Origin of the sequence: Streptomyces sp. IBSBF 2435 (assembly GCF_036815005.1) — a bacterium.
In the GTDB taxonomy this organism is placed as follows: Bacteria; Actinomycetota; Actinomycetes; order Streptomycetales; family Streptomycetaceae; genus Actinacidiphila.
The window spans coordinates 1-55,836 of sequence record NZ_JAJSYW010000025.1; the positions used below are offsets into that span (position 1 = coordinate 1).

Sequence of the window (55,836 nt, forward strand, 5' to 3'; positions counted from 1 at the left end):
GGGGGCGGGCTGCCCGGGGGAGGAAGAAGCCGAGGAGGAAGGCCACCGCGATCAGCCCCCCGGTGCACAGCGCCGTCGTGGACGCGGCGTCCAGTGCCGAGGAGGCGTGCGCGGCGGTGCCGCCGGCGGAGTCGCCGAGGATGTTGAAGAAGACCGTGCCCAGCGCCGCGATGCCCAGCGTCATCCCGAGCTGCTGCACGGCTTGCAGCGTCCCCGAGGCGGAGCCGATCTCGTGGGGCTCGACACCGCCGAGGATGATGTCGAAGAGCGGCACGAAGATCATGCCCATCCCGGCGCCGCCGGCCACCAGCGGAGCGGCCAGCTGCCAGGCCGTCAGGTCCGCGCCCGCGGTCTGGAAGACCGCGTAGAGGCCCAGGACACCGGCGCCCATCAGCGCCAGGCCGATGTGCAGCACCTTGCGGCCGAGCGTGCCCATGAAGATCGCACCGCCGGCCGAGCCGAAGAGCGCGCCCACCGCCCAGGGCGCGGTGGCCAGCGCCGAGTGCAGCGCGGTGTAGCCGAGGCCGACCTGGAGGAAGACCCCGAGGGTGAGGATCATGCCGCCCATCGAGGCGGTGAAGGCGATGGCGAAGGCGACCCCGGAGACGTAGGAGCGCTTGCGGAAGACGCTCGGCTCGACCAGCGGGCTGAGGCCGGCGCGGCTGCGGCGGACCTGGTGCAGGGCGAAGACGCCGAGGACCGGCAGCGAGGCGGCGAGCATCACCAGCGTCCAGGCGGGCCAGCCCAGTTCGCGGCCCTGGACCAGCGGGAAGACCAGCAGGAAGGCGCCCGCGCCGGCCAGCAGCACACCGAGCGAGTCGAGCCGTACACCGCGTGCGGCGGGCTTGATGTCCGGCAGGAACCTCCAGCCCACGGCGAGCGCGGCCAGTCCGATCGGCAGGTTGATACCGAAGATCATCCGCCAGCCGCTGCCGAAGAGGTCCGCGTGGATGAGCACTCCCGCGACCACCGGGCCGAGCACCGCCGACAGGCCCATCATCGGCCCGAAGATGCCCCAGGCCTTCTTCACTTCCCGCGGCGAGAAGATCTCCCGCGGTATGCCGAAGCACTGCGGGATCATGACCGCGCCGAAGGCGCCCTGCACGAGCCGGGCGCCGATGAGCATCGACGGGCTCTGGGCCGTCGCGCAGATCATCGAGCCGACCACGAAGCCGGCCATCCCGGTGAGCAGCACCCGCTTGCGGCCGAACATGTCGCCGAGCCGCCCGCCGACGAGCAGCGCGACCGCCATCGCCAGGGTGTAGCTCGCGGCGATCCACTGGAGGTCGGCGTAGGAGCCGCCCAGCGACGTACGGATCGAGGGCGCGGCGACGTTCGCGATCGTCGAGTCCAGCAGGTCCATGACACTGGCGGCGAGCACCGCGGTGTAGCCGAGCCAGCGGCCGGGGAGGCCGACGGGGGAGTCGGCGGCGTCGGGAGCGAGATCCTTCGTGGTGTCCATGAGGAAGACGCTATGCGCGCATGCGGTCAGCTTCTGTCCGCATAAGGACCGCCGCCGGTGGCGGTTCTCCCCGGGTCTACTCCTGCGGACGGAAGGCCACCGCGGCCAGCAGCGCGGCGAGGTGCTGCTCACCCTTCTCGTTCGGGTGAAACCAGTCCCAGGTGCTCAGCTCGTCGGTGCCGAAGCGGTAGCCGAAGACCGCGCCCCCGTCGTAGCGGCAGCGCGTGTACTGTCCGCAGACCTGTCCCAGCACCCCGTTGTAGGCGATCACCCGGTCGCGGACCGCGGTGCGCCTGGCCTTCGCGGCGGCGCTCTGCGAATCGGCGTCACCGAGCATCGACGGACACAGGCCGAGCTTCCAGATCTGCTTGCCCAGCACATTGGAACGGCCGACCGACCACAGCCGCTCCAGGTCGGGGATGCTGGCGACCAGGACCTGGGTGTTCGGCAGCGCCGTGTGCAGATACGCCAGGGTGGCCTTGAAGGCGGTGCGGAAGGCCGCGACCGACGTCATCGTGCCGGGCCGCGACGTACAGGCGTCGTTCGCGCCGATCAGCACCGTCACCATCGCCGGCCGGTGCGCCGCGGCCGCCCGCGCCTGGTCGGGCAGTTCGGCGATCTTGGCGCCGCTGTCGGCGACGTTCCAGCTGCGGGTGGCGGGCGCGGTCGCGGTCAGCCGCTGGGCGATGCTGGCGACCGAGCTGCGCGAGCCGGTCGCCCAGGACACCTCGGGGCAGTCGGACAGCGGCTTGCAAGCGTCGAAGCCGCGGGTGACGGAGTCGCCGAGCGCGGCCACCGAGACCGGGTGGACATTCCACGGGCGGGCCGGCGGGGCGGGCGCCGCCTCGCGTGCGGAATGCGAGGTGTGTGCGGTGGGCGACCCCGACGTGGACGCCCGCCCACCGCCGGGTGAGCCGCCCGAGGAGCATCCGCCCAGCAGAACGGCGGCCACGGCCAGTGCCAGGCCGCTTCGCGGCAGCGATCGCATACAGGACTTCCCTCCGACGTGTGGGCGACATCAGGTAACAGCCCGACGGTACGTCACGCTCTCAGAGACGCCGCACGGTAGCTTTTTCCCTGACACCCGGATCGATGTGACGGGAGGTCGGGCACGACCGGGCGTCAAACCATCAGTTGTTGTCCTGTTTGCCGCGAATAGTGCAGAATGTCTCATGTTGCCCCGGGAGCAGCCGGTTCGGGTGTTGAGGCCGCTGGGGAAGGCGAACCTCGTCCCACACTGGAGGTACCGGTGACGACACGTGGTGTTCTGTACGTCCACGCCGCACCGCGCGCGCTCTGCCCGCACGTCGAATGGGCCGTCGCGGGCGTCCTCGGCGTACGCGTCAGCCTGGACTGGATCCGCCAGCCGGCCGCACCGGGCACGTGGCGTGCCGAATTCTCCTGGCAGGGCCAGCCGGGCACCGCCTCCAAACTGGCGTCCGCGCTGCGCGGCTGGCACCTGCTGCGCTTCGAGGTCACCGCTGAGCCCTGCGCCAGCGCCGAGGGCGAGCGCTACAGCGCCACGCCGGAGCTGGGCATCTTCCACGCGGTCATCGGCATGCACGGCGACATCCTGATCCCCGAGGACCGGCTGCGCGCCGCCATGCAGCGGGCCCGCAGCGGCGAGGCCGACCTGGAGGACGAGCTGTCGCGGCTGCTGGGCAAGCCGTGGGACGACGAGCTGGAGCCGTTCCGCTACGCCGGTGAGGGCGCGCCGGTCCGCTGGCTGCACCAGGTCGTCTGACCCGCGCTCAGCCGGCCGCTCCTGGCCGCCCCTTGCCCGGCCCCGAACGGTCCGCTCGGGGCCGCGCCGGTCGTGCGGTCCGCTTCCGGTTCGGTCCGCAACCCGATTGGTCCCTCCCCGCCGCCACCGCCGCGGCATAGCCTGCGGTCATGTCCGACTCACTCACCGTCGCGGTCCTCGGCACCGGCCTCATGGGCGCCGGGATGGCCCGCAACCTGTCCGCCGCCGGCCATGACGTCCGCGCCTGGAACCGCACCCTGTCCCGCGCACAGCCGCTGGCCGCCGACGGCGTCCGGGTCGTCGCCGACCCCGCGGAGGCCGTACGCGACGCCGACGCCGTCCTCACCATGCTGCTCGACGGTCCCGCCACCGAGGCGGCCGTCAGCGGCGCCGCCGCGGGCCTCAGACCCGGAGCGCTCTGGCTGCAGACCGGCACCGTCGGGCCCGAGGCGCAGGCCGCGCTCGCCGCCCGCGCCGCCGACCACGGCCTGGTCTTCTTCGACTCGCCCGTCCTCGGTACGCGCTCGGTCGCCGACGCGGGCGAGCTGACCGTACTGGCCGCGGGCCCCGAGGACGCCCGGCCGGTCGCGGCCGCGGTCTTCGACGCGATCGGCAGCGGCACCGTCTGGCTGCCGGGACCCGCGGCGGACGGCCCGGCCAGCCGGCTCAAGCTGGTGCTCAACAACTGGGTGCTGGCCCTGACCGCCGCCACCGGCGAGACACTGGCCCTGGCCAAGGCCCTCGGCGTCGACCCCGACCGCTTCTTCGAGGCCATCGAGGGCGGCTCCATGGACACGCCCTACCTGCGGATGAAGGCCGCGGCCATCCTCGGCGGCGACTTCACCCCCAGTTTCACCGTCCAGGGCGCCGCCAAGGACCTCGACCTGATCGTGGCCGCGGGCGAGGCGGCCGGCGCCCGCATGGACCTCGCCGCCGCCGGTGCGGCCCGCTTCCACCGGGCCGCCGCCCAGGGCCACGCCGCCGAGGACATGGCGGCGGGCTACTTCGCCAGCTGGGACGACGCCTGACGCGGCGAACCCGGGGGACCGCCCTGGATGGGCGGTCCCCCGGGTTCACCGGCAACCATCGGGCTCAGGGGCCCGTAAGCACTCAGGCGCTGAAACTCCGCAGCGCCAGGACCACATTGTGGCCGCCGAAGCCGAAGGAGTCGTTCAGGGCCGCGATCGTGCCCTCCGGGAGCGGACGGGCCTTGTCGCGGACGATGTCCGCGTCGGCCTCCGGGTCCTGGTCGGTGAGGTTGATCGTCGGCGGGGCGATGCGGTGGTAGAGGGCCAGCACGGAGGCGACCGTCTCGATGCCGCCGGCGCCGCCGAGCAGGTGGCCGGTCATGGACTTGGTGGCGGAGATCGCCATGTGGTCCACGTCGTCCCCGAACACCTTCCGCAGCGCCTTGATCTCCGCCACATCACCCTGCGGGGTGGACGTGGCGTGCGCGTTGACGTGCACGATCTCGGCCGGCTTGAGGTCCGAGCGGTCCAGCAGGTGCTGGAGTGCCGCCGCGATACCGCGGCCGGTCGGCTCCGGCTGGGTGATGTGGTGCGCGTCGGCCGAGATGCCCTGGCCGACCAGCTCCGCGTACACCCGGGCGCCGCGCGCCTTCGCGTGCTCCACCGACTCCAGCACGACCACGCCCGCGCCCTCGCCGAGGACGAAGCCGTCCCGGCCGGCGTCGTAGGGGCGCGAGGCGCCCTGCGGGTCGTCGTTGTTCTTGGACATCGCCATCATGTTGCCGAAGGCGACGATCGGCAGCGGGTGGATCGCCGCCTCGGTGCCGCCGGCCACGACCACGTCGGCGCGGCCGGTGCGGATCATCTCGACCGCGTAGCCGATCGCCTCGGCGCCCGACGCGCACGCGCTGACCGGGGTGTGCACGCCGGCCCGCGCGTTGATGTCGATGCCGACGTTCGCCGACGGGCTGTTGGGCATCAGCATCGGCACGGTGTGCGGGGATACTTTGCGTACTCCCTGGTCCTTGAGGACGTCGTACTGCCCGAGCAGCGTCGTGACGCCGCCGATGCCGGAGGCGACGACCGCGCCGAGCCGGTCGGGGTCGACCGCCGGGTCCTCGCCCGCCTTCGCGGTGAAGCCGGCGTCCGCCCACGCCTCACGGGCCGCGATCAGCGCGAACTGCGCGCTGCGGTCCAGCTTGCGGGCCAGCGGCCTGGGCAGCACGTCCCCGGGCTGCACGGCGATCTGCGCGGCGATCCTTACCGGCAGCTCGGCCGCCCAGTCCTGTTCGAGCAGGCGCACGCCTGACCGGCCGGCCAGCAGCGCCTCCCAGGTCGACGCGCTGTCGCCACCCAGCGGTGTGGTTGCTCCGATACCGGTGACGACCACGGTGCGATTGGTCGGGCTCACAGGAATTGTCTCTCCACGTCTAGAAGGGCGGGCGACAGACGCGTCGTCCCGGTTGCGATCCCGCGGACTCCGCGCCGAGGGATCGTTTCGGCCCAGCGCCGTCAGGCCTGCTGCGCCTTGAGGATGTAGTCGGCCGCGTCGCCGACGGTCTTCAGGTTCTTGACGTCGTCGTCCGGGATCTTGACGCTGAACTGCTCCTCCGCCGCCACGACGACCTCGACCATCGACAGCGAGTCGACGTCCAGGTCATCGGTGAAGGACTTGTCGACCTGGACGTCCTCGGTGGGGATGCCGGCGATCTCGTTGACGATCTCGGCGAGACCGGCGACGATCTCTTCCTGGGTGGCCATTGTTTACGGCGCTCCTTGATGTGTTACCGATGGCGCGGCGGGCGGGACTGCTGCGCCGCGAGGGTGTGTGTGACTAGGGGAGAGTAACCACAGTCGCCGCGTACACGAGACCCGCCCCGAAGCCGATGACCAGCGCGGTGTCCCCGCTCTTGGCCTCGCCCGTGGCGAGCAGCCGCTCCATGGCGAGCGGAATGGACGCGGCGGAGGTGTTGCCCGTGGTCTCGACGTCGCGGGCCACCGCGACATGGTCGGGAAGCTTGAGCGTCTTGATCATCGAGTCGATGATCCGCATGTTCGCCTGGTGCGGGATGAACACGTCGAGCTGGTCCGCGGTGATCCCGGCGGCGTCCAGCGCCTCCTGGGCCACCTTCGCCATCTCGAACACCGCCCAGCGGAAGACCGCCTGGCCCTCCTGCGTGATCGCAGGGAAGCGCACCTGGTCGGCCGGAGTGTCCCGGTAGACCTCCCACGAGACGGTCTGCTTGATGGTCTCCGACTTGTCGCCCTCGGAGCCCCACACCGTCGGGCCCATGGCCGGCACCTTGGACGGGCCGACGACGACCGCGCCGGCGCCGTCGGCGAACAGGAAGGCCGTCGTACGGTCCTCCTTGTCGGTCAGGTCGCTCAGCCGCTCCACACCGATCACCAGCACGTGGTGGGCGGTGCCGTCGGTGATCATGCTCTTGGCGAGGGTGAGGCCGTACGTGAAGCCCGCGCAGCCGGCGGAGATGTCGAACGCGGCCGGCTTGCCCGCGCCGATCCGGTGCGCGATGTCGGTGGCGACCGCGGGGGTCTGCTTGAAGTGCGAGACCGTCGCCACGATGACGGCGTCGATCTCCGAGGCGCTGATGCCGGCGTCCGCGAGGGCCTTGCCGCCCGCGGCGAGCGACATCTCCGCCACCGTCTCGTCAGGACCGGCCCAGTGCCGGCTGGCGATGCCGGACCGCGACCTGATCCACTCGTCGCTGGACTCGATGTTCTCCAGGATCACCTCGTTGGTGACCACCCGGGTGGGGCGGTAGCCGCCGACTCCGAGGATCCGCGCGTACGGGGAGCCCTTGCTCGGATTGATCTTCGCTGTCATCGCTGCAACGGCTCCTTTTCTGGGGTGGCCTGAGATGCGGCGTCCGCGGCCCGCGCCGCGGACTCGGCGACCAGCGCACGGGCCGCGTCGAGGTCGTCGGGCGTCTTGAGCGCCAGCGTCCGCACCCCGGGCAGCGCCCGCTTGGCCAGACCCACCAGCGTGCCGCCCGGCGACACCTCGATGATCGCGGTGACCCCGCGCTCCGTGAACGTCTCCATGCACAAATCCCAGCGCACTGGATTGGACACCTGAGCGACCAGCCGGCGTACCACGTCGGCGCCGCTGCCCACCGTCTGCCCGTCTGCATTCGAAACATACGGCAGCGTCGGCTCCGCGACGGTCAGCGAGGGGGCGAGCGCCTCCAGCGCCGCGACCGCGGATGCCATGTGGGCGGTGTGGAAGGCGCCCGCGACCTTGAGCGGCCGTACCCGGGCCGCCTCCGGCTTGTCCTCGGCGAGCGCGGCGAGCTGCTCAAGAGTGCCCGCGGCAACGATCTGGCCGGCCCCGTTCACATTGGCCGGGGTCAGCCCCAGCCGCGTCAGGTGGGCCACCACCGCTTCCGGGTCGCCGCCGAGCACCGCGGACATGCCGGTCGCGGTCACCGCCGCCGCGTCGGCCATCGCCCGGCCGCGGGCCGCCACGAACGTCATCGCGTCCTGCGCGGACAGCACCCCGGCCAGTACGGCCGCGGTGATCTCGCCGACGCTGTGGCCGGCCACCAGGTCCGGGGTCAGCCCCAGCTCGCCGGCGGACAGCAGGCCCGCGGCGACCAGCAGCGGCTGCGCGACCTTGGTGTCGCGGATCTCGTCCGCGTCCGCCTTGGTGCCGTAGTGGGCGAGATCCAGCTCCGCCGCGGCCGACCAGCCTGCGAGGCGGTCGGCGGCGCCGGGGAGTTCGAGCCAGGGGGCGAGGAAGCCGGGCGTCTGTGCGCCCTGGCCGGGAGCGACGAGTACGAGCACCTTCACACTCTCTCTCGCGAGCGGGGATCACCGCCGGTGGGGACAGGGACCAAGAACTGTCAGGTGATTTGTGGGTGTCCCACAAAAGCTCAGCCGGGACGCTCCGCATTCGAGAGCCTGCCCAGGATGAGGGCGATGCGCAGGGTGAACGCCGAACGTACGTCTGAAGGAGACCACCCGGTGACATCGGTCACACGTCGCAGCCGGTAGCGCACGGTATTGGGGTGCACGAACAGCATCCGCGCGGCCCCTTCGAGGGACGAGGCCTGCTCCAGATAGACACTCAGCGTCTCCAGCAGCGCCGAGCCCGCTTCTTCCAGAGGCCTGTAGATCTCCTCCACCAATTGCTCACGCGCATGGCGGTCGCCCGCCATCGCGCGCTCCGGCAGCAGGTCGTCGGACGACACCGGACGCGGCGCGTCCGGCCACGCGTGGCAGGCCCGCAGGCCCGCCGCCGCGGCCTGCGCCGAACGGGTCGCCGACAGCAGGTCGCCCACCACGGGCCCGGCCACCACGGGGCCGGCCGCGAAGGGCCCGATGAGCGCCTTCGCGACCCGCAGCGGGTCGTCGTCGCCGCCCGCGACCACCACCAGGCGCTCACCGAGCACCCCGGTCAGCACTTGCAGCTTCGCGTGCCGGGACGCCCGCCTGATCGCCTCGACGGTCAGCTCGCTGTCCCCGCTCGGCGCGGTGCCGAGCACCACGACGATCTTGTCCGGCGAATTCCAGCCGAGTGCCGCCGCCCGGGACAGCACGCCCTCGTCGGCCTCGCCCGACAGCACCGCGTTGACCACCAGCGACTCGAGGCGCGCGTCCCACGCGCCGCGCGCCTCCGCGGCCTGCGCGTACACCTGTGCGGTGGCGAAGGCGATCTCCCGCGCGTAGACGAGCAGCGCCTCGCGCAGCACCCCTTGGTCGCCGGGCGCCGCGACCTCGTCGATCGCGGCCTCCATCACCTCGATCGTGGTCCGCACCATCTCCACGGTCTGCCGCAGCGAGATCGCCCGGGTCAGCTCGCGCGGCGCCGTACCGAACACGTCCGTGCTGATCGCCTGCGGCGCCTCGGGGTGCCGGAACCACTCGGTGAACGCGGCGATGCCGGCCTGCGCCACCAGGCCGATCCACGAGCGGTTCTCCGGCGGCATCGCCCGATACCACGGCAGCTGGGCGTCCATCCGCGCGATGGCGTTCGCGGCCAGCCTTCCGGCGGACTTCTCCAGTCGGCGCAGCGTCGCGGGATGGTCCCCGCGACCGGGTTCGGCGGGGGGCTGCGGTGACTGAGAGGCGTTCGGCACGAGGCCAAGCCTATGGGGTCGGTTTTTCCGGCTTCCCGGGGCGGCGGGCCGCCGTCCCGGCGACGGCATACGGTAGAGGCATGATCGACGTGCGCCGGGGCGGCGACCGCTACGCCGGCGGGGAGCCGGAGGCCGGGGTCGACACCCGGCACGCCTTCTCCTTCTCCGGCTTCTACGACCCCGACAACATACGGTTCGGGCTGCTCGTCGCCTGCAACGAGGAACGGCTCGCGCCGGGCGCCGGATTCGGTGAACACACCCATCGCGACACGGAGATCGTCACCTGGGTCACCGAGGGCGAGCTGGAACACCGGGACACCGGCGGCCGGGTCGCGCGGCTGCGGGCCGGCGACGCGCAATGGCTGAGCGCCGGCAGCGGGGTGCGGCACGTCGAACACAACGTCGGCGAGGGACCGCTGACCTTCCTTCAGATGTGGCTGCACCCCGATGCCTTCGGGGCCGGGCCGCAGTACGCCGCCGTCACCGGGCCCGTCCCGGCGGGCCCCGGGCTCACCCTGCTGGCGTCCGGGGCGCCGGACGCCACGCCCCCGCTGCGGCTGCGGCAGCGGGCCGCCGCGCTGTGGGTCGGCCGCCCCCTCGTTCCCGACCAGGTGGCGCTGCCCCCGGCCGAGTTCGGCTACCTCCACGTCCTGCGCGGCACCGTCCGCCTCGCGCGGGAGACGCTCGACCCGGGCGACGCCGCCCGGATCACCGGCGAGCCGGCCCTGACCGCCCTCGCCTCGGGCGGCGCCGAATACGTCTTCTGGTCCATGCACGCCGAGCCGCCCCCCGCCTCCCCGCCCAGGAGCTAGGAACCGCACACCCGGCCCCGACGCCGCACAAGTGTGCCCACCGGGGCCGCCCCGGCAGGGGCGCGAGGAACCGCGCACCCAGCCCCCACGGCGCGGCACCCGCCGAGAAGGCCCGAGGGGCACCCCCTTACGCGCACAGGCCGCCAGGAAAAACGGCGCGGCACCCGCCGAGAGGCCCGAGGGGCGCCCCCTTACACCCCCCCAGCCAGCTCGGAGAGCACCGCATCGGTCAGCGCCGGCCACAACGGCTGCGCCCACGGGCCGAAGTCCCGATCCGTGAGTACCGCGCAGGCGGCCCCCGCACCCGGGTCGAACCAGAGAAACGTGCCGGACTGCCCGAAGTGGCCGAAAGTCGTCGGAGCCGACCGGGACCCGGTCCAGTGCGGCGACTTGTGCCCGCGGATCTCGAAGCCGAGGCCCCAGTCGTTGGGGTCCTGGAGCCCGTACCCGGGCAGCACCCCGCGCAGCCCGGGGAAGCTCACCTCCCGGGTGGCCAGCGCCACGGAGGACGGGTGCAGCAGCCGCGGCGCCTGCACCTCCGCCGCGAACCGCCCGAGGTCCTCCGCCGTGGATACCGCGCCCGCGCCCGGCGAGCCCGGTAGCGCCGTCCCGGTCATCCCGAGCGGCTGGAGCACCGCCTCGCGCAGGTAGGAGGCGAACGGCATGCCCGCCGCCCTGGCGATCGTGTCGCCGAGCACCTCGAACCCGGCGTTCGAGTACATCCGCCGGGTGCCGGGCGCGGCCATGACCCGGTGCTCGTCGAACGCGAGCCCCGAGGTGTGCGCGAGCAGGTGGCGCACCGTGGAGCCGTCGGGGCCGGCCGGGTCGTCCAGTTCGAAGACGCCCTCCTCGTACGCGACGAGCGCCGCGTACGCGGTCAGCGGCTTGGTCACCGACGCGAGCGGGAAGGCCCGCCCGAGCGGCCCGTGCGTACCGGCCACGGTGCCGTCCCGGCGTACGACGACCGCCGCCGCGTTCGGCACCGGCCACTGATCGATCAACCGCAGGCTGTCCATGCCCGCGAGCTTAGGGCCTGCCCCCGGGGGCCCGCGCGGACCCCGGACGGCCGGGCGGGAGCGGCCCGCACTTGCCTAGAGCGCACTCCAAGGACTTAGCGTGGACATCATGACGGTCGTGCAGACGGTGAACGAGGAAACCGCCCCGGCGGCGCTGTGCGTCCACGAGGACCCGCATCCGCGGCCCGCCGGCCGGGACCAGTACACGATCAGCGAGGTCGCCGCCTTCACGGGCATGAGCGCGCACACACTGCGCTGGTACGAGCGGATCGGGCTGATGCCGCACGTGGACCGCTCGAACACCGGCCAGCGCCGTTTCAGCAACCGCGACCTCGACTGGCTGGCCTTCGTCGGCAAGCTGCGGCTGACCGGGATGCCGGTCGCCGACATGGTCACGTACGCGGAGCTGGTCAGGGCGGGCGAGTGCACGGAGCCGCAGCGCAAGGCGCTGCTGGAGGCCACCCGGCTGGACGTGCTGCAGCGGATCGCGGAGCTGCGGGACACCCTGACGGTGCTCGACTACAAGATCGGAACCTACGCGGGCGCCGAACCGGCGCCGGAGAGGACAGGCGCGTGATGTCGGCTGAACTGATCGGGACGGTACGGCTGGGTGCGGACGGACCGCTGGTCGGGGTCCAGGGCCTGGGCTGCATGGGCATGAGCGAGTTCTACGGCGACACCGACGAGGCCGCGGCCCGCGAGACGCTGGAGACCGCGTTCGAGGCCGGGGTGACGCTCTACGACACCGCGGACATGTACGGCCAGGGCACCAACGAGGAATTCCTCGCCCCCTTTGCCAAGGCGCACCGCGACGAGATCACCCTCGCCACGAAATTCGCCAACGAGCGCAGGGCCGACGACCCGTCCTACCGGGCGATCCGCAACGACCCCGCGTACATCCGGCAGGCCGTCGACGCCAGCCTGCGCAGGCTCGGCGTGGACGTGATCGACCTGTACTACATGCACCGCCGCGACCCGAAGGTGCCGCTGGCCGAATCGGTCGGCGCGATGGGCGAGCTGGTGACCGCGGGCAAGGTCCGCCACCTCGGCCTTTCCGAGGTGACCGGCGCCGAGCTGCGCGAGGCGCACGGGGTGCACCCGATCACCGCGATCCAGTCCGAGTGGTCGCTCTTCAGCCGGGACGTGGAGCGGTCCGCGGTCGGCGCGGCGGCGAACCTCGGGGTGGCCTTCGTGCCGTACTCGCCGCTCGGCCGTGGCTTCCTCACCGGCGCCTTCCAGGACGCCGGGAGCGAGCTGGCCGACGGCGACATCCGGCGCAGCCAGCCGCGCTTCACCGGGGAGAACGCCCGGCGCAACTACGACCTGCTGGAGCCGGTGCGCCGACTGGCGCAGGAGCACGGCGCCACGCCCGGCCAGATCGCGCTGGCCTGGGTGCACCAGCGGGCCCGGGTGCACGGCCTGCCGGTGGTGCCGATCCCGGGCACCCGCAGGTCCGCCCGGGTGCTGGAGAACACCGCGGCGGCCGCGATCACCCTGGACGCGGCGGAACTGGCCGCCCTGGAGCCGATCGCCGACCAGGTCGCCGGCGACCGCTACCCGGACATGAGCAGCACCTCCGCGGCCCGCGAGTAGCGGCTACGGCTGCTGGCGCACGCGGACGGCCCGGATCGCGGCGAGCACGGCCGCCGCGAAGGGCAGCGACTCGTGCACCGGGCCGTAGCCGAGGCCGAAGATCACGGCGGCGGGGTCCTGGTCGGGTTCGCCCGGCTGCGGCCCGCCGCCGTCCCTGCGCAGCAGCCGCAGATAGCCGTGCAGCATCTCGGGGGAGCGCCAGTCGACCCCGCTCAGCTCGTCGACCGGGAAGCTCTGGTCGCCCGCCTTCCACTTCGCCGAGGACGCGCCGGTCCAGAACCAGCGGAAGCTGACGGTGCGTCCGTCGAAAAGCGCCTTGCCGTCATAGGCCTTGAAGGACCGCGGCAGTGACGGCGCGTCGACCAGGAAGCGGCTCAGCGCCTCGCCGGGACCGCCGATCACCGCGCGTAGCTCGTCGCGGTAGAACTCCGCCAGGGTGCTGAACTCCTCGGGCAGCACCAGCCGGTACGGGTCCGCGCTGTCCTTCAACTGCCCCCCGGCCGCCTCGACCAGCGGATCGGCCCCGGCCCGCGGCACCGCCCGCAGCACCACGTGGCCGTGCCGGCCGCCGGCCAGCTCCACCGACTCCAGCGCCGCGTGCGGCACCCGCCGCTCCCCGAGCGCCTGCAACAGCCGCGCGCCCCGAGCCCCCCGGCTGTACCGGATCACGACGGCGTCGGGCTCGAACTCCCACGCGGCATTGTTTCCGGCCAACACATCGCCCATACGTGTCAGCTTATTCCGCAATACGCCCGCAGGGCACGGTTGTACCCCCGGCTGAGTCTCCCGCCGGCGGCCGTGGCGTCCCGCGGGGGTGCGACGGGCCCACCACCGGGGGAAGGTCCGGCAGCGGCTCCCCGCGGGGCAGGACGTGCGGCGCCCCCGGGCGCGTCCCGCGGGGGGGGCGGTTCAGGCCAGGCCCGCGGTGCAGACCGCGTCCGCGTCGCTGTCGCACCTGACAGCCGCGTAGTCCCCGAGCGCGATATCCGTGAAGTTCGCCAGGCTCGCCGTCCCCGGCGCGAAGTACCCGGGATGGCCGGCGGCGCCCTCCGCGCTGACGACGCGGGCGCCGAACTTCCCGGAGACCGGGTCCGTACCGTGGCCGAGGCCGGCGAATTCCAGGTGCGGGACGTCCTCGATCCAGTCGCTGCTGTCCCGGGCCGCCCACACGTTCGCCGTCGTGTGCAGCTGCGAGGCCCGCTTGACGTGCATCCCAGGGCTGCCGAAGACGGTGATGTCGGCGATCTGGCCCCTGGCCAGGTCCGGCGCGGCGACCCCGCACAGCACCGAGCCGTAGGAGTGGCAGAAGAGCGAGACGCGCTGCGTCCGCGGCAGTGCGCTCAGCAGCGCTTCGAGCCGGGTCGCGCCGTGCTCGGCCAGGTTCGCGGTGGACGCGTCGAGGCCGACGCCGCTGGGGGTGGTGTAGTCGGCCCAGGCGATCACCGCGGTCGCGGCGCCGGGGTCGGCGGCCTGCTCGCGCCCGTAGAGCGCGCGGGCCATGCCGACCGGGGCGGTGTACGCCTTGGCGGGGCGCTCGAAGCTGAGGATGTTGGTGTCGACGCCCGGCACCACCACCGCGACCCGGGCCGCGGTGGCGAGGTCGCCGAGGACCTCGGCGGCCCGGCCCGCGCCGCTGGGGTCGAAGGCGAGGATCTGCCGCCGCCCGGTGAGCAGCGAGGTGTAGCGCTCGGCGCGGCGGTCCGCGTCCTTGCGGCCGGCCGGCGTGAGCGTGCCGCTCGCGGCGCGGGCCCGCTCGTCGGCGCGGGCCTTGACCAGCCCGCAGCGGTTGGCCTCGTAACGCAGGTCGAGCGGGACGCCGTTGAGGTTGCCGACGACCAGCGGGTAGCGGCGGGCGAGCAGCAGGGCCTGCGGACGGGTGAGTGCGGCGAAGAAGCGGGCGACGCCGCCCGCGGGGGCGTGGACCGGGTCGGGTAAGCGGCGCCCGCCGATGGTGGCGCGCATCCAGGCCGAGACAGCCGCGGTCCGCGCGTCGCCGGGTCCGTGCGGTCGGACCGCCGTCCAGCCGGTGGTCGCCAGCATCACGAAGACGACGGCCAGCGCCAGCAGGGCGCGGAAGGAGGTGGGACTCATACGCGCTTCGAGAAGGGTCACTCGCGGATGCCTCGCGGACAGGAAGGAGGGGGAAACCCTGGACGACGAGCCACAGGGGGCTCCAACTGCGGTACGCCGTCCGCGTGATGGGCGGAGACGGCGCTCACCCCCAGCGTAGAAGACCGGGAGGGCCCTCAGAACACGGTGTGACCTGGATCATGGTTTAGCGGGGAATTGTCCGGTACGAAAAGCTGCCCGCAAACGCCGGAGCCCCGGACCGGCGTGCTGCCGGTCCGGGGCTCGGTGGAAGAGCGTCAGGCGTCGCCGCCGGCCGTGCCGGCCTCGGCCGCTGCCACGTCAAGCAGCTGATACCGGTCCACGGCCTGCTTGAGCACCGACCGGTCGATCTTCCCGTCGCGGGCCAGCTCGGTCAGCACCGCGAGCGCGATCGACTGCGCGTCGATGTGGAAGAAACGCCGCGCCGCCCCGCGCGTGTCGGCGAAGCCGAAGCCGTCCGCGCCGAGCGAGGTGTAACGCCCCGGCACCCAGCGGGCGATCTGGTCCGGCACCGAGCGCATCCAGTCCGAGACGGCCACGAACGGCCCCTCGGCCCCGGACAGCTTGCGCGTCACGTACGGGGTCTGCTGGTCCTCCTCGGGGTGCAGCAGATTGTGCTCGTCCACGGCGACGGCCTCGCGCCGCAGCTCGTTCCAGGACGTCGCGGACCATACGTCGGCCCGTACGTTCCAGTCGGTGGCGAGCAGCCGCTGCGCCTCGATCGCCCACGGCACCGCCACGCCGGACGCCATGATCTGCGCCGGGATGGCGCCGGCCTCGCCCGGCCTGACGCGGTGGATGCCCTTGAGGATGCCCTCGACATCGACGTCGGCCGGCTCGGCCGGGTGCTGGATCGGCTCGTTGTAGACGGTCAGGTAGTAGAAGACGTCCTCGCCCGGCTTGCCGTCCGCGGTCTCCCCGTACATCCGGCGCAGGCCGTCCTGCACGATGTGCGCGATCTCGAAGCCGTACGCGGGGTCGTACGCGACACAGGCCGGGTTGGTGGACGCCAGCAGCTGGGAGTGGCCGTCGGCGTGCTGGAGGCCCTCACCCGTGAGGGTGGTCCGTCCCGCGGTGGCGCCCAGGACGAAGCCGCGGGCCAGCTGGTCGGCCATCTGCCAGAACTGGTCGCCGGTGCGCTGGAAGCCGAACATCGAATAGAACACGTAGACCGGGATCAGCGGTTCGCCATGGGTGGCGTACGCCGAACCCGCGGCGATGAGCGACGCCGTACAGCCCGCCTCGGAGATGCCGTCGTGCAGCATCTGCCCGGTCGGCGACTCCTTGTACGCCAGCAGCAGTTCGCGGTCGACCGACTCGTACTGCTGCCCCAGCGGATTGTAGATCTTCGCGCTCGGGAAGAACGCGTCCATGCCGAAGGTGCGGTATTCGTCGGGGGCGATCAGCACGAAGCGCTTGCCGATCTCCTTGTCCCGCATCAAATCCTTGAGCACCCGCACGAAGGCCATCGTGGTGGCGATGGACTGCTGGCCCGATCCCTTCTTCGCCGTCGCGTAGGCCTTGTCGCCCGGCAGCTCCAGCGGCTTGGCGCGGACGATCCGGGTCGGTACATAGCCACCGCACGCCTTGCGGTGGTCGTGCATGTACTGGATCTCCTCGGAGTCCCGGCCCGGGTGGTAGTACGGCGGGTAGCCCTCGTCCAGCCGGCGGTCGGTGATCGGCAGGTGCAGCCGGTCGCGGAAGCGCTTGAGGTCGTCGACCGTGAGCTTCTTCATCTGGTGGGTCGCGTTGCGGCCCTCGAAGTTCGGTCCGAGCGTCCAGCCCTTGATGGTCTGGGCGAGGATCACCGTCGGCTGGCCCTGGTGCTGCATGGCCGCGGTGTAGGCCGCGAAGATCTTGCGGTGGTCGTGGCCGCCGCGCCCGAGGTGCAGGATCTGCTCGTCGGTCAGGTTCTCGACCATCTTGCGCAGCCGCTGGTCGTCGCCGAAGAAGTGGTCGCGGATGTACCCGCCGGACTCGGTGGCGTACGTCTGGAACTGGCCGTCGGGCGTGGTGTTCATCTTGTTGACCAGCAGGCCGTCGCGGTCCTGGGCCAGCAGCGGGTCCCAGCTGCGGTCCCAGACCAGCTTGATCACATTCCAGCCGGCGCCGCGGAACTGCGACTCCAGTTCCTGGATGATCTTGCCGTTGCCGCGCACCGGGCCGTCGAGCCGCTGGAGGTTGCAGTTGACCACGAAGGTCAGGTTGTCCAGGCCCTCGCGGGCGGCGATGGACAGCTGGCCCAGCGACTCCGGCTCGTCCATCTCGCCGTCGCCGAGGAAGGCCCACACGTGCGAGGCGGAGGTGTCGGCGATGCCGCGCGCCTCCATGTAGCGGTTCATCCGGGCCTGGTAGATCGCACCGAGCGGGCCGAGGCCCATCGACACGGTCGGGAACTCCCAGAAGTCCGGCATCAGCCGCGGGTGCGGGTAGCTGGACAGCCCCTCGGGCGCCTTGGACTTCTCCTGCCGGAAGGCGTCGAGCTGCGGCTCGCTCAGCCGGTCCAGCAGGAAGGCGCGCGCGTAGATGCCGGGCGAGGCGTGGCCCTGGAAGAAGATCTGGTCGCCGCCGAGGCCGTCGTCCTTGCCGCGGAAGAAGTGGTTGAAGCCCACGTCGTAGAGCGAGGCGGAGGAGGCGAAGGTCGCGATGTGGCCGCCGACGCCGATACCGGGGCGCTGCGCGCGCGAGACCATGACCGCGGCATTCCACCGGGTCGCGTTCAGGATCCGGCGCTCGATCTCCTCGTTGCCGGGGAAGAACGGTTCGTCCCTTGTCGCGATGGTGTTCACGTAGTCGGTGCTGCGCATCTCGGGCACCGCGACGCGCTTCTCGCGGGCGCGTTCGATGAGGCGGAGCATCAGATAGCGGGCACGCTCACGGCCGCGCTCGTCGATGGCCGCGTCCAGCGAGTCCAGCCATTCCGCCGTCTCCTCGGGATCGAAATCCGGGACCTGGCTGGGAAGGCCGCCAATGATGATCGGGTTGCGATCGGATCCGGAAGCCACGCTTTTCCTTTGCTGCTCGTCGGTGCGCGGTGCTCTACTGGGTCGCGCCGCATCCATCGTGTACCGCGCCGCGCGAAACGTCATCTCTACCCAGTGGTAACCGCAGGGGCTGCGGGACGGCGGCTGCGGGACCAGTGGTCGCCCCTGCGGCCGAATCCGAACTCTACGCCCAGTCGGACGTACGACCGATTGGCGGTGCCAATCGTGCGCAAGACCGGCAAACCGTCGTGAGCTGCGTCACCATGGGGTGTGCGGGTTGCGGCGACACGGTCGAATCGTCACCGTTTCGGCGGTCTCGTACGCCGGGTACTTGCGCGATCCGCCGCGCCCGTGTGGACTACCGCCAATAAGTCCGCGTGCGCGTGGGCACACACTGGACTGAGACGAACCAGTCCCCATGACAGGAGGCAAAGCGTGAGCGCGACCGCGGACCACGCGGAGGAGCGGACCAACCCGGCGAGCCGGCTTGGTTTCGAGCCCGGACAGGTGGTCCAGGAGCTCGGGTACGACGAGGATTGCGACCAGGAGCTTCGCGAGGGCATCGAGGAGCTCACGGGCGAAGAGCTCGCCGATGAGGAGTACGACGACGTGCCCGACGCCGTCCTGCTGTGGTTCCGCGAGGACGACGGCGACCTCACCGACGCGCTTGTCGACGCCACATCGACCGTCGATCCCGGCGCCCCGATCTGGCTGATGACCCCGAAGACGGGCCGCGACGGCCACGTCGAGCCCAGCGAGATCGGTGAGGCGGCCCAGACGGCCGGTCTCGCCCAGACCAGCAGCGTCAACGCTGCGAAGGACTGGACCGGCAGTCGCCTCGTGACCCCCAAGGCCGCCCGCGCCGGAAAGCGCTAGCCCCGGGCGGTTCGGCGGTGTGCGGCTCCCCGCCGCGGGGGTTGCCGCCGTCGGCCGCCCGCCGATGCGCCATGGCCGGGCGCGCAGTTCCCCGCGCCCCCGGAGTGGTGCACGTCCTCCGCGGCGGCACGCCACCTCGGGGGCGCGGGGAACTGCGCGCGCAGCCACCCGCCCGGGGAAGGTCCCGGGGACGCCGTACCCGGCAGACCCGGGGGGCGACGCAGGCGCCCGGCAGGGCGGGGCGCACCCCCGAGGAGGAACCTCGCGCGATGAGCGCAATCGGCAGCCCGGCACCGGGCTTCTCCCTGCCCGACCAGCACGGCCGCACCGTGGCCCTCGCCGATTTCCGCGAGCGGGCATCGGTCCTGCTGGTCTTCTACCCCTTCGCCTTCACCGGCGTCTGCACCGGCGAGCTCCAGGAGCTGCAAGCCCGCTCCGCCGTCTTCCAGAGCGAGGACGTGCAGGTCCTCGGCGTCTCGTGTGACTCGATGCACACCCAGCGGGTGTTCTCCGACCAGGAGGGCCTGGACTTCCCGCTGCTCTCCGACTTCTGGCCGCACGGGGCGGCGGCCCGGGCGTACGGAGTGTTCGCCGAGGACAAGGGCTGCGCGCTGCGCGGCAGCTTCGTGATCGACCCCTCCGGCATCGTCCGGTGGTCGGTGGTCAACGCTCTGCCGGACGCCCGGGACGTTCATGAGTACGTAAAGGCGCTGGAAGCGGTGCGGTCGACGGGAACCGGTCACTAAGCTCGGCTCGTTGATCGGGCACATCGACCCGGTGCCATACGTACACAATCGAACCGATGGGGAGGACTCGTGGGAGTCAGCCTGAGCAAGGGTGGCAACGTCTCGCTGACCAAGGAGGCCCCTAATCTCACGGCGGTCGTCGTCGGTCTGGGCTGGGACGCGCGGACGACCACCGGATCCGATTTCGACCTCGACGCGAGCGCGCTGCTCACCAACGAGGCCGGCAAGGTGCTGTCGGACCAGCACTTCGTCTTCTTCAACAACCTGCGCAGCCCGGACGGCTCGGTCGAGCACACCGGTGACAACCTCACCGGTGAGGGCGAGGGCGACGACGAGGTGATCAACGTCAACCTCGCCGGGGTGCCCGCCGATGTCGTCAAGATCGTCTTCCCGGTCTCGATCTACGAGGCCGAGTCGCGCCAGCAGAGCTTCGGCCAGGTCCGCAACGCCTACATCCGGGTGCTCAACGCGGCCGACCAGCGCGAGCTGGCCCGCTACGACCTGACCGAGGACGCCTCCACCGAGACCGCGATGGTCTTCGGCGAGCTGTACCGGCACGGCGGGGAGTGGAAGTTCCGGGCCATCGGCCAGGGCTACGCGTCGGGGCTGCGGGGTATCGCGCAGGACTTCGGCGTCAACGTCTGAGCAGTACCCGCCAAGGGGGAAAGGACCACCATGGGCGTCACGCTCGCCAAGGGAGGCAATGTCTCCCTCTCCAAGGCCGCGCCGAATCTCACCGCGGTGCAGATCGGCCTGGGCTGGAGGGCCCGTTCGACCACCGGGGCCGACTTCGACCTGGACGCCAGTGCGCTGCTGTGCGGGAACGGCCGGGTGCTGGGGGACGAGTACTTCGTCTTCTACAACAACCTCAAGAGTCCGGAGGGCTCGGTCGAGCACACCGGCGACGACCTGACCGGCGGCAGCGGCGGTGACGACGAGACGATCCTGGTGGACCTGGCCCTGGTCCCCGAGCAGGTCGACAAGATCGTCTTCCCGGTCTCGATCTACGACGCCGACGCCCGGGTGCAGACCTTCGGACAGGTCAGCGACGCCTATATCCGGGTGCTCAACCAGTCCGACGGGGCCGAGCTGGCCCGTTACGACCTGACCGAGGACGCCTCCACCGAGACGGCGATGATCTTCGGCGAGCTGTACCGCTACGGCGGGGAGTGGAAGTTCCGTGCCGTGGGGCAGGGGTACGCGTCGGGGCTGCGCGGGATCGCCCTAGACTTCGGGGTCAACGTTTCGTAAAGTCGCGTACCGCGCGGGGCACCTCGTGGTCAAAGGTCACCAGGATTGGGTGGGAAGCACGTGCTCCTCAGAACATTCGGCTGGTCGTTCGGCATCACTGTCGCCGGCCTCGCCCTGGCTACAGTCCTCTGGGGGTGGCACGGACTCGCGATCGTGGCGATCCTGTCCGTCCTGGAGATCTCGCTCTCCTTCGACAACGCCGTGATCAACGCGGGCATCCTGCGGAAGATGAACGCCTTCTGGCAGAAGATGTTCCTCACCGTCGGCGTGCTCATCGCGGTGTTCGGCATGCGGCTGGTCTTCCCGATCATCATCGTGGCGATCACCGCGAAGCTGAGCCCGTGGGAGGCGGTCCGGGTCGCGATCAACGACCACGACCGCTACGAGAGCCTGGTCACCGGTGCCCACCCGGCCATCGCCGCCTTCGGCGGGATGTTCCTGTTGATGATCTTCCTGGACTTCATCTTCGAGGAGCGCGAGATCACCTGGCTCGGCTGGCTGGAGAAGCCGCTGGCCAAACTCGGCAAGCTGGACATGCTGTCGGTGGCCATCGCGATGATCGCCCTGGTCGTCGTGGCCACCACCGTCGCCACCGGGGTGCCGGTGCACGGCGGCCACGGCACGGTCGACAAGGCCGAGACGGTGCTGCTGGCCGGTGTCGGCGGTCTGATCACCTATCTCGTCGTCGGCGGGGTCTCCGGCTTCTTCGAGGACCGCCTCGAAGACGAGGAGGACGACGACGAGGACGCGGACGAGGGCATCGCGGAGAAGTCGCCGGAGCGGACAGGACCCAGCGGCCGCCAGGTGGCGGGACTGGCCGGCAAGGCCGCGTTCTTCATGTTCCTGTACCTGGAGGTCATCGACGCGTCCTTCTCCTTCGACGGTGTCGTCGGCGCCTTCGCCATCAGCAACGACATCTTCGAGATCGCGCTGGGCCTGGGCATCGGCGCGATGTACATCAGGTCGCTGACGGTCTTCCTGGTCCGCAAGGGCACCCTGGACGACTACGTCTACCTGGAGCACGGCGCCCACTACGCGATCGGCGCGCTGTCGGTCATCCTGCTGGTCACGATCAAGTACGACGTCAGCGAGGTGATCACCGGCCTGGTCGGTGTGGTGCTGATCGCCGCTTCTTACTGGTCCTCGGTGGTACGCAACCGGCGCGTCGGGGAAGGTTCCCAGGAGTCGGACGACGACAAGACCGAAGTCACGACCCGAGTGTGACCGGTCGAGAGTCGAGCACTGCTGCCCCCGTCGTCCGGCGGGGGCAGCCGCGTGTGCGGGCAGCCGCGGGCTGCGGTTAGGGGAGGGGTGGCGGCATGGTGGCGTGGAGGGACTTCTTCCGGCCGAGCGGCGCGGGGCAGTTCGACGTCGCGAACGCGCACACGGTGGAGCTGACCAAACGGCATCCGGTGGTGTCGCTGACCAAGCAGGGCGCGGCGGTCGGCAACATGCGGGTGAACCTGTCCTGGGAGATGCGCGCCACGGACACCGGCGGCTGGCACAGCGACGACCGGCGCAGCTTCCTGCGCCGCCAATTCGACGTCTTCCGCCCCCAGGTGGTGCAGGCGGCGGGTCCCGCGATGGTCAACGTCGACCTGGACCTGGCGTGCATGTACGAGCTGGCCGACGGCTCCAAGGGCGTCGTCCAGCCGCTGGGCAACTTCCTCGGCGACCTCGACGCGCCCCCGTACATCCAGATGAGCGGCGACGACCGGTTCGGCGGTACCTCGGGCGAGACGCTGTACATCAACTTCGACAAGCGCGACGAGTTCAAGCGGCTGCTGGTCTTCGTGTACATCTACGACGGCACGCCCGCCTTCGACCGCACCCACGCCAAGGTGGAGATCTTCCCCGGCTCCGGCCCGCGGATCGAGATACCGCTGACCGAGCGCGAGCCGCAGGCCCGCTCCTGCGCGGTGGTGCTGATCGAGAACCGCAAGGGCGAGCTGACCGTGCGCCGCGAGGTCAGGTACGTCTACGGCTTCCAGGCCGAGATCGACCGGCTGTACGGCTGGGGACTCCAGTGGGGCCGCGGCTTCAAGTCCAAGGTCTGAGCGCCCGCCCGCCGGCCGCTCAGCGCCCCGGCTGGAACTGCGGCCCCTGCGGGGGAAGCGTGAAGGCCGCGGCGGCTCCCACGGGCTGCGGGTAGCCGTAGGCCGGGTAGCCCGGCTGCGGCTGCTGGTGCGGCGGGACGGTCGGCGGCGCCGGGACCGAGGCGACGGGCTGCGGGTAGCCGTACGCGGGCTGTGCGGGCACGTGGCCGCGCGCGGGGGCCGGCAGCGGGTATCCGTAGGCGCTGGTCGGCCCGAGGTCCGGCTGGTGGGCCCTGGTCGCCTCCATGGCCGCGGTCTGGGACTGCGGCTGCGGCTGGGACGTCTGCTGCGGGGCGGCGCGGTCGGGCCCCGCGTCCACGTCGACGTCGTCCACCGTGATGCCGAACTCGGTGGCCAGGCCGACCAGGCCGGTGGTGTAGCCCTGCCCGACCGCCCGGAATTTCCAGCCGCCGTCCTTGCGGTACAGCTCGCCGCAGTTCAGCGCGGTCTCGCCGCCGGTGTCGGGGCGGACCTCGAAGGTGACCAGCGGGGAGTGCTGCGGCCCGGAGGTGGCGTACAGCAGCACGCACAGGTCGCGTACCAGCCGGAAGGGGCCGCCGTCGCAGGAGGCGGCGATCACCACCCGGTCGACCCCGGAGTCCAGCGCGGCCAGATCGACCTCGACGGTGTCGGTCAGGCCCTCGGGCCCGCGCTTCTTGGGCAGGTGGCGGGCCAGCCCGCTGGGGTGCCGCGGTTCGTTGTAGAAGACGAAGTCGGCGTCGGAACGCACCCGGCCGTCGCGGCCGAGCAGCAGCACGGAGGCGTCCACGTCCGGTGTGCCGGTGCCGGGGCTCCAGCGCAGCACCGCCCGGATGCCCGCGGCGTCGAGGGGGACGTTCGAGCCCTTCACCATCGCGTGCGTCATGCCGGTCATCCTGCCCTCCCCACGGGGTCGCTCACAACGCCGGACCGCGGGTCGGCGGAAGATCGTCCATGGGCGACATGTCCGGTGGAGCCGCCCGCGGAGGTCGCAACCGCGCCCGGCATGCAGAACGTCACACGGTGGACCTGCGCCGGTTACTTGTATTTCACGCGCTGAGGGAACGAGTGTCACATGGCCGCCCGTACGATAATCGGCCAGATGTCCTCAGGCCCGTATGATTGAAAGGGGGCGCAATGCGACACTTCGGACACCTCGCTGCAGAGACGAGGGAAGAACTGTTCCACCGCGAGCCGCAGGAGTTCACTGCCGACTCGCCGGCTCGTACGCTCGCGGCGGCCCTCGGGGCCACGCTCTACAGCCCGGCCACCCGCCTCACGCTCGCCGCCGACGTGCTCAAGCAGGCCGCCCGCGGGGTCGTGTCCATGGTGCTGTGCCTGGAGGACTCCATCGACGACCGGGACGTCCCGGCCGGTGAGGCCAACCTCGTCCGGCAGTTCGCCGAGCTATCCGCCCGCCCCGGCGCGGGCGGCGACATCCCGCTGCTGTTCATCCGGGTCCGCACCCCCGCCCAGATCACCGACCTCGTGCACCGCCTCGGCGAGAACGCGGCGCTGCTCTCCGGCTTCGTCCTGCCCAAATTCACCGAGGAGTCCGGCGTCCCCTTCCTGGAGGCGCTCAGCGCCGCCGAGGCCTCCAGCGGGCGGCGGCTGTTCGCCATGCCCGTGCTGGAGTCGCCCGAGCTGATGCACCTGGAAAGCCGGGTCGAAACGCTCTACGGCATTTCCCGCACCGTCGACAAATACCGTGAGCGGGTGCTCGCGCTGCGGCTCGGCGTCACCGACTTCTGCTCCACCTACGGGCTGCGCCGCGCCCCGGCCATGACCGCCTACGACGTCCAGATCGTCGCCGCGGTGATCGCCGACGTGGTCAACGTGCTGGGCCGCGCCGACGGCAGCGGCTTCGTGGTGACAGGACCGGTCTGGGAATACTTCCGCCACCAGGAGCGGATGTTCAAGCCGCAGCTGCGCCGCAGCCCCTTCACCCCCGAGGCCGAGGACCTGCGCGAGGCCCTGCTGGAGCGCGACATGGACGGGCTGCTGCGCGAGATCGAGCTGGACCGCGCCAACGGGCTCCAGGGCAAGACCTGCATCCACCCCACCCACGTGCCGGTCGTGCACGCGCTGAGCGTGGTCACCCACGAGGAATACACCGACGCGGCCGACATCCTGCACGAGGACCGCAGCGGCGGCGGCGTACTGCGTTCCGCCTACACGAACAAGATGAACGAGGTCAAGCCGCACCGGGCCTGGGCCGAGCGCACCCTGCGCAGGGCCGAGGTCTTCGGGGCCGCCCGCGAGGGCATCAGCTTCGTCGAGCTGCTGGCGGCCAGCCTGCCGCAGGACTGACCAGGCATCCTTGTAGCAGTGATGGCAACCATGGAAGAAGACCGGCACCGCATGCTGACGACACCGCCCTGGACGGGACAGTGGGTCGCCGACCGCCTCGGCATCGCCCTGCACGGCGAGGGCCTGCGCGACCTGCTGGGCCTCGCCCTGCGGCGCAACCCCAAGCGGGCCCACCTGCTGGTGTCGAACGTGCTCGGCAAGCATGTGCCGCAGCGCCCCGGCACGGTCTACGGGCACGCCCACGACCTCGGCCTGCGGGTCCGCGCCCTGCTGGGCGAGGACGAGGCCGCCAGGGCCGTCGTCGTCGGCTACGCCGAGACCGCCACCGGGCTCGGCCACGCGGTCGCCGACGGCGTCGGAGCCGTGCCCTACCTGCACTCCACCCGGCGCGAGGTGCCGGGTCTGGCCTCCGGCGGCGCCTTCCAGGAGGAGCACAGCCACGCCACCGGGCACCTGCTGCTTCCCGAGGACCCCGCCCTGCTCGGCGGCGCGGGACCGCTGGTGCTGGTCGACGACGAGTTCTCCACCGGGCAGACCGTCCTCAATACCGTCCGCGACCTGCACCGCCGCCGCCCCCGCGACCGCTACGTCGTCGTCGCCCTCACCGACATGCGCTCCCCGGCCGACCGCGACCGGCTCACCGCGTTCGCCGCCGGCCTCGGCGCCCGGGTGGACATCCTGTCGCTGGCCGCGGGCACGGTCTCGCTCCCGGCCGACGTCCTGGCCAGGGCGCAGGCCCTGGTGGCGGCCCGGCAGCCCGCGGACCCGCCGCCGGCCCCCGCGGCGCCGGTGCGGCGGGTCGCCCTCGGCTGGCCCGCCGGGATACCCGACGGCGGCCGGCACGGCTTCCTGCCCGCGCACCGGGAGGGCCTGGAGGCCGCGCTCCCCGCCATGGGCCGCCGCATCGCCGGCGCCCTGCCGGCCGGCGCCCGCCGGGTGCTCGTCCTCGGCAGCGAGGAGCTGATGTACGCGCCGCTGCGGCTCGCCCAGGCCGTCGAGGCGCACGGCGTCGAGGCGTACGTCTCGACCACCACCCGCTCGCCCGTGCTCGCCGTGGACGACCCCGGCTACGCGATCCGCAGCCGCCTGGTCTTCCCCGCGCACGACGCGCCCGCCGACGGCGGCCCGCCCGAGCGGTACGCCTACAACGTCGCGGGCGGCGGCTTCGACGCGGTGCTCTGCGTCGTGGACTCCGCCGGGGACACCCCGGCCCTGCACGCGCCCGGCGGACTGCTCGCGCAGCTCGCCGCGCACACCGGCACGGTGCTGCTCGCCGTCGTGCCCTCCTACCGACCGAACGGAAACCCTGGCCCCATGAGTGCATCCACCCGGCCGCTGCGCGGACCCGCCTTCGGATCGTACGCGGCGGACGAGGTGGGCTGGCTGCTCAAGGACCTGTCCGACGTGCCGCTCGAAGCGCCCACCGAGGAGCGCGAGGAGGCCATACAGAGCGGCGGCGCGCACTACGCGGAGTCGTTGCCGGTCGAATACCAGCCGAGCCCGGAATACCAGCAGCTGTTCAAGGCCGCGCTGGCCACCTCCGCCGAGCGGATCGCCCGCGCGGTCGGCGCCGTCACCGAACTGGTGCTCGCCGAGCGCGGCCCCGACGCCGTCCTGGTCTCGCTCGCCAGGGCCGGCACCCCCGTCGGGGTGCTGATGCGCCGCTGGGCCCGGCACGCGCACGGCCTCGACCTGCCGCACTACGCCGTCTCCATCGTCCGCGGGCGCGGCATCGACCCCGCCGCGCTCGGCTGGCTCGCCGCCCACCACGACCCGGCCGACGCCGTCTTCGTCGACGGCTGGACGGGCAAGGGCGCCATCACCCGCGAACTCGCCGACGCCATGGGCGACTTCCCCGGCTTCCGCCCGGAGATCGCGGTCCTGGCCGACCCCGGCGGCTGCGTGTCCACCTACGGCACCCGCGACGACTTCCTGATCCCCTCCGCGTGCCTCAACTCCACCGTCTCCGGCCTGGTCTCGCGCACCGTGCTGCGCGCCGACCTCATCGGGCCCGGCGAATTCCACGGCGCCAAGTTCTACCGCGACCTCGCGGGCTCCGACGTCTCCGCGCTCTTCCTCGACACCGTCACCGCCGCCTTCGACACCGTCGGCGCCGGCGTCGCCGAGGACGTCAAGTCGCTGCGCTCCCAGGACCGCTCACCCACCTGGGCGGGCTGGGCCGCGGTCGAGCGGATCAGCGAGGAGTACGGCATCGGCGACATCAACCTGGTCAAGCCAGGCGTCGGCGAGACCACCCGGGTACTGCTGCGCCGCGTCCCGTGGAAGATCCTCGCCCAGCGCGGCGCGGGCGCCGACCTCGACCACGTCAGGCTGCTCGCCGCCCAGCGCGGTGTGCCCGTCGAGGAGACCGACGGGCTGCCGTACTCCTGCGTCGGCCTGATCCACCCCCGCTACACCCGCGGCGCGACCGGCACCGACGGCAAGGCGGTGACCGGCCCGTGAACCGCACCTACAGCCGGACGATCGTCGCCAGCGACCTCGACCGCACCCTCATCTACTCCGCCGCCGCGCTCGCCCTGGCCATGCCCGACGAGGAGGCGCCCCGGCTGCTGACGGTCGAGGTCCACGAGGCGAAGCCGCTGTCGTACATGACGGAGGCGGCCGGCCGGCTGCTGGTCGAACTCGCCGACGCCGTACGCTTCGTGCCCGCCACCACCCGCACCCGCAAGCAGTACCGGCGGATCAGCCTGCCGGGGCCGCAGCCGAGCTACGCGATCTGCGCCAACGGCGGCCACCTGCTGGTCGCCGGGCGCACCGACCACGACTGGAACGCCGAGATGCGGCGGCGGCTCACCGAGGGGTCCGCGCCGCTCGCCGAGGTGCGCGCGCACCTGGCCGCCACCGCGGACCCCGAATGGCTGCGCAAGGAGCGGGTCGCGGAGGAGCTGTTCGCCTACCTGGTGGTGGACCGGGACCGGCTCCCCGCCGGCTGGGTCAAGGAACTCGCCGCCTGGGCCGAGCCGCTGGGCTGGACCGTGTCGCTCCAGGGCCGCAAGATCTACGCCGTGCCCAAGCCGCTGTCCAAGAGCGCGGCCCTCGCCGAGGTCGTCCGGCGCACCGGCGCCGACCGGGTCATCGCGGCCGGCGACTCGCTCCTGGACGCCGATCTGCTGCTGGCCGCGGACGCCGGCTGGACGCCGGGCCACGGCGAGCTGGCCGACTCCGGCTGGACGGCGCCGCACGTGTCCGCGCTGGGTGTCGGCGGTGTGGCGGCCGGCGAGGAGATCCTCCGGCGGTTCCTGGCCGGCGTCCGGGCCTGACCGTCGCCCGCCGGGGGCAGGGGTCAGGGGTCCCGGGGGGAGACCACCCGGGTGCAGTGCGCCCGGGTCAGCTCGACGCGGCGGGCGTTGAGGCGTTCGCTGGACGCGATGAATTCGCGGGCCTCCCGCTCGCTGCGCCCGCCGCGGACATGCCGCCGCAGCAGCCGCCGCTCGCGCAGCCGGCGCGGGGTCTCGACGTACCACAGCTCGTCCAGGAGGTCGCGGACCCCTGCCCACCCGGGGCCGTCGTCGGCCAGGTAGTTGCCCTCGGTCACCACGAGCGCCGCCGATGCGGGGATGACGAGCCCCGCGGCGACCGGCTCGTCGATCCGCCGGTCGAAGTCCGGCGCGTACACCGGGTTCGACCGCTCCGCGCGGAGCCGCCGCAGCAGCACCACGTAGCCGTCGACGTCGAAGGTCTCCGGGGCGCCCTTGCGGTCCCGCAGGTGCAGCCGGTCCAATTGGGCGTTGGCCAGATGGAAGCCGTCCATCGGGACGTACGCGGCCGTATCGGCGCCGAGCCGGTCGTTGACGCCCGTGACCAGGCGCCGCGCCAGGGTCGACTTGCCGGCGGCGGGCGCCCCCGCCAGACCCAGCAGCGCGCGGCGGCCTGGGATGCTGGGCACCAGGGCAACCGCGTCATCGACAAGCATCCCGTCACCCTAAGCGCCGCACCTGGGAGCAGACTCTTGTACGAAACGAAGAACCCCCAGCTCACGCCCGAGCTGTACGGATACGTCCTCGATCACAACCCGCCGCTCGACCCGATCGAGCGCGAGCTGATCGAGGTCACCCACCGCAGCCTCGCCGATGTGTCGGGCATGCAGACCGCCGAGGAGCAGGGGCCGCTGCTGGCCTTCCTGGTCCGGCTGACCGGCGCCCGGCAGATCGTGGAGGTCGGCACCTTCACCGGCTTCTCGGCGCTGTCCATGGCGCGGGCGCTGCCCGCCGGCGGGCGGCTGATCGCCTGCGACATCTCCGAGGAGTGGACCGCGGTGGGCCGCGAGGCCTGGGCGAAGGCGGGCGTCGCCGACCGGATCGACCTGCGGATCGCCCCGGCGATCGACACGCTGCGGGCACTGCCCGGCGGCAGCTGGATCGACCTGGTCTTCCTCGACGCCGACAAGGAGTCCTACATCGACTACTGGGAGGAGCTGCTGCCGCGGCTGAGGCCCGGCGGCCTGCTCGTGGTCGACAACACCCTCTACCACGGCGATGTCGCCGACCCGGCGGCCACCGGCGGGGGCGCCGCCGTCCGCGCCTTCAACGACCATGTGCGGGCCGACGACCGGGTGGACGACGTCCTGCTCACCGTGGCCGACGGCCTCACGCTGGCCCGCAAGCGCCCGTAGCGCCCGTCTCTCCGCAGCACCCCGCGGCTTTCCCGGCTCAGTGCTGGGGCAGTCCCGGGCGCCGCGGCGGTGGCCTCGTGGCGGCCACCGCCGCGCGCTGCCGGGCCTCGCGCTCGCGCGCGGCCTCCTCCGGGTGGCGCCGCTGCCAGTACGGATTGTCGTGCGGAAGCCCGCCGGTGATCCGCCCGTACATCCCGAAGAACAGCAGCATCACCCCGACGGCGAAGCTGAACAGCACGTTCGACATCTTGAACGCCAGCAGATTGTTCCCGGTGTCCAGCAGCGCCAGATTCACGAAGCCGCTGAGCAGGAAGGCGACGCCCACGCAGATGTTCAGCGTGGAGGCGAAATTGCCGCCGGCGACCATGCCCACGAAGAGCAGGCCGCCGATCACGATGGAGATGATGCTCAGCGCGCCGTTGGAATTCAGTCCGGCGATGCGTTCACCCGCCTTGGACAGGAACGACACACCGTTCAGCAGGCCGAGGATGCCGAAGACGACGAGAATCAGGCCCATGATTCCCGCTCCGAAGCGGTAGACCTGGCTCAGCCGGTGATCGGCGGGGAAGTGGTCGTCGAGTCGCATGGGCGGCCTCCTTCGGGGGCTGGACTCGTCGAGGAACGCCGTTGTTCCAGGATAGGTCCGGGCCGCCGGGGCAGCAGCGCGGCCCGGGTGCCCGCTACCCTGAGGCCATGCCTCGTTACGAGTACCGGTGCAAGACCTGTGGCGCCACCTTCGAGATGCGCCGCCCGATGTCGCAGTCCAGCGCCCCCGCGCCCTGCCCGCAGGGCCACGGCGACACGGTGAAGCTGCTCTCCACCGTGTCGGTGGGCGGCACCGCCTCGGCGGCCGGGTCCGCGGGCCCCGCGCCGGCGCCCGCGGGCGGGGGCGGCTGCTGCGGCGGCGGTTGCTGCAGCTGACCGACGGGGCGCGTTGCTCGGGCCCGACGCGGGCCGGGATGAGGGTCGGCACCGCCTGCCGCCGACCCGGGGCCTGCCCGGTCCGGCCCGACACGGGGGCGTCAGGCGCGGCCTGCCGCCCGGTCCTCCCTGATGTTGGACACCACACGGTTCGCCGTCTCCCGGACGGCGGCCGTCTCGGTGAGGAAGGCCCAGTAGTCCGGGTGCCGGCCCTCCAGCGCGGCCAGCGCCCGGTCCAGCCTTGCCACCGCCTCGTCCAGCGGGCGGGCATGCCGCGGCTCCGGCGTGGAACGGCCCTGCATCGCCAGCCGCTGGGCGTCCCTGACCACGAAGCGGGTCCGCTCGACCTCGGCCTTCGGGTCCTTGCGTACCTCGTTCAGCCGGCGCAGCCGGTCGCCGGCCGCGCCCACCGCGCCGTCCACGTCGTCCATCAGGGTGCGGACCTCGGCCAGCTTCGCGGCGGCCTGCGACCACTGCTGCCCGTCCCGCGCCCTGCGCGCCTCGGCCAGCGTCGCCTCCGCCTGCCGTACGGCCTGGTCGGCCTGCTCAGGCACCTGCTGGAGGTCCTCCCAGCAGGCCAGCGAGAAACGCCGCCGCAGCTCGCTGAGCACCGGCGCGACGCCCTCCGCCCGGGTGCCGAGGGCCTGCACCCGGGTACGCAGCGACACCAGCCGCTTGTCGATCTCCCTGGCCTGCTCGGGCAGCCGCTCGGCCTCGGCGCGTACCGCCTCCGCCTTGCGGCGGACGTCGTCGGCGCGCTGCACGGTCTCCTTCACGCCGTGCTTGGCGGGACCCTCGTTGAGCTTGGTCAGCTCGGGCGCCAGCGCCGCCAGCCGGGCCGCGAGATCGTCCGCGGTGATCCCGGCGGCGCGGACCTCGTCCAGCGCGTTGCTCGCCGCCAGCAGCGACTGCTTGGCCCGCTCCCGCGCTGGCGCCAGCCGGGCCAGCTGGGTCTCCGCCCGGTTCAGCAGCGGCGTCATCGTCGACTGGTAGCGCTCCAGCTCGGTCCTGGCGTTGACCAGGTCGTCCTTGGCCCGGGTCAGCTCGCTGACCGCCCGGGAGGCGGACGCGTGGTCCAGCTCGTCCCGGTCCAGGTCATGGGCGTCGACGGTGGCGATGTAGGCCGCGCTGACCTGGTCGATCCGCTCGCCGAGCGCCTGGAAGCCGGACAGCGCCCGGCGCGAGTCGGCGGACTCCTCCACCGCGGAGATGGTCTCGATCGAGATCTCCAGGTCGCGCTGCGCGGTGTCCAGCTCGTAGAAGGCCTGGGCCGCCGCGTCCTTCGCCGCCTGGGCCTCCGCACGCAGGTTGTCGCCGCGCCGCCACCACGAACGTGCCGTCGTCACAGTGACTCTCTCTCCCCGCGCTCGCCGCCCACCACCATCGGCTCCATCCTCCCACCCGCCCGCCTCGAACACACGGCCCGGTCCGTCCGCCGCCTCCTGCCCGCACGTGTCCGGGTATGCGCTTGCCCACCCGCCCCCGCGGCAAGGTAACCTGTGACGTCGCAGTCTCCGGGGCGTGTAGCTCAGTGGTAGAGCGCCGCCCTTACAAGGCGGATGTCGGCGGTTCGAAACCGTCCACGCCCACCCCTCCCCACCCGGCAGGCCTTCGGCGCCGCTTCCACCGTGTGCGAATTCGCGCAGGTGATCGAATGTTTAGCGGGTCCATTACTCCTTCCGGGGAATGGTCGGCATACGCGGGCGCGAAGGGCGCCGGGGTGCTGACGATGAGTGGGTGAGCACTCCGAGGGGGAAGCGCGTACGTGCGTGGGCGGCGCTTGCCGTCGTGACGGCGGCCGTGGGCGCGTGGGGGTTGGGCGGGGTGGCGGCGGCCACCCCCGTCGGCCCGCAACCGGTTGCGCCCGTCAGCCCGCCCGTGTCCGTCACCGTGTCGGCGCTGCCGCACATACCGCGGCCCGGCCCCTGGCCGCCGCACAGCGATCAGCCGACGCCGACGCCGAACGGCCATGAGCCGCACCAGCCCGGGCCGCACCGGCCCCGGCCGCCGCGCTGGCCGAGGCCGGCGCATCCGCGGCCCGCGCACTGGTGCGGGCGGTGGCACCCGCCCTGGAAGTGGCCCGACCCGCTGCACTGCCGCAAGCACCCGCACCCGCCGACCAAGCCGCCGACCACACCGCCGCCGCCGACCAAGCCCCCGACCACACTGCCGCCGCCGACCACACCACCGACGGAACCGCCGTCCAAACCCACGCCCACGCCGACGCCCACACCCGTACCGAAGCCGGCGCCCAAGCCCGCGCCGCGACCGAAACCGGTGGTGAGAGCCGTACCCGAGCCCGCACCCGCGCCGAAGCCCGAGCCCAGGCCCGTACCGAAGCCGAAGCCGACGCCGAAACCCGCACCGAAGCCCGCGCCGCCCGTCGTGCACTGGCCCCGGCAGGCGATCGTGCCGGCCACGGCACCGGCGCCGCACCGGCGGAAGCTGACGACCACGATGCTGCTCACGACGGTGCCGGGACTGCTGGCGGCGGCCGTGCTCAAGCCCGGGTCCGGGGCGTACCGCAGAAACAACCGGTAGGACTGGAGGGGGAGTTCAGATGTCGCAATGGGCGGTACTGCTGATCGCGATGATCGCGGTCTGCGCGGTCGTCATCACCGTGGTCGTCCTGAGGCAGCGCAGGATCGCCGAGGACGACGACCCGAGCGAGACGCCGGACGTCATCGAGTACATGGTGATGATGATCGGGGTGATCTACGCGATCGTGCTGGGCCTGGCGATCGCCGGAGTGTGGGAGGGCAGGGGCGGTGCGCAGGCCGACACGCTGGCCGAGGCGCAGGCGCTGCACGAGGTGAAGGTCCGGGTGCAGGTCTATCCCCCCGCGGTGCGGGACAAGGTACGGGCCGACGTCGACGCCTATGCCGCCTTCGTCGCAGACAAGGAGTGGCCCTACATGCGCAGCCACGGCGAACTCTCGCCGCGGGGCACGCAGTTGCTCGACCAGGTGCGTACCGACGTGACGCAGTTCGACCCGAAGAGCGATCTGGCGGCGCAGGCGTACCAGCCGGTGGTGGACGAGGTCGCCGCCGCCGACATGGCGCGGGCCTCGCGCGGGCAGAGCGTGGGCGCGACAATGCCGGGGGTGGTCTGGTTCGGGCTGATCACCGGCGCGCTGGTGACGGTCGGGCTGATCTTCACACTACAGATCAGGAGATCGGCCAAGGAGCTGCTGCTCGCCGGGCTGTTCAGCGCGCTCATCGCTTTCCTGCTGTTCCTCATCTGGGACCTGGACGCGCCCTTCGGCAGCGGTCTCGCGGTCTCGGCGGACGTCTTCCGCCAACTGCTGTGAGCCCGCGGCAGCCGTGGGCACACGCGAGAACGGCCCCGCCGCCCGGTCAGGACCGGGCGGCGGGGCCGCACCTTCGAGCCGTTCCGGCCGCGCCGTGGAGGCGCGGCCGTGTGCGCCGCGCTCAGCGCCAGTTGGACACGTTCACGTTCTCCAGCACGCCCAGCGCGTCGGGCACCAGGACGGCCGCGGAGAAGTACGTACTGACCAGGTAGCTGATGATGGCCTTGTCGTCGATCCCCATGAAGCGCACGTTCAGGCCGGGTTCGTACTCGTCGGGCAGACCGGTCTGGTTGAGGCCGATGACGCCCTGGTTGTCCTCGCCGGTACGGATCGCGATGATCGAGCTGGTGCGGGCCTCGGAGATCGGGATCTTGTTGCAGCTGAGGATCGGCACGCCGCGCCAGGCGGGAACGGGGGAGCCGAGCACCTCGACCGAGTCGGGGTAGATGCCGGCCCGGGTCCACTCCCGGGCGATGGCCGCGATCGTCTTGGGGTTGGCCAGCAGATAGCGGGTGCCGCGGCGCCGGCTGATCAGCTCGTCCAGGTCGTCGGGCAGCGGCGGCCCGGCGTGCGGCTGGATGCGCTGCTCGTACTCCGCGTTGTTGAGCAGCCCGTACTCCGGGTTGTTGATCAGCTCGTGCTCCTGGCGCTCGCGCAACGCCTCGACGGTGAGCTTGAGCTGCTGCTCGGTCTGGTTCATCGGCTCGTTGTAGAGGTCGGCGACCCGGCTGTGCACCCGCAGCACGGTCTGGGCGACGCTCAGCTCGTACTCGCGGGGCTTGACCTCGTAGTCGACATACGTGGCGGGCAGCGCGGCCTCGCCCTTGTGGCCCGAGGCGAGTTCGATGTTCGCCTCGCCGCGCTTGTTGGCCCGCTGCTGCGGGATCGCGCGGACGGCGTTCAGATGCTCGCGCAGCGGCGCCGCCTGGGCGAGCAGCTCCTGCAGCGCCTGCCGGGGCAGCGCGAGCACGGTGGTGGCCGCGACGGCGCGGGCGGTGAATCCCGACTCGGCGTCCCCGTCGAGCAGTGCCTGCTCGCCGAAGTGGTCGCCGTCGGCCAGGGTGCCGAGACGATTCTGCTCGCCGTACGATCCCTCGCCGAGCTTCTCGACCTTGCCGTGCGCGATCAGGAAGACCGTGTCGGCCGGCTGGCCGGCTTCGACCAGCACCTCGCCGGGTGCGAACTCACGTTGGACGAAACGGTCCGCCAGGGCGGTCAGCCCCTCCACGTCGTCGAAGGACCGCAGCGCGGCGATCTCACCCAGCTCCTGCGGGATGACCCGGACCTGCGAACCGGTCTTGACGAACGTCACCCGCCCGTCCCCGACCGCGTAGCTCAGCCGCCGGTTGACCCGGTACGTGCCCGCGTTGACCTGCACCCAGGGCAGCACACGCAGCAGCCACCTGGACGAGATCCCCTGCATCTGAGGCGCGGACTTGGTTGTCGTGGCCAGATTCCGCGCGGCGGCCGTGTCAAGGCTCGTACGCGCGTCGTCCTGCGGATTGCCGAGTGCGGCGTCCTGGCCCGCATCAACCGACATGTGCATGTCCTTCCCGTATGGAGGTGATACGGGAGATATTCTTTCGGCCACTCAGGGTGCTGCCTATTGCCGTATCGAGTGAGAATACTTTTGGCTCAAGCGGGGGAGTGCGCCCGCGCACGGGCGCGCCGAAGCCCGCACAGGCGGTGGTTTTCGGGGATTTGGAGAGTTTCGCGAGTTCGGAGAGCTTCGACCGTTTCGAGAGCGGTGAGAGCAGTTCGAAGCGGCGCGGGCACGTCGAACTGGTGGGTGCGCGTCAGGGAGTTGGGACGCCTCAGAGCGCTTCGACGACCGAACTGCGGTCGGGGCCGGCGGTGGTGCCCTGCGGCGGGATCGTCAGCGGCACCGCCGCATAGGCCGCGGCGATCGCCGTACGGCGCTCGCGCCGGAAGACGTACGCGGCGAAGGCGCCCGCGCCCAGCAGGGCGACGAAGGACATCAAAGTGCCGAGCCAACTGGCGCCCAGCCACTCGCCGCCGACCCAGCCCAGGCCGACGCTGTAGGTCGCCCAGCAGACGCCGGCCAGCGCGGACCAGGGCAGGAACTCTCCCGGACGGCGGCGGGCCGTGCCCGCGCCCAGGCTGACCACGCTGCGGCCGGCGGGCGCGAAGCGGGCGAGCACCACCAGGGCGCCGCCGCCGCTGTCCAGCACCTGGCTGAGCCGGTCGTGCGCCGCCGACAGCCGCTGCGAGGACGCCATCCGCCGGTTGAACCACTCGCCGCCGCGGAAGGCCAGCCGGTAGGCGATCAGATCGCCGACACAGGACGCCACGGCGGCGCAGCCGAGCAGGGCGAGCACATCGAGGATGTCGTCACTGGTGCCGGTCGACCCGGCGGTCGCCGCGCTGACCACCAGCACACCGCTGGGCAGCACCGGCACGAAGACGTCGAGCAGTACGGACAGCCCGACGAGCAGATAGATCCACGGCCACTCGAAAAGAGAGCCCAGGCCTTGCAGCACCGCGCCTCCTCGTCCTTCGCCGGTTCTACGCGTCGTTGTCGGGTCCTGTCGGTCGTGCGTGTCGCAAGAGTGCTTTCCGATGCCTGACGGTGCTTGATCCGTGCCGTGTCCGTGCCCGTTTGTGCTGGTCAAGGCCTTGCGGAGCTGTCAGTGCCGGTCTCGCGTCAACGGCGGCGGATCTTCATCCGCCGTCAGCCGTACAGCGTACGCCAGCGCGGGCCGACGGCACCGGTCAGGGTGCGTGACGTACGAGACAATCACGACGTTGTCACGACAGGAATACTTTCCCGAACAACGCTCGGGCCTGCGGGGAAGTGCCCGTGCCGCGGCAATGCCACCTCGGCGCCGGCCGGCTCCAAGTGGCCGCCGCACCAATGCCGATGCAGAAAATCTGCCCAGGCCGAGCATCCCGTACACTGGTGCGCAGCAGAAGGGGAGTAGCTCTTCGCCGGACCGTCGACATACTGCCCGGGTTCGCACGCGGCGCCGCAAGGCGTGGCAGTGGACCGGGGCCGGCGCCCGGAGGCAGCGGTACGGGAACGTGCCGCGGCCAGCGAGACCTTCGGCCGCAGTGTTCCGACGCTGCCGTGCCGAAGCGACCCCTCATCTCCGCAGGTCTCTCTCGGCAGGGCAGCCCCTACCGATCGAGGAATCCGACCCGTGCTCAGCCTCACTGTCATAGCCGTTGTCTTCGGCGTGATCTTCCTGGCCGAACTCCCCGACAAGACCGCGCTCGCCAGCCTCATGCTCGGTACCCGCTACCGGGCCTCCTACGTCTTCGCGGGCGTCGCGGCGGCCTTCGTGGTCCATGTCGCGCTCGCCATAGCCGCGGGCAGCCTGCTGACGCTGCTGCCGCACCGCTGGGTGCAAGGAGTGGTCGGGGTGCTCTTCCTGGCCGGCGCGGCCATGCTGCTGCTGTCCAAGGGCGACGACGAGGAGACCGTCAAAGCGCCCTCCGACCAGAGCTTCTGGAAGGTCTCGGGTGCCGGCTTCATGCTGATCCTGGTGGCCGAGTTCGGCGACCTCACCCAGATCATGACCGCCAACCTCGCCGCCCGCTACGACGACCCGGTCTCGGTCGGCATCGGCGCGGTGCTCGGCCTGTGGGCGGTCGCCGCCCTCGGCGTCTTCGGCGGCCGGATGCTGATGAAGCGGGTGCCGCTGTCGCTCATCACGAAGATCGCCGCGGCCTTCATGGTGGTGCTGGCCGGCTTCAGCCTCTACGAAGCGATCGCCGGCTGAGCCTTGGTCCCTGCGAGGCGCGTCATGGTGGGGCCGATCCTCAGCCCACCGTGACCGTGAGCACGCCGTCCGCGGCCGTCACCCGTACGTCCTCAAGGGACGCCGCGTGGGCCGACGGTGCGTGGGCGGCGGCTCGCGGTCCGATGCCGACCACCCGCATCCCGGCGGCGCGGGCGGCGGCTATGCCGACCTCGGCGTCCTCGAAGACCAGGCACTCCTCGGGGGTGAAGCCCAGTTCGGCGGCGCCCTTGAGGAAGCCCTCGGGGTCCGGCTTGCTGGCGCCCACCCACTCGGCGGTGACCCTGACCGGCGGCAGCGGCAGCCCTGCGGCGCCCATCCTGGCCAGCGCGAGCGCCTCGCCCGCCGAGGTCACCAGGGCGTGCGGCTGCCCGGCCAGCGCGGCCAGGAAGGCGGGGGCGCCGGGGACCGGGACGATGCCGACGAGGTCGGCGGTCTCCTCGGCGAGCACCACCGCGTTGTCGGCGTGATTCTGCGCCATGGGGCGGTGCGGGAGCAGCGCGGCCATCGTGGCGTGGCCCTGCCGGCCGTGCACCACCGCCAGGACGGCGGCCGGGTCCAGGCCCTGCCGGACCGCCCACCGGGTCCAGCAGCGCTCCACCACCGCGTCGGAGTCGACGAGAGTCCCGTCCATGTCGAGCAGCAGAGCGCGGGCGGTGAACACGGACTGCATGGGACTCCCTCGGACGGCCTAGCGGCGTACTCAGTGGTTCCGCCCGCCGGTCAGGGAGACGGGCGGAACCACTTTGTTCCTCGAAGATACAAAATATTCGGGTGCGGCGCCACCCCCTGGTCCGCGGCGCCACCCCCTGGTCGGGGCGCCACGCCGGCCTCGGGGCATTGCCCCCGGGCTCGGGGCGCCACCCTGGGTTCAGGGCGCCACCACGAATTGCAGCAGGCCCCAGGTGAAGTGGGCCACCAAGCGTTCACCGGTGCCGGGCACGGTCACCGCGAGCCGAGCGCGGCTCGGGGCGTCCGCCGGGAGCGGGGCGGCGGGCGGGAAGGCGCGGGCCACGTCGTCCACGACGCAGGACCAGGGCGTCAGGTCCTCGACGCCGTTCAGCGGCGGAGGGGCCGCGCCGGGCGCGCGGACCAGCCACTCGTTCCACACCGCCGTGCCGCCGGGCGCGCACAGCACCTCGAACCGCAGATCGGGCCACAGCGGCAGCGGCCACAGCAGCGCGCGGCACGTCAGGTCGCCGACCTGCCGTTCGACCTCCGCCACGGGTGGCCCGAGCGCCAGCCGGTACCCCCGCTCGCCGCCGGGATACGTCCGCGAGCGCAGCCGCGCCTGCCAGGCGCGGTGCGCTTCCCTCAGGTCGGCGTGCGACGCGCCCAGCGCGCGGAGCGCGTCGTCCACCAGGCCGGGGTGGTGGTCGGCCATTCTGCGCAGCAGCATGAGCTGGAACTGGGGGAGTCCGAAGGCCATCTTTTCGACCTTACAGGTCCGGATCCCTCACTTCCCCGCGTCCCGGGGGAGGGCTGGCGCGTTCCGCTCCGCTGGGGTGGTTGCCGCGTGTCGTACGCACCTGTCCGACGCGCCGTCGTGGCTTCTCGCGCAGGTGGGAATTGCCACTTGCGCTGGCGTCGCACCTTGCGGTGCATCGTGGCTCGTCGCGCAGTTCCCCGCGCCCCTGGGGGTTGCCCCTTGCGGTGCGTGCTTGTCTGCTGCGCCGTCTCGGCTGGGCGCGCAGTTCCCCGCGCCCCTTTGGGGCGCTTCCCCCTTCCTCTGCGGAAGAGGGCACGCCGTTCAGGAGCGCGGGGAACTGCGTGGCGAGCCACGGCGGACCGTCGTGGGAGGACGGCGGCCACCGCCCCGGGACGCGCTCGGCCGAGGCACCGGCAAGGCGCGGGCCACCGCAAACGGCACCCCCGCGGGGATTGCGCGGGCACACCGTTGGGTGGGGGCCCTCCCGGGGAGGGGTCAGTGGGAGTGGTGCGGGTTACCGGACGGCGAGGTGGCGCGGACGAGAGCCGTATGGGTCGCCTGGCCATAGACCCCGGAGGGGTCACCGCGGACGCCGTACCAGATCTGGAAGACCGCCACCGCCTGCTCGACACCCATGTCGTACCGCCCGTCGATGGCCCCGCGGTAGACCCACACCTCGGTGAGCCGCTGCTGGAGGTCCGTGACCGCCGCCCCGCTCGCGCCGAGTTGCAGCACCGCGGGCGGCGCGGGTGTCGTGGGCGCTGCGGGCGGCGCCGTCGCCGTAACCGGCGGCTGAGTGCTCTGCGGCGGCGTCGCGGGGGCCGAGGGGGCCGGCGGCGCCGGGGGGGGGGGGGGGGGGGGGGGGGGGGGGGGGGGGCGGCGGGGGGGCGGGGCGGGGGGGGGGCGCGGCGCGCGCCCGCGCGCCCCCCCCCCCCCCCCACGACCAGTGGCGTGACGGGCGCGCTCGGCGCCGGCTTGGGCGCGGGCGACGTCGTCGCCCGCATCGGATAGCGGGTGACCCTCACCGGCTGCGTGACGGCGGCCCCCGGCGCCGCGTCCGCGGGCAATGTGACGTCGGGAGCGGCCGACGCGGGCTCGGGCAGCGCCCGGTCGGTGCCGCGCGGCTCATCGCCCATCACCGAGCCGGTCACGGCCACCGCCCCTGCGGCCAGCGCGGACGCGGCGACGGCCGCCGCGGTGACCACGATGCCGCGCCGCCTGCGCCGGTGCCGTCCATGTGCCGCGGCGGCAGCCGCCTCGCGGATGTCGTCGTCGGACGGATACTCCAGCGGGTATTCCTGCGCCGCCGCCATCGCGGCATATTCCGCGGGAAAGAGGCCGAGGTCGGTGGTGGCCGGGCCGCCCTCGCCCTCGCCGGCCACGTCGATCAGCGGCCGTACGGTCGTATCCGTGCCGTCGGCGGTGTCGCCCGGGTCGCCGACGTAGGGGCGTACGCGCAGCGGGTGGAAGCCCTCGGCCACCGCGAGTGCGGCGGCCCGCTCGGCGGCGCGTTCCGCGGCCCGGACCTCGCCACCGCCGTCCACTGTGACCACGGCAATCTCCGTGGTCACACCGGTCACACCGATGTCGTCAGGCTCGTACGGCCCTGCCGTACGGTCCGGCTGCTGCGGCGCCACTGGTTTCCCCTCCCGCCGTCGTTCGCGCGTTCGCAAAGACGTGTCAGTGATTATGCCGATACCCCATGCCGTCGCATACCCGGTCCCCTCTCCGGTGGCGCACTTCCGCAGGCCGTAACCGCACAAACGGTGCAAATATGAGAGTCCGACCGTCGGGGGGCGACGCGAGGAGCCGTTGCCATGGCCCAGGACACCAGCACCGCGGTGGCGCCGGGTGCGGACCAGGACCGGCGCCGGGTACGGATCGCGATCGGTGCCCTCGCCCTCGGACTGCTGCTCGCGGCCCTCGACCAGACCATCGTGTCCACCGCGCTGCCCACCATCGTCAGCGAACTCGGCGGCATCGACCATCTGTCCTGGGTGGTCACCGCCTATCTGCTCGCGTCGACCGCCGCCACCCCGCTGTGGGGCAAGCTCGGCGACATGTACGGCCGGAAACGGCTGTTCCAGGGCGTCATCGTGCTCTTCCTGATCGGCTCCGCGCTGTGCGGAGTCGCCCAGAGCATGGGTGAGTTGATCGCCTTCCGGGCTCTGCAGGGCCTGGGCGGCGGCGGGTTGATCGTGCTGTCCATGGCGATCGTCGGGGACATCGTGCCGCCCCGCGACCGGGGCCGCTACCAGGGCGTGTTCGGCGGGGTGTTCGGCGCCGCCAGTGTGCTGGGGCCGCTGCTCGGCGGGGTGTTCACCCAACAGCTCTCCTGGCGCTGGGTGTTCTACATCAACCTGCCGATCGGCGTCATCGCGCTCGCCGTCATCGCCGCGGTCCTGCACATCCCGGTGCGCCGCACCTCGCACCGGATCGACTACACCGGCATGGTGGTGGTGGCCTCCGCCGCCACCTGCCTGGTGCTGGTCACCTCGCTCGGCGGCACCACCCTGGCATGGGGCTCGGCCGGCATCGTGACCCTCGCGGTGGTCGGTGTCGCCCTGGTCGCCGTCTTCGTGCTGATCGAGCGGCGCGCGCAGGAACCCGTGCTGCCGCCGCGGCTCTTCCGGGTGCGGACCTTCGTGGTGTGCTCGGTGATCTCCTTCATCATCGGCTTCGCGATGTTCGGCGCCATGACCTATCTGCCGACCTTCCTCCAGGTCGTGCACGGCTACTCGCCGACGCTCTCCGGCGTCCACATGATCCCGATGGTGGTCGGTCTGCTGATCTCCTCCACCGGCTCGGGCCAGATCGTCAGCCGCACCGGCCACTACAAGGTCTTCCCGATCGTCGGCACCGCCGTGACCGCGGTCGGCCTGCTGCTCCTGCACCAGCTCGACGAGCACACCGCCACCTGGGTGATGAGCCTGTACTTCTTCGTCTTCGGCCTCGGGCTCGGCCTGGTGATGCAGGTGCTGGTGCTCGCGGTGCAGAACGCGGTCGGCTACCAGGACCTGGGCTCCGCGACCTCCGGCGCGACCTTCTTCCGCTCCATCGGCGCGTCCTTCGGCGTCTCCGTCTTCGGCACCGTCTTCACCAACCAGCTCTCCGACAAGCTGGCCTCCGCGCTGCGCGGGGTCCGGCTGCCGGCCGGCTTCGACCCAGCCCGGCTCCAGGCCGACCCCACGGCCATCGCCCGGCTGCCCGGGACCGTCAAGGCGCCGGTCCTGCACGCGTACTCGCAGGCCATCACCACGGTCTTCCTGTGGGCCGTCCCCGTCGCGCTGGTCGGCTTCGTGATGGCCTGGCTGCTCAAGGAGGAGCCGCTGCGGGGCAGCGTCACCGTGCCGGACGCCGCCGAGACGGTGGGTGTCAACCCGGTGGAGCGGACCTCGCTCGACGAGATCGCCCGCTGCCTTTCGCTGCTCGGCGGCCGGGACGCCCGCCGCGACCTCTACACCCGCATCACCCGGCTGGCCGGCCTCGACATCCACCCCGCCACCAGCTGGCTGCTGCTCCGCCTCGCCCACGACGGCCGGGCCGACCCCGTCGAACTCGCCCGCCGCACCACCGTGCCCGCCGACGTCATCGAGGCGGCAGCGGTCGAGGCGGAGTCCGGCGGCTACGCGGTACGCGAGGGAAACCCGCTGGCCCTCACCGCGTCCGGCACCGCGCTCGCCGACCGCCTCACCGAGGCCAGGCGCACCGTCCTGGCCGGCCTGCTCGGCGACTGGGACCCCGCCGCCCACACCGAACTCGCCGCCCTGGTGAAAAGGTTGAGCACCGAGCTGTGCGGCGGCGACGGCGACCACCCCGACCGGCGGCCCCGTGCGAAGCCGGCCGCCACCGGAGAAGCCGCATAACGGGCACACGGGTTTGCGCCGCGCGTCTGCGGCAAGCCGAACGACTGGACGGGTGACACCGGGACAGACGGGAGGCAGGACATGTCCACAGGAGCGATTGTCGCTGTCGTGGCGGCAGTCATCATCGTGATCGCGATTGTCGCGGTCGTGATGATGAAGCGCGACGGCGCGGGAGGCCCTGGGCTCAAGCGCCGCTTCGGGCCCGAGTACGAATGGACACTGGCGCGCAACGACGGCGACATCCGTGCCACCCGGCGCGAACTCGCCGAGCGCGTCAAGCGGTACGGCGACCTGGAGACGCGGGCCCTGCCCGCCGAGGCCCAGGAACGGTACGCGGCACGGTGGAACGCGGTCAAGGCCCAGTTCGTGGACGACCCGAGCGCGGCGCTCACCGAGGCCGACCAACTGATCGGCCAGCTCGCCGCCGAGCGCGGCTACCCGGCGGCGAACACCGCCGAGCACGTCGACGCGCTGTCGGTGCACCACCCGCACCACGTGCACGGCTACCGGGAGGCGCACGCAGCTGTCACCGGTGACGGCCGGCACGGCACGGAGGACCTGCGCACGGCGCTGGTCTCCGCGCGCGGGCTTTTCGACGAATTGCTGCAGGGCGGCGGTCGCGGCACGCGCCGCGCCGCCGAGTTGGAGACCGCCGACACGGCGGATGCGGAGCCGGACGCGGAGTCGGTCCCGGCACAGGACGAGACCAAGCAGGTACGGGGCAAGCGGCTTGCCGCCCTCACGGGGCGCGGGCGGACGGAGGAAGAGCAGTGAGCGAGTCAGCATCGGCCGAGCGGTCCAGAGTCCCCGAGCCGGACGAGCCGGGCGGCGAGCGCGCCGCCAGGGCCACCTCCGGGGACGCCACCACGGCGGTTCCCGAGCGCGGGCAGAAGGTAGTTCCCGAGCCCGGCCCGAAGGCCGCGCAGGAGAGCACCGGGTCCGTGTCGGGCTCCGACCAGGCGCAGAAAGCCACCCCTGAGCAGGCGTCCAGGACGGCGTCCGAGTCCGGGCAGAGGGCGACCTCCGAGCCGGGCCGGCGGTCCACCCAGGACAGCGCGCAGAAGGCGGCCTCCGAGCCGGGGCAGCGCTCCACGCTGGGCGACGCCCAGCGGACGGCTGCCGAGTCCGGCCAGCGGTCCACCCAGGACAACGCCCGGAAGTCCACCCAGGAGTACGCCGCCAAGGCCGGTTCGGACCGCGCTTCGGACCGTGCCTCCGAGAGCACGTCCGACCGTGCTTCCGACCGTGCTTCCGAGCACACCGCCAAGCTCGGCTCCGACCACGGGCAGAAGGCCGGCTCCGAGTCCGCCCGCGCCAATGGCGCGGCTCCCGGCGAGGACGACCCCGGGAAGCTCGGGCGCAAGATGGAGCACGCGATCGGCGGCTTCGTGGACGACCCGCGCCGGGCGGTGCGGGAGGCCGACTCCGTGCTGGAGGAGGCCATCACCCGCCTCACGCGGACCGTCGAGGCCCGCAGGGACGGGCTGCGGAAGGAGTGCAAGGACGGTGCGGACACCGAGGAGCTGAGGGTCGCACTCACCCACTACCGCGACCTGGCCTCGCACCTCCTCACCATCTGACCCACGTCCCGCACATCCCGTGTGCACTCGTCGACGGCGTGGGGGGGGGGGGGGGGGGGGGGGGGGGGGGGGGGGGGGGGGGGGGGGGGGGGGGGGGGGGGGGGGGGGGGGGGGGGGGGGGGGGGGGGGGGGGGGGGGGGNCCCCCCCCCCCCCCCCCCCCCCCCCCCCCCCCCCCCCCCCCCCCCCCCCCCCCCCCCCCACGCCTGTGCGGTGTCCGCGAGCGCGGCAACCGGTGCCGTCAGGGCGGCGCGCGGTGGCGCGGGGCATGGGGCCGAGGCCTTCATGGGCGGAGGAGCGGGGGAGCCCCCGCCCTGACGTGCGGCCTGAGGCCGCACGTCCCGGGCCGCCGCCGGAGGTCATGAGCCGGCGGCGCCGTGTTTGATCGCCTGGAGGAAGCGGGCCAGGGCCGACGGCGAGGTGGAGAGCACGACGCCCGGGTCGTCGCTCTCCCGTAGCAGCACCGCACCCCCGGCCGTGACGGCCAGTTCCACACAGTCGCCCTGCTCCTGCGAAAACGTGGACTTCTGCCAGATCAGCGGCGGCGCGGTCATCGGCTGGCCTTCCGGTCTCAGAGGTCTCTGGAGGCGCTGAGGATGAAGTCCCGCGACTGGGACTCGTCGAGCGCGACCGCGGCGAGGGTGTTGTACAGAATGCGGTAGTTCGCCAGCTGTGGTGCCGCGTGCAGAAAAGTGACGCCGTGCGCGGAGTCGATCTGCACCGTATCGAGCGCGCGGACCGTGCCGCTGGTGTACAGCATCGCGTGGCCGGATCCGATATGGCCGTCCGCGGCGAACGGGATGACCCTGACGCTTATGTGCGGCAGGTGGCTCAGCTCCTGGAGGTGTTCGAGCTGGGCGCGGGCCACCTTGCCGCCGCCGAACCGCATCCGCAGCGCCGCCTCGTGGATCAGCGCCTCGTACGGTGTCGCGGACTCGCGGTAGAGCACCCCGGAGCGCTCCATGCGCTGGGCGACCCTGGCCTCCAACTCGCCCGGTGGCAGCGGCGGGATCGCGTAGCCGAAGACCGTGCGGGTGTAGTCCTCGGTCTGGAACACCCCGGGGATGTGGGTGATCTGGATGGTGCGCAGATGGACGGCGTGGAATTCCAGCTCGGCGATGTCCAGCAGCGCGGCGGGCACGACCCCGCGGTAGGCCTCCCACCAGCCCTTGCGGCCCAGGCCGTTGGCCATCACGACCAGGGCGTCGATCAGTTCGGTGTCGCCGCATTCGTAGAACGACGCGAGGCGCCGCAGCCGCTCCTCGCTGACCCCGAGCCGCCCGGCCTCGATGTGACTGACCTTGGCCGGATCGGTGCCGAGCAGACGGGCGGTGTCGCGGGCCGTGATACCGGATGCCTCGCGCATTTTCCGTAGCTCCGCACCGAGGCGCTCCTGACGGGCGGTTGCGGTGCTTCTGAGCGGCATGGTGTCCCTTCTTGGTGCTGGTTCGAGTGTGCCGTTCCGCTCACCCCGGGTCCAGATCGTTTCTGGAAATTTCGGCGACAAGGTTGCAGAGGGGCACTATTGCCCCATATGGTTCATCGGGGCATGCGTACATGAACAGTCAACTCCCTTATCGTGCATGGTTGTTGACAGGGGTACGTGCCAGCGGCGACGTCCGGCGCAACGAGCCCGGCACTGCCCGCCCCACAAGCCGGTGCAGCCGCTCCTGCGACAGCGAACCGGGTTCAGGAAAACGCGCCACCGCACCGCGGCCGGGATCGTCCTCGGCTGCCAACCGTACGGAGGCCAGGCCGAGCCGGCCGGCCACCGGACGGCGGAAACGGCGGGTCGCGGACCGCAAGGCCTCGACGTCGTGCGCCGCCCGCAGCCCGCGGAAGCCGTACAGGCCGGCGGCGGCCGGACGCCCCTTCACCGCGCCCGCCGGAATGGTGCGTCCCGCCCCCTGCGCCCGCCGGGCCCTACACCCAGCCCGCGAAGCGGGAGATGCGGATGGCGTCCACCCGGTTGCGCGCGCCCGTCTTGCGGGTGATGGCGGCCAGGTAGTTGCGCACGGTGCCGTTGCACAGGTGCAGGCTGCGGGCGATCTCCGTGACGGAGGCGCCTTCCGCGCTGAGCGACAGCACGGTCAGTTCGCGCGGGGTCAGCGGCATGTCGGCGGCCTGGAGGAATTCCACGGCCAGGGATTCGTCGACGAACCGTTTCCCCTGGGCGGCCTGGCGGATCGCGGTGGGCAGCCGGTCCGCCGAGCGGTCCTTGTTCACGAAGCCGAGCGCGTCGGCGGCGTACGCCCGCCGCAGATTGCCGGGTCTGCCGCTGTTGGTGAGGACGACCAGGGCACACCCGTCCGCGGCGGTCCCGGCGCCGCCGGACGGGCCGACCCCGGCCCGCTCGGTGTGCCGGCGCCAGCCGGGGCAGTCGGCGTCGACCACACACACGTGCGGGCCGGGGAAGCGGCCGGGATCGCGCAGCAGACGCCACCCGGTGGCCGTCACCTCGAAGTCCGGCTCCCCGCCCAGCAGCGCCGCAAGCGCGGACCGCAGCAGACAGGTGTCATGGGCCACCAGTACGCGTATCACTCGACTTCCCCTCGCATCACCTCGTCGCACCGGATCTCCGGAAGAACGCGACTGAGAACTACCCCGGGCAGATGTCCGACAAGACCCGGATTCCGGTCGTTCTGAGGCAGTCGAGGGGCGGTTCGGCGCGCACGAGGGCGCGCGACCGCCACCGAATGCGCGGTCTCCCGCCGCTGTTCGGGCGGCCCGCGCGGCGGTTCGGCTGCGCTCTGCGGTCGTCGGCGGTCGTCGGACCGCCCCTCGCGGCCGATAGCCGTGCCCACCGCGGCCGGTCAGGACGCCGGGGCGTCCTCGGGGATCAGCCGGCACACCGTGCGGATGTCCTCGCGCACCTGCTCCACAGGCGCTCGCGCGGCCAGCCAGCTGACCAGGGCGGCATGCCAGGTGTGCTCGACCACCCGGACGGCTGAGACGCACCCGGCTGACGGCTCGCCGCCGAGCCGCATCGCGTCGAGGATGATCGCCCGGGTGAGCACCGAGACGGTGTCCACCTCCGCGCGGACCGACCGGTCCGCGAAGATCAGCGCCCGCACCATCGCGTCGGCGAGCAGCGGTTCGCGCTGTAGCGCGCGGAAGGCGCGCAGCAGCGTCTCGGCGACCCGCTCGCCCGGCGTCGGAGCGGTCGGCGGGCGGTCGCGGAGCGTGTCGTGGAGCTGTCCGAGCTGGTCCTGCATGACGGCGACCAGCAGATGGACCTTGGAGGGGAAGTAGCGGTAGAGCGTGCCGAGCGCCACTCCGGACTCCTCGGCGACCTCCCGCATCTGGACCGCGTCGAAGCCGCCGCCGGCGGCGAGCCGGGTGCTGGCGTCCAGGATGCTCCGCCGCCTGGCCTCCTGCCGTACGGTCAAAGCGGTGATGCGGCCCATACGTCCTTCCATCCGGCACACGCGGCACCGGCGCGCATGCCGTACCAGGCCAGTGGACCCGTCCGGTTGCCGGTGGACTCGCCTTCTGTACCATCGAGTCTGAAACTTGTTCTAGATTAGCGCGACCGGTTACGCTCCGGCTCTATCGCTGTGAAGGGGGCCGGGAAGTGACGGCAGAGGCCAGGCCGCTACGGGTCGCGCTGCTCAGCTACAAAGGCAACCCCTACTGCGGCGGCCAGGGCGTCTACGTCCGGCACCTCTCCCGCGAGCTGGCGGCACTCGGCCACAGCGTCGAGGTGATCGGCGCGCAGCCGTATCCCGTCCTGGACGCGGTCGGTGACGGCGTCACCCTCACCGAGCTGCCCAGCCTCGACCTCTACCGGCAGCCGGACCCGTTCCGTACGCCCAGGCGCGGCGAATACCGCGACTGGATCGACCTGCTCGAAGTCGCGACGATGTGGACCGGCGGCTTTCCCGAGCCGCTGACGTTCAGCCTGCGGGCCAGGCGGCACCTGGCCGCGCGCCGCGCCGACTTCGACGTCGTCCACGACAACCAGACGCTCGGCTACGGGCTGCTCGGCCTCGGGCTGCCGCTGGTCACCACCGTGCACCACCCGATCACCGTGGACCGCCGGCTCGACCTGGCGGCGGCGGCCGGCTGGAAGCGCCGGGTGTCCATACGCCGCTGGTACGGCTTCACGCGCATGCAGAGGCGGGTGGCCGTGCGGCTGCCTTCGGTGCTCACCGTGTCGGGCTCCTCCAGCGCCGAGATCAGCGCGGACCTCGGAGTGCGCCCCGAGCGGGTCCACACCGTGCCGATCGGCGCCGACACCCGGCTGTTCTCGCCCGACCCGGCGGTGCCCGAGGTGCCGGGCCGCATCGTGACCACGTCGAGCGCCGATGTGCCGCTCAAGGGCCTGGTCTTCCTGGTCGAGGCGCTGGCCAAGGTCCGGGTGCAGCACCCGGCCGCGCATCTGGTCGTGGTCGGCAACCGGCCCGAGAGCGGACCGGTCGCCGAGGCGATCGACGACTTCGGCCTCGCGGACGCCGTCGACTTCGTCAAGGGCATCAGCGACGCCGAACTGGTCGATCTGATCCGCAGCGCCGAGGTGGCGTGCGTGCCGTCGCTCTACGAGGGGTTCTCGCTGCCCGCGGCGGAGGCGATGGCGACGGGCACGGCGCTGGTCGCCACCACCGGCGGTGCCGTACCCGAGGTCGCGGGACCCGACGGGGAGACCTGCCTCGCGGTGCCCCCGGGCGACGCGGGCGCGCTGGCCGCGGCGCTGGAGCTGGCGCTCGGCGATCCGTCCCTGCGCCGCCGCCTGGCCGCGGCGGGCCGCGCCCGTGTCCTGTCCCGTTTCACCTGGACCCGCGCGGCGGCCGAGACCGCGACGCTCTACCGCGAGGCGATCGCGAGCCAGGCCCACCGGGGCCGGCCCGATCAGGGGGGCGCTGTCCGCGCGGCGGGAGGTGCCCCACAGGGGCGCGGGCCACTGTGCGGGCAACCGCCCACCGGCCGGTGGTCAGGACACGACAGCGACAGCCCCTCCGGGCCGGTGGCGACCCGCGCCCCGGCGGGGCTCGGCCCGGAGCGCGAGGGCGCACCCGAAGGGCTCGGCCCGGAGTGCGAGGGTGCCGTTGAGGGGCGCCTCCCAGGGCGTGAACGTGCCGTCGATGAGCAATCCGGGGCTGGGGCCGGAAACGCCAACGCCCCCGGGGCGACCGGTACCGTGGGGAGCAACCGCTGATGCTGACCGTCGACTTCACCCGCTTCCCGATCGCCGCGGGCGACCGCGTGCTCGACCTCGGCTGCGGCGGCGGCCGGCACGCCTTCGAGTGCTACCGGCGCGGCGCGCGGGTCGTCGCCCTGGACCGCAACGGCGAGGAGATCCGCGAGGTCGCCCGCTGGTTCGCAGCCATGAGGGAGGCCGGCGAGGCCCCGGCCGGCGCCTCCGCGACGGCCATGGAGGGCGACGCCCATCACCTGCCCTTCCCCGACGACAGCTTCGACGTCGTCATCATCTCCGAGGTGATGGAGCACATCCCCGACGACAAGGGCGTGCTCGCCGAGATGGTCCGGGTGCTGCGGCCAGGCGGCCGGATCGCGGTCACCGTGCCGCGCTACGGCCCGGAGAAGGTCTGCTGGGCGCTGTCCGACGCCTACCACGAGGTCGAGGGCGGCCACATCCGCATCTACAAGGCCGACGAGCTGCTCGGCCGGATGCGGGAGGCGGGCCTGCGCCCGTACGGCACCCACCACGCGCACGGGCTGCACGCTCCGTACTGGTGGATCAAGTGCGCGCTCGGCGTCGACAACGACCAGGCCCTGCCGGTGAAGCTCTACCACAAGCTGCTGGTGTGGGACATCATGAAGAAACCGCTGGCCACCAGGGTCGCGGAGCAGGCGCTCAACCCGCTGGTCGGCAAGAGCTTCGTGGCGTACGCGACGAAGCCGCAGCTGCCGCAGGTCCCGCGGGACGCCGCCAAATGACCCGGGCCGACCGTGACCAGCGCGGTATCGAACGGCTGGCGCTCCCGGGGGTGCTCACCGCCGAGCAGGCCGCGCGGACCGTCGACGCGGTGCTGGCCGTACAGCGCCCGGACGGCGCCATCCCGTGGTTCCCCGGCCACCACCTCGACCCGTGGGACCACATCGAGGCGGCCATGGCGCTGGACGCGGCGGGCGAACACATCGCCGCCGAGGCCGCGTACGAGTGGCTGGTGCGCCACCAGGACGCCGACGGCGGGTGGTTCGCCGCCTACCAGGACGGTGACCCGGCCCGGCCGACCGACCGCGCCCGTGAGTCCAACTTCTGCGCCTACCTGGCTGTCGGCGCCTGGCACCACTATCTGTCCACCGGCGACGACGCCTTCATCGAGCGGATCTGGCCGGCCGTCGCCGCCGCGGTGGAATTCGTGCTGGCGCTCCAGCAGCCGGGCGGGCAGATCGGCTGGAAGCGCGAGGCCGCGGACAAGGGCGGCGCGGTCGTCACCGACGCGCTGCTGACCGGGAGTTCATCGATCCACCAGGCACTGCGCTGCGCCCTGGCGATCGCCGAGCACCGCGAGGAGCCGCAGCCGGACTGGGAGTTGGCGACCGGCGCGCTCGGGCACGCGATCCGCCGGCATCCCGAGCGCTTCCTCGACAAGAGCCGCTACTCGATGGACTGGTACTACCCGGTGCTCACCGGCGCCCTGCGCGGCCCCCGCGCCCTGGCCCGGATCGAGGAGGGCTGGCCGCGTTTCGTGGTGCCGGGGCTCGGGGTGCGCTGTGTGCTGCCCAACCCCTGGGTGACCGGCGGCGAGACGGCGGAACTCGCGCTCGCGCTGTGGGCGGTGGGGGAGTCCGACCGCGCGGTGCGGCTGCTCGCCGACATGCAGCGCCTGCGGGCCGACGACGGCCTGTACTGGACCGGCTACGTCTTCGACGACGACGCCATGTGGCCGGTGGAACGCACCACCTGGACGGCCGGGGCACTGCTGTTGGCGGTGGCCGCGCTCGGGGGGGATGAGGCGACCACCGCCGTCTTCGGGGCGGAGCGACTGCCGAACGGGCTTGCGCCCGGCTGCTGTCCGCCCCGGCTCTGAGGGATCACCAGGCCGTCACGTCCTGTTGACCCGGCCCGCGATCGCATGCGCGATCAGCATGTAGACGACCGCGGGCAGACCGTAGTTGAGTACGGTGCGCCACTTCGCGTTATCCGGTGTGAAGAGGTCCTTCGACCAGCCCGCCAACCAATTGGCCGAGTGGTGCACCCAGTCGACCAGGTCGTTCGCCCGGTTGGCGTCGAAGACGAAGAAGAGGATCCACAGTACGAGGATCAATGCAGCGATGTCTGCGGCGATGAGAATGATCACCGCGGCGGGGTTGCCGCCATACCGTCTGGCCATGACAGCCGCCTTGCCCCGAACGGGTGGTTGAAACCCGTCCGGCCGCCCACCGGTCGCGCGTGTGTACGGACCGGGGCGATGCTGCGAGGACATAGGACGCAACCGTTCCCATACGCCCCGGAGGTCCCCCGTGCCGACCGGCATTCCGCTGCGCAGGACCCTTGTCGCGCTGCTGCTCGCCGCCGCCCTGCTGGCCCTGCCGGCCTGCGGCGGAGGCTCCTCCTCGGGCAGCGGTACGACCGGCGCGGTCAACATCACCGCGTCCGCCTCGCCGAGCCGGCAGAAGCTCGCCAAGACCCGCTTCGTGGCCAACGCCGGGCTCGCCGCCGGGGCGGTCTACCAGTGGGTCGTCAAGCCGTACCGCAAGGGCTCGTTCACGAAGGGCGCCAAGAGCCGCACCCTCACCCTGGTCAAGGCGGGCCTGGCCGGCACCTTCGCGTACAACAGGCTCAAGGCCGCGGCCAAGAACGCGCAGGGCGATCCCACGCTGAGCAGGTACATGGCGCCGGTCGTCGCGGGCATCGGCGCGCTCAAGGACCTGCCGGGCAAGCTGCGCAAGGGCGACGGCAGCGCCGTGAACAGCTACAACGACGTCATCAACAAGGTGAAGGAGGCCGGCAAGAACGCCGGCGCGGACGTCAAGGACAAGGTGCCCTCGCTCGATGAGCTCAAGAGCGGCTGACCCCCCCGGCAGCACGGCGGCCGGCCACCCGGTGAGGGGTGGCCGGCCGCCGTGCGGTGCAGAGACGGTTCAGCCGCGCTGGATGCCGCTGCTGTCCTGGAGCAGGCCGCGACGGCCGTCCTGGGTCTGCGCGATCAGCGCGGCACCGCGCTGGTCGACGGCCAGATACCAGGTGCCCGGGGTCAGCTCGGCGATCTGCGAGCCCGAACCGTCCTCGGCGAACAGCGGACGCGGCACCGGCACTGCGAACCAGAACGCGGTGAAGTCGGACGACGCCGGCGCGGCGGCGGTGGGCGTCGGCTGCGGAGCCGCGGCCTGCTGCGCACCGTACGGCTGCTGGCCGAACGCCGGGTCGACGGACTGCGCGCCGCCCGGGTAGCCGTAACCCGCCTGCTGCGGCGCGGCACCGTACGGAGCCGCGCCACCCACCGCGTACGGGTGGGCGGCCGGGGCCGGGGCGCCCACCAGCGGGGCCTTGAGCGCCGGCAGCCGGTTCGACAGCGGCGCGACGACCGCGATGACCAGGCCGAACAGCAGCGTCAGCCAGTTGCCCGCGCCCTTGTTGTAGTGGTCGGGGTTGTTGAACAGCGTCGACCACACAGCGGTCCAGCCGACGAAGAGCGACAGCGCCACGGCCCACTGCGCGAACGACAGCCCGAGCAGCTGCTTTCCGGCGAACTGGGGGGAACGTGCCAGGACCACGGCGGCTGCCGCCACGAGCGCCGCGAGCGTCACGGAGGGGAGGATCGGGAAGAAATCCGAGTGCCACAGATTCCTGGAGGCGGACATGCCCTCGAAATCGAGGCTGAGGAACGGCAGGAACGAGGCGATCAGGAGCAGCACCGCTGCTCCGATCACCGCGCCGTCTCCTCGGGTCAGGGAGCGGATGTTCACGTCAGGTCCTGTCCTTTGTCAGTTGGTTCGCTCGGGGCGGTGCCCCATGGTACGAGGGTGATCCTGGCCAAGGGGCCTGGTATGGGCATTGGTGCACGATCCATACCGGACTGCTACAGCCCTGTCACCTCTTCCCTTCAAGGAAGGCGGTGAGCCCGTCGGCGATCCCCTGGGCAGCGTGCTGCCGCCAGGCGGGGTTCGTCAACGCGGCGGCGTCGTGCGCGTTGCGCATGTTGCCGCACTCGATGAAGACCTTCGGCACGGTCGAGAGGTTGAGGCCGCCGAGGTCGTCGCGGATCGTCAGCCCTTTGCCGCCGAGGTAGTTGGCCAGCGGTTCGCCGGTGGCCGTGGTGAAGTGCGACCGCAGGGTGGTCGCCAGCCGCAGCGAGGGCGCCGCGATGGCGCGGGTGTCCGCCGCGCCCTGGTGCACCGGCTTGGGCGCGATCACATGGAAGCCGAGGCGGTCCGCGGGCGCGCCGTCCGCGTGGATCGACAGCGCCGCGTCGGCGTGCGCGTCGTTCCCGATCCTGGCCCGCTCGTCCACGCACGGGCCGTAGGGCCGGTCGCCGTCGTAGGTCAGGACGACCTTCGCGCCGCGCGCCTCCAGCAGCGTCCGCACCCTGTGGGCGACGTCCAGCGTGTAAGTGGCCTCCGGATAACCGGCGTTGGTCTCGGTGCCGGTGGTGTCGCACTCCTTGCGGTTGGTGCCGATGTCGACCGTTCTGCTGATCGCCGCGGTGTGTTCTGCGTTGCCGTTGTTGTGACCGGGGTCGATGACGACGGTCCTGCCCGCCAGTTCCCGGCCGGCCGCGCCGGCGCCCGCGCCGGTGTCACCGTCCGCCACGGGGGAGTCGCCGGAACCGCCGCCGTGCGCCGTCGCCAGGGAGCCGCGGCCCGCCGCCGTGTCAGGGCCGGAACGGTGCCGCGCGTCGTACACGAACCAGCCCCCGGCGAGGGCCGCGACCATCACGACTGCCGTGATGAACAGCGACCAACTCCAAGCGCCCCGGTCTGAGTCGTTGCTGAACACGCCGCGACTCTATCGGCCCCGCTCCGCGCCTCGCAGCGCGCCCGGCGAACCGGCCCTTATGCCGGAATCCGTACTACCGTACGACGCTTCCGGTCACTCTGCGCAACAATTGGAGCGAGCGGGTCGCCGACTCCTGCACGAAGGCGCCGGATTCGAGCGCGCGGCGGTAGATGCGGTACGGCGCCTGGCCGCCGTCCGCCGGGTCCGCGAAGACGTCGTGGATTGCCAGCAGCCCACCCTCCGCGACCCGGGGCGCCCAGCCCTCGTAGTCTGCGGTCGCGTGCTCGTCCGTGTGCCCGCCGTCGATGAAGACCAGGCAGAAGGGCCGCGTCCACAGCGCCGCCACCTGCGGCGAGCGCCCCACCATCGCGACCACGTGCTCTTCGAGGCCCGCCGCGTGCAGGGTGCGGCGGAAGTGCGGCACGGTGTCGATCAGGCCGGTGTGCGGGTCCACCAGCGAGGCGTCGTGGTATTCCCAGCCGGGCTGCTGCTCCTCGCTGCCCCGGTGGTGGTCCACCGTCACCACGACCGTGCCCGCCTGCCGGGCCGCGTCCGCCAGCAGGATCGTGGACCGCCCGCAGTAGGTGCCGACCTCCAGCAGCGGCAGCCCCAGGTCCGCGGCGGCCCTGCCGGCCGCCTCGTGGAGCGCCATGCCCTCGTCGGCGGGCATGAACCCCTTGGCGGCCTCGAACGCCGCGAGCACGTCAGTCATCCCGGCATCCTACGAAGCGGCCGGTCACGGGGCGGCGCCGGGCGCGGGCGGCGGGCGGCGCGCACTCCGGGCCGGCGGGACGGACCCGGTACGCGGTCGTCGCGCGCCGGGCCGCTGGTCGTAGGCCGAAATGCCGATGCCGGGCGGCAGCGGTGACGGCAGCATGGACACCGTGAGCGAAACCCTCGGACAGCGCACCCCGACCGACTCCTCCGGCACCCCGGCCGGCCGCAAGCGCGCCGCGCCACCCGCCTGGGCGGTGCTGCTCGCGGTGTGCGCGGGCCAGTTCCTCGTCGTGCTCGACGTGTCGGTGGTCAATGTCGCGCTGCCCTCGATGCGCGGCGCCCTCGGCTTCGGCGAGACCGGCCAGCAGTGGGTGGTCAACGGGTACGCGCTCGCCTTCGCCGGTTTCCTGCTGCTCGGCGGCCGGGCGGCCGACCTCTTCGGCCGCAAGCGCACCTTCCTGGTCGGCCTCGGCCTCTTCACCGCCGCCAGCCTGGCCGGCGGGCTCGCCCAGAGCCCGTGGATGCTGATCACCGCCCGCGCCGTCCAGGGCCTCGGCGCCGCGGTGCTCGCCCCGACCACGCTGTCCATCCTCTCCACCTCCTTCCCCGAAGGACCCGAGCGGACCCGGGCCATCGGCACCTGGACCGCGGTGGGCGCCGGCGGCGGCGCGG

57 protein-coding genes and 1 tRNA gene (1 of these 58 only partly in view) are annotated in these 55,836 nt (G+C 72.3%); 28 read left to right on the forward strand and 30 right to left on the reverse strand.

Translation table 11 applies throughout. The annotated features are described in order from the left end of the window. Together V7E46_RS07230 and V7E46_RS07235 are read right to left on the reverse strand one after the other, a co-directional pair. Positions 1–1,462: MFS transporter (locus V7E46_RS07230; RefSeq protein ID WP_333767630.1), on the reverse strand; the 1,462-nt coding region annotated here is incomplete at its 3' end. 76 nt (positions 1,463–1,538) lie between these two features. Beyond that, the gene (locus V7E46_RS07235) at positions 1,539–2,450 is read right to left on the reverse strand and encodes an SGNH/GDSL hydrolase family protein (RefSeq protein ID WP_333767631.1); all 912 of its coding nucleotides are present in this window, start codon (positions 2,448–2,450) and stop codon (positions 1,539–1,541) included. Positions 2,451–2,711: 261 nt separating this feature from the next. Here V7E46_RS07235 and V7E46_RS07240 point away from each other — a divergent pair, with 261 nt between their 5' ends. Further along, positions 2,712–3,206: a DUF3145 domain-containing protein gene (locus V7E46_RS07240; RefSeq protein WP_329179265.1), complete on the forward strand. Its 495-nt coding sequence runs from the start codon at positions 2,712–2,714 to the stop codon at positions 3,204–3,206. Between the two features lie 149 nt (positions 3,207–3,355). Beyond that, the gene (locus tag V7E46_RS07245; protein ID WP_333767632.1) at positions 3,356–4,234 is read left to right on the forward strand and encodes an NAD(P)-dependent oxidoreductase; all 879 of its coding nucleotides are present in this window, start codon (positions 3,356–3,358) and stop codon (positions 4,232–4,234) included. An 82-nt stretch (positions 4,235–4,316) separates the two neighbouring features. On the opposite strand, the gene fabF is transcribed toward V7E46_RS07245, so the two are convergent. The 5 genes from fabF to V7E46_RS07270 all read right to left on the reverse strand — a co-directional run bounded on the left by fabF (position 4,317) and on the right by V7E46_RS07270 (position 9,273). After that, positions 4,317–5,585 (reverse strand): beta-ketoacyl-ACP synthase II, encoded by a 1,269-nt coding sequence (fabF, locus tag V7E46_RS07250; RefSeq protein WP_329179268.1) that lies wholly within the window; start codon positions 5,583–5,585, stop codon positions 4,317–4,319. Between the two features lie 101 nt (positions 5,586–5,686). Beyond that, positions 5,687–5,935 carry an acyl carrier protein gene (locus V7E46_RS07255; protein WP_329179270.1) on the reverse strand — a complete coding sequence of 83 codons (249 nt, stop codon included), beginning with the start codon at positions 5,933–5,935 and terminating at the stop codon, positions 5,687–5,689. 73 nt (positions 5,936–6,008) lie between these two features. Beyond that, entirely contained in the window at positions 6,009–7,019 is a 1,011-nt protein-coding gene (locus V7E46_RS07260; protein WP_329179272.1) for a ketoacyl-ACP synthase III, read from the reverse strand. After that, positions 7,016–7,978 (reverse strand): ACP S-malonyltransferase, encoded by a 963-nt coding sequence (locus V7E46_RS07265; RefSeq protein ID WP_333767633.1) that lies wholly within the window; start codon positions 7,976–7,978, stop codon positions 7,016–7,018. Before V7E46_RS07265 ends, V7E46_RS07260 begins: the two co-directional genes overlap by 4 nt. Before the next feature lie 89 nt (positions 7,979–8,067). Further along, positions 8,068–9,273, reverse strand: a complete 1,206-nt coding sequence (locus tag V7E46_RS07270) for a PucR family transcriptional regulator (protein WP_333767634.1) — start codon at positions 9,271–9,273, stop codon at positions 8,068–8,070. An 80-nt stretch (positions 9,274–9,353) separates the two neighbouring features. Between V7E46_RS07270 and V7E46_RS07275 the strand changes: the two genes are divergently transcribed. Beyond that, positions 9,354–10,085 (forward strand): pirin family protein, encoded by a 732-nt coding sequence (locus tag V7E46_RS07275; RefSeq protein ID WP_333767635.1) that lies wholly within the window; start codon positions 9,354–9,356, stop codon positions 10,083–10,085. A gap of 191 nt (positions 10,086–10,276) precedes the next feature. Here V7E46_RS07275 and V7E46_RS07280 read toward each other — a convergent pair whose 3' ends face one another. Further along, positions 10,277–11,101, reverse strand: a complete 825-nt coding sequence (locus V7E46_RS07280) for a serine hydrolase domain-containing protein (RefSeq protein ID WP_333767636.1) — start codon at positions 11,099–11,101, stop codon at positions 10,277–10,279. A 109-nt stretch (positions 11,102–11,210) separates the two neighbouring features. Here V7E46_RS07280 and V7E46_RS07285 point away from each other — a divergent pair, with 109 nt between their 5' ends. Both V7E46_RS07285 and V7E46_RS07290 read left to right on the forward strand, forming a co-directional pair. Further along, complete coding sequence (locus tag V7E46_RS07285; RefSeq protein WP_333767682.1) at positions 11,211–11,678, forward strand: MerR family transcriptional regulator; 468 nt, start codon at positions 11,211–11,213, stop codon at positions 11,676–11,678. Further along, positions 11,678–12,694 carry an aldo/keto reductase gene (locus V7E46_RS07290; RefSeq protein ID WP_333767637.1) on the forward strand — a complete coding sequence of 339 codons (1,017 nt, stop codon included), beginning with the start codon at positions 11,678–11,680 and terminating at the stop codon, positions 12,692–12,694. Before V7E46_RS07285 ends, V7E46_RS07290 begins: the two co-directional genes overlap by 1 nt. Before the next feature lie 3 nt (positions 12,695–12,697). Here the strand turns inward: V7E46_RS07290 and V7E46_RS07295 are convergent, their stop codons facing one another. The 3 genes from V7E46_RS07295 to aceE all read right to left on the reverse strand — a co-directional run bounded on the left by V7E46_RS07295 (position 12,698) and on the right by aceE (position 17,808). Then, a complete protein-coding gene (locus V7E46_RS07295; RefSeq protein WP_333767638.1) occupies positions 12,698–13,420 on the reverse strand; it encodes a DUF4429 domain-containing protein in 723 nt (240 codons plus the stop codon). A 183-nt stretch (positions 13,421–13,603) separates the two neighbouring features. Then, entirely contained in the window at positions 13,604–14,806 is a 1,203-nt protein-coding gene (locus V7E46_RS07300) for an alpha/beta hydrolase (RefSeq protein ID WP_443054056.1), read from the reverse strand. Between the two features lie 254 nt (positions 14,807–15,060). Then, entirely contained in the window at positions 15,061–17,808 is a 2,748-nt protein-coding gene (gene aceE / locus V7E46_RS07305) for a pyruvate dehydrogenase (acetyl-transferring), homodimeric type (protein ID WP_333767640.1), read from the reverse strand. A gap of 414 nt (positions 17,809–18,222) precedes the next feature. Between aceE and V7E46_RS07310 the strand changes: the two genes are divergently transcribed. From V7E46_RS07310 to V7E46_RS07335, 6 genes are all read left to right on the forward strand, one after another. Next, positions 18,223–18,663: a DUF3052 domain-containing protein gene (locus V7E46_RS07310; RefSeq protein ID WP_033175114.1), complete on the forward strand. Its 441-nt coding sequence runs from the start codon at positions 18,223–18,225 to the stop codon at positions 18,661–18,663. Positions 18,664–18,932: 269 nt separating this feature from the next. Continuing rightward, positions 18,933–19,409: a peroxiredoxin gene (locus V7E46_RS07315; RefSeq protein ID WP_333767641.1), complete on the forward strand. Its 477-nt coding sequence runs from the start codon at positions 18,933–18,935 to the stop codon at positions 19,407–19,409. 69 nt (positions 19,410–19,478) lie between these two features. Further along, positions 19,479–20,054, forward strand: a complete 576-nt coding sequence (locus tag V7E46_RS07320; protein ID WP_033175112.1) for a TerD family protein — start codon at positions 19,479–19,481, stop codon at positions 20,052–20,054. Positions 20,055–20,084: 30 nt separating this feature from the next. Next, positions 20,085–20,660 (forward strand): TerD family protein, encoded by a 576-nt coding sequence (locus tag V7E46_RS07325; protein WP_333767642.1) that lies wholly within the window; start codon positions 20,085–20,087, stop codon positions 20,658–20,660. A 60-nt stretch (positions 20,661–20,720) separates the two neighbouring features. Beyond that, positions 20,721–21,884 (forward strand): DUF475 domain-containing protein, encoded by a 1,164-nt coding sequence (locus tag V7E46_RS07330; RefSeq protein ID WP_333767643.1) that lies wholly within the window; start codon positions 20,721–20,723, stop codon positions 21,882–21,884. A gap of 95 nt (positions 21,885–21,979) precedes the next feature. Continuing rightward, positions 21,980–22,717, forward strand: a complete 738-nt coding sequence (locus tag V7E46_RS07335) for a TerD family protein (protein WP_329179298.1) — start codon at positions 21,980–21,982, stop codon at positions 22,715–22,717. Positions 22,718–22,736: 19 nt separating this feature from the next. On the opposite strand, the gene V7E46_RS07340 is transcribed toward V7E46_RS07335, so the two are convergent. Then, positions 22,737–23,630, reverse strand: a complete 894-nt coding sequence (locus V7E46_RS07340) for a TerD family protein (protein WP_333767644.1) — start codon at positions 23,628–23,630, stop codon at positions 22,737–22,739. A 242-nt stretch (positions 23,631–23,872) separates the two neighbouring features. Between V7E46_RS07340 and V7E46_RS07345 the strand changes: the two genes are divergently transcribed. The 3 genes from V7E46_RS07345 to V7E46_RS07355 are packed head-to-tail and all read left to right on the forward strand — an operon-like array spanning position 23,873 to position 28,326. Beyond that, positions 23,873–25,045 carry an HpcH/HpaI aldolase/citrate lyase family protein gene (locus V7E46_RS07345; protein ID WP_333767645.1) on the forward strand — a complete coding sequence of 391 codons (1,173 nt, stop codon included), beginning with the start codon at positions 23,873–23,875 and terminating at the stop codon, positions 25,043–25,045. 21 nt (positions 25,046–25,066) lie between these two features. Further along, the gene (locus V7E46_RS07350; protein ID WP_333767646.1) at positions 25,067–27,508 is read left to right on the forward strand and encodes a phosphoribosyltransferase; all 2,442 of its coding nucleotides are present in this window, start codon (positions 25,067–25,069) and stop codon (positions 27,506–27,508) included. After that, entirely contained in the window at positions 27,505–28,326 is an 822-nt protein-coding gene (locus tag V7E46_RS07355) for an HAD family hydrolase (protein WP_333767647.1), read from the forward strand. The genes V7E46_RS07350 and V7E46_RS07355 overlap by 4 nt, the downstream gene beginning before the upstream one ends. A 23-nt stretch (positions 28,327–28,349) precedes the next feature. Here the strand turns inward: V7E46_RS07355 and V7E46_RS07360 are convergent, their stop codons facing one another. Then, the gene (locus tag V7E46_RS07360; protein ID WP_333767648.1) at positions 28,350–28,979 is read right to left on the reverse strand and encodes a nucleoside/nucleotide kinase family protein; all 630 of its coding nucleotides are present in this window, start codon (positions 28,977–28,979) and stop codon (positions 28,350–28,352) included. A gap of 36 nt (positions 28,980–29,015) precedes the next feature. On the opposite strand from V7E46_RS07360, the gene V7E46_RS07365 reads away from it, so the two are divergent. Beyond that, positions 29,016–29,678, forward strand: coding sequence for an O-methyltransferase (locus V7E46_RS07365; protein WP_333767649.1), 663 nt, complete (start codon positions 29,016–29,018; stop codon positions 29,676–29,678). 37 nt (positions 29,679–29,715) lie between these two features. Here the strand turns inward: V7E46_RS07365 and V7E46_RS07370 are convergent, their stop codons facing one another. Next, positions 29,716–30,264, reverse strand: coding sequence for a DUF4383 domain-containing protein (locus tag V7E46_RS07370; protein ID WP_333767650.1), 549 nt, complete (start codon positions 30,262–30,264; stop codon positions 29,716–29,718). A 107-nt stretch (positions 30,265–30,371) separates the two neighbouring features. On the opposite strand from V7E46_RS07370, the gene V7E46_RS07375 reads away from it, so the two are divergent. After that, on the forward strand, positions 30,372–30,599 hold the full coding sequence (locus V7E46_RS07375) for an FmdB family zinc ribbon protein (protein WP_333767651.1): 228 nt from the start codon (positions 30,372–30,374) through the stop codon (positions 30,597–30,599). Between the two features lie 101 nt (positions 30,600–30,700). On the opposite strand, the gene V7E46_RS07380 is transcribed toward V7E46_RS07375, so the two are convergent. Next, a complete protein-coding gene (locus tag V7E46_RS07380) occupies positions 30,701–31,945 on the reverse strand; it encodes a hypothetical protein (protein ID WP_333767652.1) in 1,245 nt (414 codons plus the stop codon). 171 nt (positions 31,946–32,116) lie between these two features. Between V7E46_RS07380 and V7E46_RS07385 the strand changes: the two genes are divergently transcribed. Continuing rightward, a tRNA-Val gene (locus V7E46_RS07385) sits at positions 32,117–32,188 on the forward strand. 354 nt (positions 32,189–32,542) lie between these two features. On the opposite strand, the gene V7E46_RS07390 is transcribed toward V7E46_RS07385, so the two are convergent. After that, the gene (locus V7E46_RS07390) at positions 32,543–33,103 is read right to left on the reverse strand and encodes a hypothetical protein (RefSeq protein WP_333767653.1); all 561 of its coding nucleotides are present in this window, start codon (positions 33,101–33,103) and stop codon (positions 32,543–32,545) included. A gap of 56 nt (positions 33,104–33,159) precedes the next feature. Between V7E46_RS07390 and V7E46_RS07395 the strand changes: the two genes are divergently transcribed. Further along, the gene (locus tag V7E46_RS07395; protein ID WP_333767654.1) at positions 33,160–33,909 is read left to right on the forward strand and encodes a bestrophin-like domain; all 750 of its coding nucleotides are present in this window, start codon (positions 33,160–33,162) and stop codon (positions 33,907–33,909) included. A 121-nt stretch (positions 33,910–34,030) separates the two neighbouring features. Here V7E46_RS07395 and V7E46_RS07400 read toward each other — a convergent pair whose 3' ends face one another. Next, positions 34,031–35,449, reverse strand: coding sequence for a family 2B encapsulin nanocompartment shell protein (locus tag V7E46_RS07400; RefSeq protein ID WP_333767655.1), 1,419 nt, complete (start codon positions 35,447–35,449; stop codon positions 34,031–34,033). A gap of 274 nt (positions 35,450–35,723) precedes the next feature. Continuing rightward, entirely contained in the window at positions 35,724–36,410 is a 687-nt protein-coding gene (locus tag V7E46_RS07405) for a DedA family protein (RefSeq protein WP_333767656.1), read from the reverse strand. A 660-nt stretch (positions 36,411–37,070) separates the two neighbouring features. Between V7E46_RS07405 and V7E46_RS07410 the strand changes: the two genes are divergently transcribed. Next, a complete protein-coding gene (locus V7E46_RS07410) occupies positions 37,071–37,652 on the forward strand; it encodes a TMEM165/GDT1 family protein (protein ID WP_333767657.1) in 582 nt (193 codons plus the stop codon). A 40-nt stretch (positions 37,653–37,692) separates the two neighbouring features. On the opposite strand, the gene V7E46_RS07415 is transcribed toward V7E46_RS07410, so the two are convergent. The 3 genes from V7E46_RS07415 to V7E46_RS07425 form a co-directional block, all read right to left on the reverse strand. Beyond that, a complete protein-coding gene (locus V7E46_RS07415) occupies positions 37,693–38,343 on the reverse strand; it encodes an HAD-IA family hydrolase (RefSeq protein ID WP_333767658.1) in 651 nt (216 codons plus the stop codon). Between the two features lie 198 nt (positions 38,344–38,541). Further along, the gene (locus tag V7E46_RS07420; protein WP_333767659.1) at positions 38,542–39,099 is read right to left on the reverse strand and encodes a hypothetical protein; all 558 of its coding nucleotides are present in this window, start codon (positions 39,097–39,099) and stop codon (positions 38,542–38,544) included. A 495-nt stretch (positions 39,100–39,594) separates the two neighbouring features. Further along, the gene (locus V7E46_RS07425; protein ID WP_333767660.1) at positions 39,595–39,834 is read right to left on the reverse strand and encodes a peptidoglycan-binding domain-containing protein; all 240 of its coding nucleotides are present in this window, start codon (positions 39,832–39,834) and stop codon (positions 39,595–39,597) included. Positions 39,835–40,113: 279 nt separating this feature from the next. Here V7E46_RS07425 and V7E46_RS07430 point away from each other — a divergent pair, with 279 nt between their 5' ends. The 4 genes from V7E46_RS07430 (at position 40,114) to V7E46_RS07445 (ending at position 44,545) form a co-directional block, all read left to right on the forward strand. Then, positions 40,114–40,545 carry a hypothetical protein gene (locus V7E46_RS07430; protein WP_333767661.1) on the forward strand — a complete coding sequence of 144 codons (432 nt, stop codon included), beginning with the start codon at positions 40,114–40,116 and terminating at the stop codon, positions 40,543–40,545. Positions 40,546–40,916: 371 nt separating this feature from the next. Next, on the forward strand, positions 40,917–42,965 hold the full coding sequence (locus tag V7E46_RS07435) for an MFS transporter (protein WP_333767662.1): 2,049 nt from the start codon (positions 40,917–40,919) through the stop codon (positions 42,963–42,965). 81 nt (positions 42,966–43,046) lie between these two features. Next, entirely contained in the window at positions 43,047–43,739 is a 693-nt protein-coding gene (locus tag V7E46_RS07440; protein WP_333767663.1) for a hypothetical protein, read from the forward strand. Then, on the forward strand, positions 43,736–44,545 hold the full coding sequence (locus V7E46_RS07445; protein ID WP_333767664.1) for a hypothetical protein: 810 nt from the start codon (positions 43,736–43,738) through the stop codon (positions 44,543–44,545). Before V7E46_RS07440 ends, V7E46_RS07445 begins: the two co-directional genes overlap by 4 nt. A gap of 357 nt (positions 44,546–44,902) precedes the next feature. Here V7E46_RS07445 and V7E46_RS07450 read toward each other — a convergent pair whose 3' ends face one another. The 5 genes from V7E46_RS07450 to V7E46_RS07465 form a co-directional block, all read right to left on the reverse strand. After that, positions 44,903–45,097 (reverse strand): DUF397 domain-containing protein, encoded by a 195-nt coding sequence (locus V7E46_RS07450; RefSeq protein WP_329179341.1) that lies wholly within the window; start codon positions 45,095–45,097, stop codon positions 44,903–44,905. A 17-nt stretch (positions 45,098–45,114) separates the two neighbouring features. After that, positions 45,115–45,969, reverse strand: a complete 855-nt coding sequence (locus V7E46_RS07455; RefSeq protein ID WP_329179343.1) for a helix-turn-helix domain-containing protein — start codon at positions 45,967–45,969, stop codon at positions 45,115–45,117. Between the two features lie 148 nt (positions 45,970–46,117). Further along, complete coding sequence (locus V7E46_RS33845) at positions 46,118–46,420, reverse strand: MmyB family transcriptional regulator (protein ID WP_443054060.1); 303 nt, start codon at positions 46,418–46,420, stop codon at positions 46,118–46,120. Positions 46,421–46,466: 46 nt separating this feature from the next. Beyond that, the gene (locus V7E46_RS07460; RefSeq protein ID WP_333767665.1) at positions 46,467–47,084 is read right to left on the reverse strand and encodes a response regulator transcription factor; all 618 of its coding nucleotides are present in this window, start codon (positions 47,082–47,084) and stop codon (positions 46,467–46,469) included. A gap of 272 nt (positions 47,085–47,356) precedes the next feature. Then, positions 47,357–47,950 carry a TetR family transcriptional regulator gene (locus tag V7E46_RS07465; RefSeq protein WP_333767666.1) on the reverse strand — a complete coding sequence of 198 codons (594 nt, stop codon included), beginning with the start codon at positions 47,948–47,950 and terminating at the stop codon, positions 47,357–47,359. Positions 47,951–48,117: 167 nt separating this feature from the next. Between V7E46_RS07465 and V7E46_RS07470 the strand changes: the two genes are divergently transcribed. From V7E46_RS07470 to V7E46_RS07480, 3 genes are read left to right on the forward strand one after another with little or no spacing between them, the layout of a single operon-like run. Then, on the forward strand, positions 48,118–49,698 hold the full coding sequence (locus V7E46_RS07470; RefSeq protein WP_333767667.1) for a glycosyltransferase family 4 protein: 1,581 nt from the start codon (positions 48,118–48,120) through the stop codon (positions 49,696–49,698). Further along, on the forward strand, positions 49,698–50,441 hold the full coding sequence (locus V7E46_RS07475) for a class I SAM-dependent methyltransferase (protein WP_333767668.1): 744 nt from the start codon (positions 49,698–49,700) through the stop codon (positions 50,439–50,441). Before V7E46_RS07470 ends, V7E46_RS07475 begins: the two co-directional genes overlap by 1 nt. Further along, on the forward strand, positions 50,438–51,538 hold the full coding sequence (locus V7E46_RS07480) for a prenyltransferase (RefSeq protein WP_333767669.1): 1,101 nt from the start codon (positions 50,438–50,440) through the stop codon (positions 51,536–51,538). The genes V7E46_RS07475 and V7E46_RS07480 overlap by 4 nt, the downstream gene beginning before the upstream one ends. Before the next feature lie 15 nt (positions 51,539–51,553). Here the strand turns inward: V7E46_RS07480 and V7E46_RS07485 are convergent, their stop codons facing one another. After that, the gene (locus tag V7E46_RS07485; RefSeq protein ID WP_329179356.1) at positions 51,554–51,841 is read right to left on the reverse strand and encodes a hypothetical protein; all 288 of its coding nucleotides are present in this window, start codon (positions 51,839–51,841) and stop codon (positions 51,554–51,556) included. A gap of 130 nt (positions 51,842–51,971) precedes the next feature. Here V7E46_RS07485 and V7E46_RS07490 point away from each other — a divergent pair, with 130 nt between their 5' ends. Next, positions 51,972–52,523, forward strand: coding sequence for a hypothetical protein (locus V7E46_RS07490; protein ID WP_333767670.1), 552 nt, complete (start codon positions 51,972–51,974; stop codon positions 52,521–52,523). Positions 52,524–52,592: 69 nt separating this feature from the next. On the opposite strand, the gene V7E46_RS07495 is transcribed toward V7E46_RS07490, so the two are convergent. From V7E46_RS07495 to V7E46_RS07505, 3 genes are all read right to left on the reverse strand, one after another. Beyond that, positions 52,593–53,417, reverse strand: coding sequence for a hypothetical protein (locus V7E46_RS07495; protein WP_329179359.1), 825 nt, complete (start codon positions 53,415–53,417; stop codon positions 52,593–52,595). 124 nt (positions 53,418–53,541) lie between these two features. Further along, positions 53,542–54,384, reverse strand: a complete 843-nt coding sequence (locus tag V7E46_RS07500) for an N-acetylmuramoyl-L-alanine amidase (RefSeq protein WP_443054066.1) — start codon at positions 54,382–54,384, stop codon at positions 53,542–53,544. A 136-nt stretch (positions 54,385–54,520) separates the two neighbouring features. Beyond that, positions 54,521–55,159, reverse strand: a complete 639-nt coding sequence (locus V7E46_RS07505; RefSeq protein WP_333767672.1) for a class I SAM-dependent methyltransferase — start codon at positions 55,157–55,159, stop codon at positions 54,521–54,523. A 163-nt stretch (positions 55,160–55,322) separates the two neighbouring features. On the opposite strand from V7E46_RS07505, the gene V7E46_RS07510 reads away from it, so the two are divergent. Beyond that, positions 55,323–55,836, forward strand: the beginning of a protein-coding gene (locus V7E46_RS07510) for an MFS transporter (protein ID WP_443054063.1). Its footprint extends 959 nt past the window's final position; the window shows 514 of its 1,473 coding nt (coding positions 1–514); its start codon is at positions 55,323–55,325; its stop codon lies beyond the right edge, outside the window.

Coding starts and splice junctions, on each gene's coding strand:
- V7E46_RS07235 (WP_333767631.1), bottom strand. CDS start 2,450: ATGCGATCGCTGCCGCGAAGCGGCCTGGCACTGGCCGTGGCCGCCGTT.
- V7E46_RS07245 (WP_333767632.1), top strand. CDS start 3,356: ATGTCCGACTCACTCACCGTCGCGGTCCTCGGCACCGGCCTCATGGGC.
- V7E46_RS07255 (WP_329179270.1), bottom strand. CDS start 5,935: ATGGCCACCCAGGAAGAGATCGTCGCCGGTCTCGCCGAGATCGTCAAC.
- V7E46_RS07260 (WP_329179272.1), bottom strand. CDS start 7,019: ATGACAGCGAAGATCAATCCGAGCAAGGGCTCCCCGTACGCGCGGATC.
- V7E46_RS07275 (WP_333767635.1), top strand. CDS start 9,354: ATGATCGACGTGCGCCGGGGCGGCGACCGCTACGCCGGCGGGGAGCCG.
- V7E46_RS07280 (WP_333767636.1), bottom strand. CDS start 11,101: ATGGACAGCCTGCGGTTGATCGATCAGTGGCCGGTGCCGAACGCGGCG.
- V7E46_RS07285 (WP_333767682.1), top strand. CDS start 11,211: ATGACGGTCGTGCAGACGGTGAACGAGGAAACCGCCCCGGCGGCGCTG.
- V7E46_RS07290 (WP_333767637.1), top strand. CDS start 11,678: ATGTCGGCTGAACTGATCGGGACGGTACGGCTGGGTGCGGACGGACCG.
- V7E46_RS07295 (WP_333767638.1), bottom strand. CDS start 13,420: ATGGGCGATGTGTTGGCCGGAAACAATGCCGCGTGGGAGTTCGAGCCC.
- V7E46_RS07315 (WP_333767641.1), top strand. CDS start 18,933: ATGAGCGCAATCGGCAGCCCGGCACCGGGCTTCTCCCTGCCCGACCAG.
- V7E46_RS07325 (WP_333767642.1), top strand. CDS start 20,085: ATGGGCGTCACGCTCGCCAAGGGAGGCAATGTCTCCCTCTCCAAGGCC.
- V7E46_RS07335 (WP_329179298.1), top strand. CDS start 21,980: ATGGTGGCGTGGAGGGACTTCTTCCGGCCGAGCGGCGCGGGGCAGTTC.
- V7E46_RS07340 (WP_333767644.1), bottom strand. CDS start 23,630: ATGACCGGCATGACGCACGCGATGGTGAAGGGCTCGAACGTCCCCCTC.
- V7E46_RS07345 (WP_333767645.1), top strand. CDS start 23,873: ATGCGACACTTCGGACACCTCGCTGCAGAGACGAGGGAAGAACTGTTC.
- V7E46_RS07350 (WP_333767646.1), top strand. CDS start 25,067: ATGGCAACCATGGAAGAAGACCGGCACCGCATGCTGACGACACCGCCC.
- V7E46_RS07360 (WP_333767648.1), bottom strand. CDS start 28,979: ATGCTTGTCGATGACGCGGTTGCCCTGGTGCCCAGCATCCCAGGCCGC.
- V7E46_RS07370 (WP_333767650.1), bottom strand. CDS start 30,264: ATGCGACTCGACGACCACTTCCCCGCCGATCACCGGCTGAGCCAGGTC.
- V7E46_RS07375 (WP_333767651.1), top strand. CDS start 30,372: ATGCCTCGTTACGAGTACCGGTGCAAGACCTGTGGCGCCACCTTCGAG.
- V7E46_RS07395 (WP_333767654.1), top strand. CDS start 33,160: ATGTCGCAATGGGCGGTACTGCTGATCGCGATGATCGCGGTCTGCGCG.
- V7E46_RS07400 (WP_333767655.1), bottom strand. CDS start 35,449: ATGTCGGTTGATGCGGGCCAGGACGCCGCACTCGGCAATCCGCAGGAC.
- V7E46_RS07415 (WP_333767658.1), bottom strand. CDS start 38,343: ATGCAGTCCGTGTTCACCGCCCGCGCTCTGCTGCTCGACATGGACGGG.
- V7E46_RS07420 (WP_333767659.1), bottom strand. CDS start 39,099: ATGGCCTTCGGACTCCCCCAGTTCCAGCTCATGCTGCTGCGCAGAATG.
- V7E46_RS07435 (WP_333767662.1), top strand. CDS start 40,917: ATGGCCCAGGACACCAGCACCGCGGTGGCGCCGGGTGCGGACCAGGAC.
- V7E46_RS07440 (WP_333767663.1), top strand. CDS start 43,047: ATGTCCACAGGAGCGATTGTCGCTGTCGTGGCGGCAGTCATCATCGTG.
- V7E46_RS07450 (WP_329179341.1), bottom strand. CDS start 45,097: ATGACCGCGCCGCCGCTGATCTGGCAGAAGTCCACGTTTTCGCAGGAG.
- V7E46_RS07455 (WP_329179343.1), bottom strand. CDS start 45,969: ATGCCGCTCAGAAGCACCGCAACCGCCCGTCAGGAGCGCCTCGGTGCG.
- V7E46_RS07465 (WP_333767666.1), bottom strand. CDS start 47,950: ATGGGCCGCATCACCGCTTTGACCGTACGGCAGGAGGCCAGGCGGCGG.
- V7E46_RS07475 (WP_333767668.1), top strand. CDS start 49,698: ATGCTGACCGTCGACTTCACCCGCTTCCCGATCGCCGCGGGCGACCGC.
- V7E46_RS07480 (WP_333767669.1), top strand. CDS start 50,438: ATGACCCGGGCCGACCGTGACCAGCGCGGTATCGAACGGCTGGCGCTC.
- V7E46_RS07485 (WP_329179356.1), bottom strand. CDS start 51,841: ATGGCCAGACGGTATGGCGGCAACCCCGCCGCGGTGATCATTCTCATC.
- V7E46_RS07500 (WP_443054066.1), bottom strand. CDS start 54,384: ATGGTCGCGGCCCTCGCCGGGGGCTGGTTCGTGTACGACGCGCGGCAC.
- V7E46_RS07505 (WP_333767672.1), bottom strand. CDS start 55,159: ATGACTGACGTGCTCGCGGCGTTCGAGGCCGCCAAGGGGTTCATGCCC.